Annotated in this window: 57 protein-coding genes (1 of these 57 only partly in view); 25 read left to right on the top strand and 32 right to left on the bottom strand. The window is 60.4% G+C overall.

The window, feature by feature from the left end; all coding sequences use genetic code 11:
* Positions 1-633 carry the final stretch of a bifunctional diguanylate cyclase/phosphodiesterase gene (locus JHD64_RS09780; protein WP_199053114.1) on the top strand. 2514 nt of this gene lie to the left of the window's left edge, so the window shows 633 of its 3147 coding nt (coding positions 2515-3147); its start codon lies beyond the left edge, outside the window; its stop codon occupies positions 631-633.
* Here JHD64_RS09780 and JHD64_RS09775 read toward each other — a convergent pair.
* Together JHD64_RS09775 and JHD64_RS09770 are read right to left on the bottom strand one after the other, a co-directional pair.
* Positions 628-3870 (bottom strand): EAL domain-containing protein, encoded by a 3243-nt coding sequence (locus JHD64_RS09775; protein ID WP_199053113.1) that lies wholly within the window; start codon positions 3868-3870, stop codon positions 628-630. The genes JHD64_RS09780 and JHD64_RS09775 overlap by 6 nt on opposite strands.
* Positions 3871-4032: 162 nt before the next feature.
* Entirely contained in the window at positions 4033-5235 is a 1203-nt protein-coding gene (locus JHD64_RS09770) for an ammonium transporter (RefSeq protein WP_199053112.1), read from the bottom strand.
* On the opposite strand from JHD64_RS09770, the gene JHD64_RS09765 reads away from it, so the two are divergent.
* The 5 genes from JHD64_RS09765 (at position 5234) to JHD64_RS09745 (ending at position 11254) form a co-directional block, all read left to right on the top strand.
* A complete protein-coding gene (locus tag JHD64_RS09765; RefSeq protein ID WP_146216025.1) occupies positions 5234-5425 on the top strand; it encodes a hypothetical protein in 192 nt (63 codons plus the stop codon). The genes JHD64_RS09770 and JHD64_RS09765 overlap by 2 nt on opposite strands.
* 222 nt (positions 5426-5647) lie before the next feature.
* Positions 5648-6685, top strand: a complete 1038-nt coding sequence (locus JHD64_RS09760) for an extracellular solute-binding protein (RefSeq protein ID WP_370540947.1) — start codon at positions 5648-5650, stop codon at positions 6683-6685.
* Between the two features lie 3 nt (positions 6686-6688).
* Positions 6689-8413 (top strand): diguanylate cyclase domain-containing protein, encoded by a 1725-nt coding sequence (locus tag JHD64_RS09755; RefSeq protein ID WP_199053111.1) that lies wholly within the window; start codon positions 6689-6691, stop codon positions 8411-8413.
* A gap of 244 nt (positions 8414-8657) precedes the next feature.
* Positions 8658-9578 (top strand): Hpt domain-containing protein, encoded by a 921-nt coding sequence (locus tag JHD64_RS09750; RefSeq protein ID WP_199053110.1) that lies wholly within the window; start codon positions 8658-8660, stop codon positions 9576-9578.
* A 149-nt stretch (positions 9579-9727) separates the two neighbouring features.
* The gene (locus tag JHD64_RS09745) at positions 9728-11254 is read left to right on the top strand and encodes a fumarate hydratase (RefSeq protein ID WP_059286723.1); all 1527 of its coding nucleotides are present in this window, start codon (positions 9728-9730) and stop codon (positions 11252-11254) included.
* 75 nt (positions 11255-11329) lie between these two features.
* Here the strand turns inward: JHD64_RS09745 and JHD64_RS09740 are convergent, their stop codons facing one another.
* On the bottom strand, positions 11330-11857 hold the full coding sequence (locus JHD64_RS09740) for a cysteine hydrolase family protein (RefSeq protein WP_199053109.1): 528 nt from the start codon (positions 11855-11857) through the stop codon (positions 11330-11332).
* 238 nt (positions 11858-12095) lie between these two features.
* On the opposite strand from JHD64_RS09740, the gene JHD64_RS09735 reads away from it, so the two are divergent.
* The gene (locus JHD64_RS09735; RefSeq protein WP_199053108.1) at positions 12096-13037 is read left to right on the top strand and encodes a GlxA family transcriptional regulator; all 942 of its coding nucleotides are present in this window, start codon (positions 12096-12098) and stop codon (positions 13035-13037) included.
* On the opposite strand, the gene JHD64_RS09730 is transcribed toward JHD64_RS09735, so the two are convergent.
* The gene (locus tag JHD64_RS09730) at positions 13031-13954 is read right to left on the bottom strand and encodes a LysR family transcriptional regulator (RefSeq protein WP_199053107.1); all 924 of its coding nucleotides are present in this window, start codon (positions 13952-13954) and stop codon (positions 13031-13033) included. The genes JHD64_RS09735 and JHD64_RS09730 overlap by 7 nt on opposite strands.
* 338 nt (positions 13955-14292) lie before the next feature.
* On the opposite strand from JHD64_RS09730, the gene JHD64_RS09725 reads away from it, so the two are divergent.
* The 3 genes from JHD64_RS09725 (at position 14293) to JHD64_RS09715 (ending at position 17402) form a co-directional block, all read left to right on the top strand.
* Positions 14293-15516 carry a diguanylate cyclase gene (locus tag JHD64_RS09725; protein ID WP_199053106.1) on the top strand — a complete coding sequence of 408 codons (1224 nt, stop codon included), beginning with the start codon at positions 14293-14295 and terminating at the stop codon, positions 15514-15516.
* A 315-nt stretch (positions 15517-15831) separates the two neighbouring features.
* Positions 15832-16710, top strand: coding sequence for an MBL fold metallo-hydrolase (locus JHD64_RS09720; RefSeq protein WP_199053105.1), 879 nt, complete (start codon positions 15832-15834; stop codon positions 16708-16710).
* Positions 16704-17402 (top strand): DsbA family protein, encoded by a 699-nt coding sequence (locus tag JHD64_RS09715; RefSeq protein ID WP_199053104.1) that lies wholly within the window; start codon positions 16704-16706, stop codon positions 17400-17402. The genes JHD64_RS09720 and JHD64_RS09715 overlap by 7 nt, the downstream gene beginning before the upstream one ends.
* A 69-nt stretch (positions 17403-17471) precedes the next feature.
* On the opposite strand, the gene JHD64_RS09710 is transcribed toward JHD64_RS09715, so the two are convergent.
* The gene (locus tag JHD64_RS09710; protein ID WP_110313845.1) at positions 17472-18620 is read right to left on the bottom strand and encodes a PP2C family protein-serine/threonine phosphatase; all 1149 of its coding nucleotides are present in this window, start codon (positions 18618-18620) and stop codon (positions 17472-17474) included.
* A gap of 174 nt (positions 18621-18794) precedes the next feature.
* Here JHD64_RS09710 and JHD64_RS09705 point away from each other — a divergent pair, with 174 nt between their 5' ends.
* Together JHD64_RS09705 and JHD64_RS09700 are read left to right on the top strand one after the other, a co-directional pair.
* Positions 18795-19265, top strand: a complete 471-nt coding sequence (locus tag JHD64_RS09705) for a YaiI/YqxD family protein (RefSeq protein WP_199053103.1) — start codon at positions 18795-18797, stop codon at positions 19263-19265.
* Between the two features lie 277 nt (positions 19266-19542).
* A complete protein-coding gene (locus JHD64_RS09700; protein ID WP_199053102.1) occupies positions 19543-20295 on the top strand; it encodes a class I SAM-dependent methyltransferase in 753 nt (250 codons plus the stop codon).
* A 49-nt stretch (positions 20296-20344) separates the two neighbouring features.
* On the opposite strand, the gene JHD64_RS09695 is transcribed toward JHD64_RS09700, so the two are convergent.
* The 3 genes from JHD64_RS09695 to tadA are packed head-to-tail and all read right to left on the bottom strand — an operon-like array spanning position 20345 to position 22141.
* A complete protein-coding gene (locus JHD64_RS09695) occupies positions 20345-20761 on the bottom strand; it encodes a DUF2721 domain-containing protein (RefSeq protein ID WP_059286732.1) in 417 nt (138 codons plus the stop codon).
* 5 nt (positions 20762-20766) lie between these two features.
* Positions 20767-21414 carry a L,D-transpeptidase gene (locus JHD64_RS09690; RefSeq protein WP_199053101.1) on the bottom strand — a complete coding sequence of 216 codons (648 nt, stop codon included), beginning with the start codon at positions 21412-21414 and terminating at the stop codon, positions 20767-20769.
* Position 21415: 1 nt separating this feature from the next.
* Positions 21416-22141: a tRNA adenosine(34) deaminase TadA gene (gene tadA, locus JHD64_RS09685; RefSeq protein WP_199053133.1), complete on the bottom strand. Its 726-nt coding sequence runs from the start codon at positions 22139-22141 to the stop codon at positions 21416-21418.
* Between the two features lie 154 nt (positions 22142-22295).
* Here tadA and JHD64_RS09680 point away from each other — a divergent pair, with 154 nt between their 5' ends.
* On the top strand, positions 22296-23228 hold the full coding sequence (locus JHD64_RS09680) for a hypothetical protein (protein ID WP_199053100.1): 933 nt from the start codon (positions 22296-22298) through the stop codon (positions 23226-23228).
* 45 nt (positions 23229-23273) lie between these two features.
* Here JHD64_RS09680 and JHD64_RS09675 read toward each other — a convergent pair whose 3' ends face one another.
* From JHD64_RS09675 to JHD64_RS09665, 3 genes are read right to left on the bottom strand one after another with little or no spacing between them, the layout of a single operon-like run.
* A complete protein-coding gene (locus JHD64_RS09675; protein WP_059286291.1) occupies positions 23274-23552 on the bottom strand; it encodes a hypothetical protein in 279 nt (92 codons plus the stop codon).
* A gap of 1 nt (position 23553) precedes the next feature.
* Positions 23554-23940 (bottom strand): phage holin family protein, encoded by a 387-nt coding sequence (locus tag JHD64_RS09670; protein WP_059286290.1) that lies wholly within the window; start codon positions 23938-23940, stop codon positions 23554-23556.
* Between the two features lie 14 nt (positions 23941-23954).
* Positions 23955-24269 (bottom strand): YqjD family protein, encoded by a 315-nt coding sequence (locus JHD64_RS09665; protein ID WP_059286289.1) that lies wholly within the window; start codon positions 24267-24269, stop codon positions 23955-23957.
* A gap of 442 nt (positions 24270-24711) precedes the next feature.
* Here JHD64_RS09665 and JHD64_RS09660 point away from each other — a divergent pair, with 442 nt between their 5' ends.
* A complete protein-coding gene (locus tag JHD64_RS09660; protein ID WP_199053099.1) occupies positions 24712-25470 on the top strand; it encodes a glycosyltransferase family 2 protein in 759 nt (252 codons plus the stop codon).
* 355 nt (positions 25471-25825) lie between these two features.
* Positions 25826-26602, top strand: coding sequence for an ABC transporter substrate-binding protein (locus tag JHD64_RS09655; protein WP_199053098.1), 777 nt, complete (start codon positions 25826-25828; stop codon positions 26600-26602).
* Between the two features lie 76 nt (positions 26603-26678).
* On the opposite strand, the gene JHD64_RS09650 is transcribed toward JHD64_RS09655, so the two are convergent.
* On the bottom strand, positions 26679-27632 hold the full coding sequence (locus JHD64_RS09650) for a LysR family transcriptional regulator (protein WP_199053097.1): 954 nt from the start codon (positions 27630-27632) through the stop codon (positions 26679-26681).
* Between the two features lie 170 nt (positions 27633-27802).
* On the opposite strand from JHD64_RS09650, the gene JHD64_RS09645 reads away from it, so the two are divergent.
* From JHD64_RS09645 to JHD64_RS09635, 3 genes are all read left to right on the top strand, one after another.
* Complete coding sequence (locus tag JHD64_RS09645; protein WP_059286295.1) at positions 27803-28351, top strand: NAD(P)H-dependent oxidoreductase; 549 nt, start codon at positions 27803-27805, stop codon at positions 28349-28351.
* 52 nt (positions 28352-28403) lie between these two features.
* On the top strand, positions 28404-28697 hold the full coding sequence (locus tag JHD64_RS09640) for a hypothetical protein (RefSeq protein WP_199053096.1): 294 nt from the start codon (positions 28404-28406) through the stop codon (positions 28695-28697).
* A 404-nt stretch (positions 28698-29101) separates the two neighbouring features.
* Positions 29102-29527, top strand: coding sequence for a hypothetical protein (locus tag JHD64_RS09635; RefSeq protein WP_199053095.1), 426 nt, complete (start codon positions 29102-29104; stop codon positions 29525-29527).
* Positions 29528-29627: 100 nt separating this feature from the next.
* Here the strand turns inward: JHD64_RS09635 and aguA are convergent, their stop codons facing one another.
* Complete coding sequence (gene aguA / locus JHD64_RS09630; RefSeq protein WP_199053094.1) at positions 29628-30734, bottom strand: agmatine deiminase; 1107 nt, start codon at positions 30732-30734, stop codon at positions 29628-29630.
* 196 nt (positions 30735-30930) lie between these two features.
* On the opposite strand from aguA, the gene JHD64_RS09625 reads away from it, so the two are divergent.
* Positions 30931-31845: a LysR family transcriptional regulator gene (locus JHD64_RS09625; RefSeq protein ID WP_199053093.1), complete on the top strand. Its 915-nt coding sequence runs from the start codon at positions 30931-30933 to the stop codon at positions 31843-31845.
* 183 nt (positions 31846-32028) lie between these two features.
* Positions 32029-33735 (top strand): amidase, encoded by a 1707-nt coding sequence (locus tag JHD64_RS09620; protein ID WP_199053092.1) that lies wholly within the window; start codon positions 32029-32031, stop codon positions 33733-33735.
* 570 nt (positions 33736-34305) lie between these two features.
* Here the strand turns inward: JHD64_RS09620 and JHD64_RS09615 are convergent.
* The 6 genes from JHD64_RS09615 to smpB form a co-directional block, all read right to left on the bottom strand.
* Positions 34306-35148, bottom strand: coding sequence for a hypothetical protein (locus JHD64_RS09615; protein WP_059286283.1), 843 nt, complete (start codon positions 35146-35148; stop codon positions 34306-34308).
* Between the two features lie 224 nt (positions 35149-35372).
* The gene (locus JHD64_RS09610) at positions 35373-36686 is read right to left on the bottom strand and encodes a hypothetical protein (protein WP_059286282.1); all 1314 of its coding nucleotides are present in this window, start codon (positions 36684-36686) and stop codon (positions 35373-35375) included.
* 192 nt (positions 36687-36878) lie between these two features.
* On the bottom strand, positions 36879-37148 hold the full coding sequence (locus tag JHD64_RS09605; protein ID WP_199053091.1) for a hypothetical protein: 270 nt from the start codon (positions 37146-37148) through the stop codon (positions 36879-36881).
* 33 nt (positions 37149-37181) lie between these two features.
* The gene (gene guaA, locus JHD64_RS09600) at positions 37182-38759 is read right to left on the bottom strand and encodes a glutamine-hydrolyzing GMP synthase (RefSeq protein ID WP_059284873.1); all 1578 of its coding nucleotides are present in this window, start codon (positions 38757-38759) and stop codon (positions 37182-37184) included.
* Positions 38760-38824: 65 nt separating this feature from the next.
* The gene (locus tag JHD64_RS09595; RefSeq protein WP_199053090.1) at positions 38825-39181 is read right to left on the bottom strand and encodes a hypothetical protein; all 357 of its coding nucleotides are present in this window, start codon (positions 39179-39181) and stop codon (positions 38825-38827) included.
* Positions 39178-39633 (bottom strand): SsrA-binding protein SmpB, encoded by a 456-nt coding sequence (gene smpB, locus JHD64_RS09590; RefSeq protein WP_059284871.1) that lies wholly within the window; start codon positions 39631-39633, stop codon positions 39178-39180. The genes JHD64_RS09595 and smpB overlap by 4 nt, the downstream gene beginning before the upstream one ends.
* Positions 39634-39812: 179 nt before the next feature.
* On the opposite strand from smpB, the gene JHD64_RS09585 reads away from it, so the two are divergent.
* Together JHD64_RS09585 and JHD64_RS09580 are read left to right on the top strand one after the other, a co-directional pair.
* On the top strand, positions 39813-40250 hold the full coding sequence (locus JHD64_RS09585) for a type II toxin-antitoxin system RatA family toxin (protein ID WP_059284870.1): 438 nt from the start codon (positions 39813-39815) through the stop codon (positions 40248-40250).
* Entirely contained in the window at positions 40243-40554 is a 312-nt protein-coding gene (locus tag JHD64_RS09580; RefSeq protein WP_199053089.1) for an RnfH family protein, read from the top strand. Before JHD64_RS09585 ends, JHD64_RS09580 begins: the two co-directional genes overlap by 8 nt.
* Positions 40555-40599: 45 nt before the next feature.
* Here the strand turns inward: JHD64_RS09580 and JHD64_RS09575 are convergent, their stop codons facing one another.
* The 5 genes from JHD64_RS09575 to JHD64_RS09555 all read right to left on the bottom strand — a co-directional run bounded on the left by JHD64_RS09575 (position 40600) and on the right by JHD64_RS09555 (position 46645).
* A complete protein-coding gene (locus JHD64_RS09575; RefSeq protein ID WP_199053088.1) occupies positions 40600-42384 on the bottom strand; it encodes a GGDEF domain-containing protein in 1785 nt (594 codons plus the stop codon).
* Positions 42385-42460: 76 nt separating this feature from the next.
* Complete coding sequence (gene ftsB / locus JHD64_RS09570) at positions 42461-42751, bottom strand: cell division protein FtsB (RefSeq protein WP_059284867.1); 291 nt, start codon at positions 42749-42751, stop codon at positions 42461-42463.
* An 8-nt stretch (positions 42752-42759) separates the two neighbouring features.
* Positions 42760-44043 carry a phosphopyruvate hydratase gene (eno, locus tag JHD64_RS09565; protein WP_059284866.1) on the bottom strand — a complete coding sequence of 428 codons (1284 nt, stop codon included), beginning with the start codon at positions 44041-44043 and terminating at the stop codon, positions 42760-42762.
* A gap of 107 nt (positions 44044-44150) precedes the next feature.
* The gene (gene kdsA / locus JHD64_RS09560) at positions 44151-45002 is read right to left on the bottom strand and encodes a 3-deoxy-8-phosphooctulonate synthase (RefSeq protein WP_199053087.1); all 852 of its coding nucleotides are present in this window, start codon (positions 45000-45002) and stop codon (positions 44151-44153) included.
* Between the two features lie 2 nt (positions 45003-45004).
* Positions 45005-46645, bottom strand: a complete 1641-nt coding sequence (locus JHD64_RS09555) for a CTP synthase (RefSeq protein ID WP_059284864.1) — start codon at positions 46643-46645, stop codon at positions 45005-45007.
* 268 nt (positions 46646-46913) lie between these two features.
* Between JHD64_RS09555 and rpmB the strand changes: the two genes are divergently transcribed.
* From rpmB to JHD64_RS09540, 3 genes are all read left to right on the top strand, one after another.
* Positions 46914-47147, top strand: coding sequence for a 50S ribosomal protein L28 (gene rpmB / locus JHD64_RS09550; protein ID WP_011137003.1), 234 nt, complete (start codon positions 46914-46916; stop codon positions 47145-47147).
* A gap of 34 nt (positions 47148-47181) precedes the next feature.
* The gene (gene rpmG, locus JHD64_RS09545; protein ID WP_028453358.1) at positions 47182-47337 is read left to right on the top strand and encodes a 50S ribosomal protein L33; all 156 of its coding nucleotides are present in this window, start codon (positions 47182-47184) and stop codon (positions 47335-47337) included.
* Between the two features lie 235 nt (positions 47338-47572).
* On the top strand, positions 47573-48286 hold the full coding sequence (locus JHD64_RS09540) for a type 1 glutamine amidotransferase (RefSeq protein WP_199053086.1): 714 nt from the start codon (positions 47573-47575) through the stop codon (positions 48284-48286).
* Here JHD64_RS09540 and JHD64_RS09535 read toward each other — a convergent pair.
* The 8 genes from JHD64_RS09535 to JHD64_RS09500 all read right to left on the bottom strand — a co-directional run.
* Positions 48277-49191, bottom strand: coding sequence for a uracil-DNA glycosylase (locus tag JHD64_RS09535; RefSeq protein ID WP_199053085.1), 915 nt, complete (start codon positions 49189-49191; stop codon positions 48277-48279). The two genes, JHD64_RS09540 and JHD64_RS09535, sit on opposite strands and share 10 nt — an antisense overlap.
* The gene (gene rimI, locus JHD64_RS09530; protein ID WP_199053084.1) at positions 49188-49625 is read right to left on the bottom strand and encodes a ribosomal protein S18-alanine N-acetyltransferase; all 438 of its coding nucleotides are present in this window, start codon (positions 49623-49625) and stop codon (positions 49188-49190) included. Before rimI ends, JHD64_RS09535 begins: the two co-directional genes overlap by 4 nt.
* Positions 49622-50290 (bottom strand): tRNA (adenosine(37)-N6)-threonylcarbamoyltransferase complex dimerization subunit type 1 TsaB, encoded by a 669-nt coding sequence (gene tsaB, locus JHD64_RS09525; RefSeq protein WP_199053083.1) that lies wholly within the window; start codon positions 50288-50290, stop codon positions 49622-49624. Before tsaB ends, rimI begins: the two co-directional genes overlap by 4 nt.
* Positions 50291-50323: 33 nt before the next feature.
* Complete coding sequence (locus JHD64_RS09520) at positions 50324-51547, bottom strand: EAL and HDOD domain-containing protein (RefSeq protein ID WP_059284859.1); 1224 nt, start codon at positions 51545-51547, stop codon at positions 50324-50326.
* A gap of 25 nt (positions 51548-51572) precedes the next feature.
* Positions 51573-53534, bottom strand: coding sequence for a chemotaxis protein CheA (locus JHD64_RS09515; RefSeq protein WP_199053082.1), 1962 nt, complete (start codon positions 53532-53534; stop codon positions 51573-51575).
* A 44-nt stretch (positions 53535-53578) separates the two neighbouring features.
* Complete coding sequence (gene cheZ, locus JHD64_RS09510; protein ID WP_059287598.1) at positions 53579-54331, bottom strand: protein phosphatase CheZ; 753 nt, start codon at positions 54329-54331, stop codon at positions 53579-53581.
* 54 nt (positions 54332-54385) lie between these two features.
* The gene (gene cheY, locus JHD64_RS09505) at positions 54386-54775 is read right to left on the bottom strand and encodes a chemotaxis response regulator CheY (protein WP_082693990.1); all 390 of its coding nucleotides are present in this window, start codon (positions 54773-54775) and stop codon (positions 54386-54388) included.
* A gap of 51 nt (positions 54776-54826) precedes the next feature.
* Positions 54827-55653 (bottom strand): chemotaxis protein (locus JHD64_RS09500; protein WP_199053081.1); only part of this gene is annotated, 827 nt, incomplete at its 5' end.

The raw sequence follows: 55653 nt of genomic DNA, 5'->3' as shown, positions 1-55653 counted from the left end.
GAGTTCATTCCGGTTGCCGAGGACTGCGGCCTGATCCTGCCGCTGGGCGAATGGGTGCTGCGTCATGCCGTCCGTCAGGCACGGCAGTGGCGCGAGCAGGGGCTGGAACTGGTGATGGCGGTCAATCTGTCGGCCGTGCAATTCCGCCAGCCCGATCTGCCGGCGCTGGTGGCGCGCATTCTGCAGGAAGAGGGCTTGCCCGCCAGCGCGCTGGAACTGGAGCTGACCGAAGGCGTGGCCATGTACGACCCGCAACAGGCCATCGCGGTGATGAATGCCTTGCACGAGCAGGGTGTGCGCATGTCCATCGACGATTTCGGCACCGGTTATTCCTCGCTGAACCTGCTCAAGCAGTTCCGCGTCTACAAGCTGAAAATCGACCAGAGCTTTGTGCGCGACATCGTGACCGATCCGGAAGATCGCGCCATTGTCGCCGCCATCATCGACATGGCGGAAAACCTGGGCCTGCTGACCATTGCCGAGGGGGTGGAGACCGGAGAGCAGCTCAGCTGGCTACGCGCCCAGGGCTGTGATGAGCTGCAGGGTTACCTGTTCAGCCGGCCGCTGCCGGCCGCGGCCTTTGCCGCCTATGCGCAGCAGCACCAGCCGGCCACCGCACTGCTGGGTTCATGAGCCGGCCAGGCTGGCCGGCAGCTGTTGTTGCCGGGCCTGTGACGTGCTGCCGCCATGCTGGGCGGGCCAGGTTGCGGCCAGCCAGTCCTGCAGCTGCCCGGCGGGCAGGGCCGGGCTGAACAGATAGCCCTGTATCACCTGGCAGCCTTGCGCCACCAGGAAGTCGTACTGGGCAGCGGTTTCCACGCCTTCGGCAATCACGGTCAGGCCCAGGCTGTGGCCCAGGGCAATGACCGCCTTGCAGATGGCGGCATCGTTGGGGTTGTCCAGTACGTCGCGTACAAAGCTGCGGTCGATCTTGACCTGGTCCAGCGGCAGTTGCCGCAGGTAGGACAGCGAGGAATAACCGGTGCCGAAATCATCCAGGGCAAAGGTGATGCCCAGCTGGCGCAGGCTGTTCATCTTGCTGGCCGCGTCGTCCAGCTTCATCAGCAGCAGGCTTTCGGTGATTTCCAGTTTCAGTAGCGCCGGGTTGGCGCCGCTGTCCTGCAGCAGGTGGCGCAGGCGGCTGACAAAATCGCTCTGGTGGAACTGGCGGGCGCTGACATTGACGGCAATGCTCAGCCCGGCGGTGGCGGCATGGCCGGCCCAGGCGGCCAGCTGGGTGCAGGCTTGTTGCAGCACCCAGTGGTCGATGGCCAGGATCAGATTGCTCTGTTCCGCCAGCGGAATGAAGGCGCCGGGCAGGCGCAGCCCCTGTTGCGGGCTATGCCAGCGCAGCAGTGCCTCCACGCTCTGGCAGGGGTGGCCATGGCGGATCTGCGGCTGGTAATGCAGGCTGAGTTCGCCGTTTTCCAGTGCCTGGTGCAGCTCGGCTTCCAGCCGGGTGCGGGCATTGATTTCCGCCTGCATCAGCGGATCGAAAAAGCGCAGGGTATTGCGGCCGGCCGCTTTGGCCTGGTACATGGCCAGATCGGCTTGCTTGAGGATGTCTTCGGTGCTGTCGTGCTCCCCGGCAAACAGGGCGATGCCCAGGCTGCAACTGCCGCGGTAGTCGTGGCCGCGCAGCTGGTAAGGCTGTTTGAGCTGCGCCAGGATCTTGCGGCCGACGCTTTCCGCCTCGCGCAGTGCCGTTTCACGCTGCAGGCCCAGGTCCTCCAGCAATACGATGAATTCGTCGCCCCCCAGTCGTGCCACGGTATCGCCCACGCGCAGGCAGTGGCGCAGGCGGGCGGCCACCTCCTGCAGCAGCAGGTCGCCGATGTCATGGCCCATGGTGTCGTTCAGCGACTTGAAGTTGTCCAGATCGAGGAATAACAGCGCGCCGTACTGCTGCTGGCGGTGTGCCGCATCCAGCGCATGTTGCAGCCGCTCCAGCAGCAGGCGGCGGTTGGGCAGGTGGGTGAGGGCATCGTAAAACGCCAGGGTCTGGATGGCGTCGGCGGCAGCCTTGCGTTCGGTGATGTCCTGGAAGATGGCCACGTAGTGGCTGGTCTGGCCATCGCTGTCGTGCACGGCGGTAATGGTGAGCCATTCCGGGAAGACTTCGCCGTTCTGGCGGCTGTTCCAGATTTCGCCCTGCCAGCGGCCAACTTGCAGCAGCGATTGCCACAGCTGCTGGTAGAACGCCGGCGGATGGCGGTGCGAGCTGAGAATGGCCGGGGTCTTGCCCACCACTTCGGCGCTGCTGTAGCCGGTAATCTGGCAGAAGGACGGATTCACCCGCAGGATCACCCCGTCGCGGTCGGTCACCATGATGCCTTCCTGGGTCAGGAAGGTGGTGGCGGCAATGCGCAGCTCGGCCTCCATGGCCTTGGCCTGGCTGATGTCGGCGATATAGCCGTACCAGGTGACGTACGGGCCTTCCTGTTCGGGCAGGGCATCCACCCGCAGCCATTTGAGCTGGCCATCGGGCCGCACGATGCGGTACTCGATATGCCATAGCGTCAGGTTGGCGGCCGAGGCATGCATGGCACTGAAGAAGGCATCCGCATCGTCCGGATGCAGCATGGCGCGCATGGGGTCGGCATTGTGGCTGACTTGCTGCGGTGTCAGGCCGTACAGCTCATGCAGCGCCTCGCTGGCAAAGGGCAGGCAGCCGTGGCCATCTGCGAACAGGCGGTACTGGAACACCACGCCGGGAATGTGCGACACGATCTTGCGCAGCAGCCGGTTGGCCGCGTGTTCGCCGGCTTGTTCTTCTTCGCGCAGGATGCGCTCCAGCAAGCCGTTGAACGAGCTGGCCAGCAGGCCGAGCTCATCTTGCTGCCGCACCGGCAGCGCCTGCTTGGGCAGGGTGCCATCGCGCATGCCGGCCAGCAGCGTGGTGGCCTCGGACAGCGGCAGCAGCTGCCGGCGCAGCCACCACCAGCTGAAACCGCCTGCCAGCAGGGTCAGGCACAGTGCCAGGCCAAACAGCTGCCGTTGCAGGGTGCGGATGGGGGCAAAGGCTTCGGTGGTCGGCAATACCGCCTGCATCAGCCAGCCGGTGGACGGAATGCGCACGCTGGAGGACAGCTCGGCCACGCCGTGTGAGCTGACGGCAATGCCCGAGCCCTGGTAACCCGACAGATAGCGGTCATACAGCGGGTTGATGCCCGGGGCGGGACCCGGCTGCAGCAGGCGGCGCTTGTCGGATGACACCATGTAGCGACGGCTGTGCGGCACGGTAATGAAATAATCACCGGTGGCGCCATACTTGGCCGAACTGATGTCATCCAGAAAATTGGGCCGGGCCAGGTTGGTCACGCCCATGATCATCCCCACCAGCCGGCCATCAGCGGCGCGCAAGGGTTGAAGCATCGAAATGACCGGCTGGCCGGTGTGCTGGCCGAACATGGGTTCGGTAATGCTGGCCTGGCCAGCTTGCATGGCCTGGCGGAAAAAATCGCGCTGGCCGTAAGACACCCCGTTGCGCCCGAGCGAACGCGGAATGCTGGCGCGGGCGACGCCCTGTGCGTCCAGTACCACGATGCCCCAGTTGAACATCAGCTGCAGCAGCGGTCGCCGTTCCAGCTGTGGCTGGAGGCTGTCCTCGCGCAGCGGGATGTTGTTCAGCTGCTCGGCCAGCGATTGCAGGATCAGCATGCGCTCCTTGACCGAGCGGTCCACCTCGCGTGCGGCCAGCGACACGGCGGAAAACTGCTGGGCCGAGATGGTGTCCTCCATCTGCCGGCGCAGGCTGTGGCTGATGAGCAGGGTGGCCAGCCACAGGGTGATGACCAGTGCCAGCAGCATGCCGAGGGTGATGCGGGTGCGCAGGGAAGTCCTGCCCGTCAGATGAAAGTGCTTGCCCATGATGTCTGTCGCTGCCAGAGAAAAGCGCTTGCAGCCAGCATAGCGGAGCCCGCGCGGGCTGTAAGGCCGTGTCCGGCGCAAACAGGACAATCTCTGCGCCGGATCAAGATTCCTGCACGGCCATATGCGGTCAGAGCCAGGCCTGGCCGGCCTTTGCCGGCCTTACCAGTTGGTTTCACGGTCCGGCGTGGCGCTGATCTGGTGGATGGTCAGGTCGGCGCCGTTGAACTCTTCTTCCTCATCCAGCCGGATGCCCACGGTCTTGCGCAGCAAGGCATACACCAGATAACCGCCGCCAAAACCGATGGCGATGCCAGCCAGTGTGCCCAGCACTTGCGACAGCAGGCTGACGCCGCCCAGCCCGCCCAGTGCGCTCTGGCCGAAGATGCCGGCAGCAATGCCGCCCCAGGCACCGCAGATGCCGTGCAGCGGCCATACCCCCAGCACATCGTCGATCTTCCAGCGGTTCTGGGTCTGGGTGAACAGCCAGACAAACAGGCCACCGGCCGCCAGCCCCACCAGCAGCGCACCCAGCGGATGCATGATGTCCGAGCCGGCACATACCGCCACCAGGCCGGCCAGCGGGCCGTTGTGAATGAAGCCGGGGTCGTTCTTGCCGGCCCACATGGCGCTGAGCGTACCGCCCACCATGGCCATCAGCGAGTTGATGGCTACCAGCCCGGAAATGCCGTTCAGACGCTGGGCGCTCATCACGTTGAAGCCGAACCAGCCGACGATCAGGATCCACGCGCCCAGTGCCAGAAACGGAATGGAAGAGGGCGGATGGGCGGAGATGCGGCCTTCCTTGCTGTAGCGGCCGCGCCGCGCGCCCAGGTTGAGCACCGCGGCCAGGCCGATCCAGCCGCCCACCGCATGCACCACCACCGAACCGGCAAAGTCATGGAAAGGCTGGCCAAAGCTGTGGCTCAGCCAGTCCTGCACGCCATAGTGATTGTTCCAGGCCATGCCCTCGAAAAAGGGATAGACCAGCCCCACCAGCAGAAAGGTAGCTGCCGATTGCGGGTGGAATTTGGCGCGCTCGGCGATACCGCCGGACACAATGGCGGGAATGGCGGCGGCAAAGGTCAGCAGAAAGAAAAACTTCACCAGCTCATAGCCATTGTGCTGGGCAATATGGCTGGCATCGCCCAGAAAATTGATGCCATAAGCCACGCTGTAGCCAACAAAGAAATAGGCAATGGCCGACACGGCAAAGTCGGTCAGGATCTTGACCAGGGCATTGACCTGGTTTTTCTTGCGGACGGTGCCCAGCTCCAGAAAGGCGAAGCCTGCATGCATGGCCAGGATCATGATGGCCCCCAGCAGCAGGAACAGTACATCGGAAGGTGAATTCGAGTTTGGCATGGCGAGTCCCGTTGTTGTCGGCTTTTATCGGGCTTGCATCAAGCAAGGGGAGTGCCAGCCTGCTGCTGACGGCACCAATTTGAATCACCATCGCCCGAAAATGGTGATGTTGCGCCCGCTTCCGGTGAATCTGGCAGGCGGCGGCGACGGCGGTGCTGGTGCGTTCATGCACCAAAACGGTGTTTCATGACGTATTTATGCTGTTAATTGGTGCATTCTGGATAAATGGCACCGCCGCGGTGCGGGGTGCTGCCATGGCAGCCTGCACCCTGCCGTGGCCCCTGCCATGCGGCAAGCCGCCATGCCTGCGGCAGTTGCCGTGAGCCGAGCGAATTTTCGTAAAAATACTTAGGTATAAAGCATGACGAGCAGCTACATTCAAACGGTGAATTGAAAAAGAAGAAATACAATCGTGGCCTTCAATAAAAACAGCCTGCTTACGGGGATAATCGGCTGCCTGCTGTGTTGCCAGCTGGCCGTGGCCAAGGATGTGCTGCGGGTGCTGGCCTGGCCCGGCTATGCCGACCCGGATGTGGTACATGCCTTCGAGCAACGCTTCCAGGTCAGCGTGGAGGTGACCTTTGTCGACTCGGACGAAGCGCTGTGGGCGAAGATGCATGCTGTCGCCGGCCCGCGTTTCGATGTGCTGGCCGCCAATACCGCCGAAATGCAGCGCTACTTTGCCGCCGGTCTGCTCAAGCCGCTGGACCCGGCCTTGCTGCCCAATACCCGGCGCCAGCTGCCACGCTTTCGCAATCTGGCGGCCATTCCCGGCCTGCAGCAGCAAGGCCGGCTGTATGCCGTTCCCTTTACCTATTCCACCATGGGCATCATCTATGACCGGCGGCAGTTTGCCGTGCCGCCTGACAGCATGAATGTGCTGTGGGACCCGCGTTATCGCCACAAGGTGCTCGACTTCAATAGCGGACAGCACAATTTCTCGTTTACCGCGCTGGCCAGTGGCATCGCACAGCCGTTTGCGCTGAGCGCGGCGCAGCGCGACCGCCTGGTGCAGCGGCTGATTGCGCTGCGGCGCAATGTCCTGACGTTTTACAGCCTGCCGGAAGAGGGAACCGAATTGTTCATCCGCCACAAGATCGCGCTGATGTTTGGCAATTACGGCACCCAGCAGCTGAATTCGCTGCGCCAGGCCGGGGCCGATGTGGGCTATGCCATTCCGCGGGAAGGCGTGCTGGCCTGGCTGGATTGCTGGGCGATGACGGCAGCCAGCAGCAAACCCCAGCTGGCGCAGCAATGGATCAACTACATGCTGGAGCCGGCGGTCAGTGGCTTGCTGCCGGCCCGCCAGGGGCTGGCCAATACCCTCAGTGCCAGTGACGAACTGAAACCCGGCGCCAAAGTGCTGTGGTTGCAGCCGGTGGAAAACGCCGCGCTGCGCGAAGCACTGTGGCAAAAGATCTATTCCGGCGACCGGCCGGGGAGTTTCTGAATCATGCGCTCCGGTCTGCTGGTGAAACTGGCGCTGCTGCTGGCGGTGTTCGGCATCTTGTCGTCCGGCCTGACCGGCTATTACGCCTTTAGCGCCCACCGCACCATGCTGGTGTCGGCAGCCCAGGGCGATTTGCTGACGGCGGCGCGCGGGGTAAACCGCCGCCTGCTGCAGGCCGAGGAAGAAGCGGCCGATGACGCCATGCTGCTGGCGCGGCTGGTACAGGTGGCACAGGTGATCAATGGCCATGGCGACCGCCCTGCCCGGCAGGCGCGCGATGAGCTGGCACAGGCTTTTGCCGGCATGCTGGCCCTGCATCCCGAATACTTGCAGGTCAGGTTGATCGGTGCTGCGGACAACGGGCTGGAACTGGTCAGGGTGGATAGCGCCGGCGGGCTCACCTTGCGGGTGGATGGTCAGGACTTGCAGGAAAAAGGCCATTTCCCCTATGTGTTTGAAACCCTGGCCTTGCCGGCCGGGCAGATCTACCAGTCGGCCATCGGTGTCAATCACGAGCGTGGTGCGCACGACGCCGAGGGACGCCCCGGACTGATGGTGGCCACCCCCCTGCCGCGCAGCGATGGCCAGCCGGGCGGCCTGCTGGTGATCAATCTCGATCTGGAGCGGCTGCTGGGCCAGCTGCGTGCCGACCTGCCCAAGGGCTATCAGCTGTATATCGCCAATCGCTGGGGCGATTTCCTGGTGCATCCCGACACGGCGCAAACCTTCGGCTTCGAGCAGGGGCGGCGCATCCTGATGCAGGACAGCTTTGCCGCCACCCAGCCGCTGTTCGAGCGCAAGCTCAACAATCTGGCGCTCAGCGGCCTGGAACAGCCGCAGCAGGCCGCCGGCCGGGTCATGGCCTTTGTGCGCCAGCCGGTGGGGCAGGGCAATCACGACGACTTCGTGGTGACCGGCCTGGTACAGCCACTGGATGCGGTGCTGGAAAGCGCCGTGCCGCTGGGACAGCGCATCATCCACATGGTGCTGGCCTTCAGCATCATCGCCATTTTGCTGGCCGTGGTGTTCGCCCGCGCCATGCTGCGGCCCATCAACACCCTGGCCCAGGCTGCCAGCAGTTTTTCCGAAACCCAGCTGCAGCAGGTGCTGCCGGTGGAACGCAATGATGAAATCGGCGTGCTGGCACGCAATTTCGAACGCATGCAGCGACAGATCAACAGCCACATGGCCAGCTTGTACGACAATCAGCGCGAGCTGAGCTATCTGGCACACCACGACAGCCTGACCGGGCTGGCCAACCGCTCGCTGTTCTTCCAGCGGCTGGAGCAGCTGTTGCAGCTATCGCAGCGCAATGGCGCGCCCTTCGCCGTGTTGTTTGTCGATCTGGATCACTTCAAGGAAGTAAACGATCTGCATGGTCATGCCATCGGCGACCAGGTGTTGCAGATCGTCGCCCGCCGCCTGCTGCATACCGTGCGCGGCAGCGATATGGTGGCGCGCATGGGGGGGGACGAATACCTGATCCTGTTGCAGGGCAACTTCAGCGATGACGCGCTGGGCGAACTGATAGACAAGCTGCGACTGAGCATCAGCGAAGCCATGACGGTGGCCGGCCAGCGGCTGGAAGTGGGCGCCAGCATCGGCTACAGCCTGTATCCGCGTGATGGCAGCACGGCCGAGCAGCTGGTCAACGAGGCCGATCATGCCATGTACCATGTCAAGTCCGGCCGGCGTGGCGGCAAAGTCAACAGCTTACCCTGTGGCTGAGCGGCTGGCGTCGCTGGCACCGGGCAGGGCGCGCCGCTGCCGACAGCACAGGGCGAGAATCCATCTACGCCGCTGCAGGTTTTTTGTCAGCCATTCTTTTTGCCAGCAGTTCTAAGCTATGCTGCATGCAGCAGGTCAACGCCGGCATGCTGCGCGGCCAGTGCCTGTCTCACGCTGGCGCGAGAGCTTGGACAGGCCCTCAGCGCCATGAGAGGCCGAACCTTACACCCCAGGGAAGATGCCGATGAGAAGCGCCACTTCCACACTGCCCGGCCAGCCCAGGCGGGCCAGCCCGCAGCGGCAGTCCATGATCGCCACCTGTCTGCCGCAATTGCTGGCAACCGTGCATGAGGCCTGCCGCCCGGCGGCCGAGCAGCATGGCCTGGCCTGGCAGCTGGACACCGATGCCGCGCTGGCACCGGCCTTGCTGCTGCACCCGCTGGCCTTGCCGCAGCTATTGCAGCAGCTGCTCGCCGCCACCATCCGCTACACCCGCAGCGGGGGCATCCTGCTCAGGACGCAGCTGTTGGCGCAGCAACAGCTGTTCCAGATCATCGCCATCGAAATCATGCACGCCGGCAGGCCGGATGATGGCCCGGCGGCGGCACTGGCCGCGCTGTTGCAGCAGCCAGACCGTGCCTGCAAGGCAGCCCAGCCCCCGGCCTGCTGGCACAGCATCCGCCGGCTGGCCCGGCTGAGTGCTGCCCGGCTGCAAGTGGCGTCGGGCAGCGAGGCGGGCTGTCAGCTGATCGTGCAGCTGCGCGCCGAGGTGGTCGAAGCCGGCCAGCCGGATCACGCCGTGCCGGCATCCCTGCCGGTGCTGGACCCGCGTGTGCTGCGCATGCTGTATCAGGATGACTGGCCGCAGCAACGGGCGCTGTTGCAGGCCTTCCTGCGCGACAAGCAGGCCGACCTGCATGCCCTGCTGCAAGCCTGGCACAGTGGCGACCTGCAGGCGCTGGGCCTGCTGGCACACCGCATCAAGGGCGCCAGCCGCAATGTGGGGGCCTGCGCGCTGGCGCAGGCTGCCGCACAGGTGGAGCAGGCTGCCCGTAGCCAGCTGCATGCCGGCCTGCCTGGCTTGCTGCGGGCGCTGGAGCAGGCGCTGCAATCGTTTGCCAGCGCACTGCAAGAGGCCCCGGACGGACCACTGATTGACGCCTAATCCCGGTGCAGGCATGGCGCAATGCAGCGTAAGGCCCTAAAATAATCCGACAATTCCTAAGAGCGTGTCCGCGATCATGCCGTGCCGCCCCATTCATGCGGCGGATCGTGTACAGCTTCTAACAGCCCACTACGCTGGAGAAACCTCTCATGGCCGTTATCCGTCAGGATGATTTCATTCAAAGCATCGCCGATGCTTTTCAGTACATCAGCTGCTACCACCCCAAGGACTACATCGACGCGCTGTACCAGGCCTATCTGCATGAAGAAAGCCCGGCGGCCAAGGACGCCATGGCGCAGATCCTGATCAACAGCCGCATGTGTGCCGAAGGCCGTCGCCCCATCTGCCAGGATACCGGCATCGCCGTGGTGTTCCTGAAAGTGGGCATGAACGTGCAGTGGGACGCCACCCTGTCGGTACAGGAAATGGTCAACGAAGGCGTACGCCGCGCTTACAACAACCCGGACAACAAGCTGCGCGCCTCGGTGCTGCTGGATCCGGCTGGCAAGCGCCAGAACAGCAAGGACAACACCCCGGCCGTGGTGCACTTCGAAATCGTCGAAGGCGATGGCGTGGAAGTGACCTGTGCGGCCAAGGGCGGCGGCTCGGAGAACAAGTCCAAGTTCTACGCGCTGAACCCGTCCGACAGCATTGTCGACTGGGTGATCAACACCGTGCCTACCATGGGTGCCGGCTGGTGTCCGCCGGGCATTCTGGGCATCGGCATTGGCGGTACCCCGGAAAAAGCCATGCTGCTGGCCAAGGAAAGCCTGATGTCGCACGTGGACATCCACGAGCTGAAAGCCAAGGCCGCCAGCGGTGCCGAACTGTCCCGCGTGGAAGAGCTGCGCCTGGAAATCTTCGAAAAAGTGAATGCGCTGGGGATTGGTGCGCAGGGCCTTGGCGGCCTCACCACCGTGCTGGACGTGAAAATCCTGGACTACCCCACCCACGCCGCCAGCCTGCCGGTAGCGATGATCCCCAACTGCGCCGCCACCCGTCACATCCATTTCCATCTGGATGGCAGCGGCCCGGCCCATCTGGCTCCGCCCAGCCTGGAAGACTGGCCGGAAATCACCTACGACACCAGCAATGGCAAGCGTGTTGATCTGGACCAGATCACCAAGGAAGAAGTGGCCAGCTGGCAGCCGGGCGATGTGCTGCTGCTGAATGGCAAGATCCTTACCGGCCGTGATGCCGCGCACAAGCGCATGGTGGACATGCTGAACAAGGGCGAAGCGCTGCCGGTGGACTTCACCAACCGCTTCATCTACTACGTGGGCCCGGTTGATCCGGTGCGTGACGAAGTGGTTGGCCCGGCCGGCCCCACCACCGCCACCCGCATGGACAAGTTCACCCGCCAGATGCTGGAACAGACCGGCTTGCTCGGCATGATCGGCAAGGCCGAACGTGGCCCGGCTGCCATCGAAGCCATCAAGGACAACAAGGCGGTGTACCTGATGGCGGTGGGCGGCTCGGCCTACCTGGTGTCCAAGGCCATCAAGGCCTCCAAGGTGGTGGGCTTTGCCGACCTGGGCATGGAAGCCATCTACGAGTTCGAAGTAAAAGACATGCCGGTAACGGTAGCGGTCGATTCCAACGGTATCTCGGTACACAACACCGGCCCAGCGGAATGGCGCGTCAAGATTGGCAAGATTCCGGTCAACAAGGCCTGAGTCTGAAACTACCTTGTTGCAAGCAGAAACCCGCCATCCAGCGGGTTTTTTCATTTGCGTTCCAGACCGGCAGCTTCAGGCCAATGCTTGTGCCGCCGTTGGCAGTGGCACGCGGATGGACAGGGCATTGAGCGCGATGGCATGCAGCATCTGGTCCACTGTGGTGCAGCAGTCGGCCAGCACGGCAACTTTGTACTGATCGGCGGCGCGTGACAGGGCGGTATGGGTCACGCAGTTCTGCGTCATCATGCCGCACAGCAGCAGCTGGCGGCTGCCCAGCCCGTCCAGTGTGGCCTGCAGTGTGGTCTGGTAAAAGCTGTCGGCGGCCTGCTTGATCACCACGGGTGCTTGTGGCGCGGCGGCCAGAATGCGCGGGTGAAGCGCCACGCCCTCGCTGCCGGCATTGAAGAAGGGGGCGATACCCTTGCTGCTGTCAGCCACGTGCTGGACCAGGATTACCGGCATGCCCAGTGCCTTGGCCCGTTCGATGGCCGCCACACAGTTATCCAGTACGGTTGCAGTGTTCCACAGCGGATATTTGCCGCCGGGAAAATAGTCGTTTTGCAGATCGATCACGATCAGTGCGCTGTCTTGTGCGGTCATGTGCATGCTCCGGTTGCGGGTGGTCAGGTGCTTAGATCCGCTAACAAAACCCTCGCTCGAGCGTTGCGCCGCCTTGCCGTACGCCATGTACTGTCTGCGGCGGCGCGCCTTGGCCCGGGTTCTCTACGAGGTTTTGTTAGCAGCTCTTATTATCAGCACGGCAGAGCAACGCTTACAGTGGCCCGATTGCCAGAATACGTTAAGATCGGGCCAATCCTGTTCGCTCCGGTATGCCGCCATGTCCGCTCCCGTCATTGCCCTTGTCGCCTTTGCCCAGATCAGCCCCTTTCACCTGTCGGTGCCTTGCGTGGTGTTTGGCGATGCCCATCCCGGTCTGCCGGCCTTTGACTTGCGGGTGTGCAGCGCGGAAGCCGGCGAACTGCGCACCAGTGCCGGTTTCAGCATCCACTGTGAGCATGGTCTGGAAGCACTGCTTGCTGCCGACATCATCATCCTGCCCAGCTGGCAGGCTGGTCGCCCGGTGCCACCGGCCTTGTTGCTGGCGCTGCAGCAGGCGGCGGCGCGCGGGGTGCAGATTGTCGGCCTGTGTCTGGGTGCCTATGTGCTGGCCGAGGCCGGTTTGCTGGATGGGCGTGCCGCCACCACCCACTGGGCCTATGCCGAGGACTTTGCCCGCCGCTACCCACGGGTGCGGCTGGACCCGGCGGTGCTGTATGTCGAGGATGGCCAGATGCTGACCTCAGCCGGCACGGCAGCCGGGCTGGATTGCTGCCTGCATCTGCTACGCCAGCGCTATGGCGCGGAACTGGCCAATAGCGTGGCCCGCCGGCTGGTGGTGCCGCCGCACCGTCAGGGCGGGCAGGCGCAGTTTATCGAGCAGCCGCTGCCGGCCAGTGCCGGTGATTCACGGCTGGCGGTACTGCTGGACTGGCTCAGGGCCAATCTGGCCGAGCCGCACAGCCTGGACAGCCTGGCCCAGCGGGCGGCGATGAGCCGGCGCAGTTTTACCCGCCATTTCCGGCAACTGACCGGGCGCACGGTCAGCCAGTGGTTGCTGGACGAGCGTCTGGCGCTGAGCCAACGCCTGCTGGAAAGTGCCGACCACAATATTGAACAGATTGCCCAACTGGCAGGCTTTGGCTCGCCCGAGTCCCTGCGCCACCACTTTCGCCAGCGCTATGCGCTGTCACCCAGCCAGTGGCGGCAGAATTTTCAGTAAGCGGTCGCTGCTGAAACAGGCTGCTCCCACGGCGGGGTGGGGGCAAAGCGCTGCTGCAGGAAATCCAGCAGGGTGCGCATGGCCAGCGGTAACTGCCGGCGCGAGGGGTAGAGCGCATAAATGCCCATGCTGACGGGCTGCCAGTCTGCTAGCAGAGCCACCAGCTCGCCGCTGTCCAGCAGCGGCTTGACCAGATAATAGGGCTGCATGGCCAGGCCGGCACCGTGGCGGCAGGCCTGTAGCAGTGCGACGGCTTCATTGGCGCTCAGCCGGCCCTGTACCTTGACCACGGCTTGTTCTTCGCCGCGGCGCAGGCGCCATTCGCTGCGGCCAAACTGGCTGTAGCTCAGGCAGTGGTGCTGGCCCAGATCAGCGGGCTGCTGCGGCTGGCCGTACTGTGCCAGATAGGCGGGAGCGGCCACGATGACCGAAGCGCAATCGGCCAGCCGGCGTGCGATCAGGCCGGGCTCCGGGTCATTGGTGATGCGGATGGCCAGGTCTATGCCTTCTTCGATCAGGTTGAGCGCGCGGTCGCCCAATTGCAGGTCGATGCGGATCTGCTGGTGTTCGGCCAGAAAATCGCTGATGGCCGGCGCCAGCTGGGCCATGCCGAAGGACATGCTGGTGGTGATGCGCAGCTGACCGCGTAACTGGCCATCGCGCAGGCCCACTTCTTCGCGCGTTTCCGCCGCCAGTTCCAGCATCTGCTGGCAGCGTGCCAGGCAGCTGGCACCGGCATCGGTCAGCGTCACCTTGCGAGTGGAGCGCTGCAACAGGCGCGCGCCCAGCCAGTGTTCCAGCTCGGCGATATAGCGTGTCACCATGGCGCGGCTCAGTTCCAGTTCTTCACTGGCGGCGGTAAAACTGCCGCGGCGCGCGACTTCAACAAATACCTGCATGGCAATCAGCCGGTCCATCGCTTTCCTTTTTGTTTGCGCTGCCCCTGCTATCACTCACCGGCTTGTCATCGTGCCAAACCGGATGATAAAAAGCAGTAAGCAGCCGGTTTTGAGCCATGACTGCCAATCAGGGCGGCAATTTGCTCATTTGTCATCTTATATCGGCCTGGCTGTCGCGCTGGCGCTTGGCCTGCGGGCATTTCCGTTATACTGGCCGCAGGCATGCTGTTGCCATCATGCAGCGTTGCCGTTTTCAGCATTGTGTCGCTATTCAGACCCATACGGTAAGCACTGGATCGCACCATGTCTAATCTCGAATGGATGCCAGGCTCCCCCTTGTTGCCGCGGGAGGTGCCATGGTAGCGAAAATGCCCCCCCGCCTGAATCAGGAGCTGGCCATTGCCGACCAGCAGCCCTGGTACCAGCTGCGGTTGCCGCCATTGCTGGAAAAAATCTACCAGCAGGATACGGCCGCGCATCGCATGCGGCGTTACCGCCTGTTTGGTGCCATCGGCATCGTGGTATTCATGCTGTACGGCCTGGTGGACCGGTTCTACCTGCCGGATGTCTATCAGCGGGTATGGATCTGGCGCTGGCTGTGGCTGCCCGGTTTTGCCGCCTTGACCATCGCCTGCAGTTTCTGGCGGCCTTTCCAGCCTTACTACGAATATTCCGTGGTGTTGGCCAGCACCGCCTTCGTGCTGGGGCTGACCTGGTTTTTCTCCATCAGCCACATGCCGACTGCGCAGCATTACTACGGCGGGGTCATGTTGTGCCTGGTGTTCATGATGTTCGGATTGCGCATTCCCTTCCGTCTGGCCTGCCTGAGCTGTGTTGTTTCGCTGGCTTATCTGGGCTGGGTCTTGTGCAGTTTGCATTTTCTCGACGAGGCAGCACGCTCGCTCATCTTCATCCTGCTGGTTTCCTGTGTTTTGCTGGGCCTGCTCGGCCTGTTCCAGCTGCAAAAGGAAGAACGGCGCAGCTATCTGCTGGCGCTGGAGTTGCAGCGCGATCACCGCCAGTTACAGCAGGGCTTCAAGTATCTGCAGCAGATTTCCACCGTCGATGGCCTGACCGGCCTGTTCAACCGGCGTTATTTCGACCAGCAACTGCACGCTTTCTGGGAAAGGCGGCTGCAGCAGCAGGAGGACATCGCCCTGTTGTTTGTCGATGTGGATTACTTCAAGTTTTACAACGACAGCCAGGGCCATCAGATGGGAGACGAGACCCTGATCAAGGTGGCGCAGGTGATCAGCCGTCATGCATCGGCCAGGCAAGGGTGTGCGGCACGCTATGGTGGTGAGGAATTCGTCCTGTTGCTGCGTGGCTGTAATCTGTCACAGACCATGGCGCTGGCCGAGCAGATCCGTAGCGAGGTCGAGGCATTGGCCTTGCCGCATCCCTCATCCGGCTGCAGCACGGTGGTGACCATCAGCATCGGCATTGCCCTTGCCCATGCCAGCATCAACCAGCAGCCCGACTGGCTGGTGAGCACGGCAGATGCCGCGGTCTACCAGGCCAAGCGCCAGGGGCGTAATCAGGTCGTGGCCATGCACTCCTGTCAGCCGCTTGCCGGTTAGGCCCCCTTCCGGCTTGGCCGCGCCTGGGTGGCGCTGCGTCAAACTCCCTTGCTTGCGACCACCTGTCCAACCATGGTCTTGCCTTGCATCAACCGGCTCGGCAATGCCTGCGCTGGCATCGACCCCTTGTCGTGTCGGCATTGGCGCACTTAAGCTGTTTTGCCAGTCGCCCGCTACCCGGCGCGCTGGCCATTTGCTCTATTTATGAAACAATATTGCCCAGTTCAATGGGTATATCTGCATTGTTTTTGACGCTAAAGTGCACTCCATCAATGACCCGCGCGGCAGATGCCCGCCACCATTCCGGAGATACACATGCAGCTTGCCACTTTGAAATTCCTGCCGCTGACACTTGCCCTGGCCTTGGGCAGCACGCTGGCCCACGCCGCCGAACCGCTCAAGCTGTCGGTCTACCAGGCCGACGACAACAGCTTTAATGTCACCTCGGTACTGGTCAGCGGTGAAAAAGACGCCGTATTGATCGACACCGGCTTCACCCGTGCCGATGCCTACCGCATTGCCGCCCGCGTGCTGGATAGCGGCAAGCAGCTGAAAACCATTTATGTGAGCCAGGCCGATCCCGATTACTACTTCGGTGCCACCGTGCTCAAGCAGATTTTCCCGCAGGCCGAGCTGGTCGCCGCCGCACCGACGCTGGCCAGGATCAAGGCCAATGTGGCTGGCAAGCAGGCGTTCTGGGGCCCGAAAATGGGCGCCAATGCACCCCAGGCGCCGCTGGCACTGCCGCATGCCTTGCCCGGCAGCCAGCTGATGCTGGAAGGCCAGGTGCTGGAAGTACGCGGCACCACCGGGCCGCTGGCCCACCGCGGCTATGTGTGGATTCCGTCGATTCGCGCCATCGTGGGGAATGTCGGCGTGGTTTCCGGCCTGCACGTGTGGACGGCAGATACCCAGACCAAGCAGGAACGCCAGGCCTGGGTGGCCCAGCTGAATGAAATGGAAGCGCTGCAGCCCGCACAGGTCATCCCTGGCCACATGGCAGCCAATGCCCCCACCGGTGTGGCCAGCCTGCGCTTTACCCGCGACTATCTGCAGCAGTTTGAAAAGAATCTGGCCGCCTCGGCCAATAGTGGCGAGCTGATCCAGCGCATGCAGCAGGCTTTCCCGCAGGCGGGTGAGGCCATGTCGCTGGAGATCGGTGCCAAAGTCAACAAAGGCGAGATGAAATGGTAACAGCTACCCTGCATTATTTTTATGATCCGCTGTGCGGCTGGTGCTATGCCGCCTCGCCACTATTGCAAGCGGCAGCGGCCCAGCCGCAATTGGCCTTGCACTTGCATGGTGGCGGCATGATGAGCGGAGCCAACCGCCAGCCGGTTACCCCGGCGCTGCGTGACTATGTGATGCCGCATGATCAGCGCATTGCCAGGATGACCGGCCTGCCGTTTGGCGAGGCTTACTTTGAGGGTTTGCTGCGCGATCACAACGCGGTGTTTGATTCCACCCCGCCAACCGCCGCCATTCTCGCCGCCGCGCAGCTGGGTCTGCCGCCGCTGAAAATGTTGTCTGCGCTGCAGCAGGCGCACTACCAGCGCGGCTGGCAAATCGCCAAAACCGAGGTGTTGCAGGCGCTGGCAGAAGAGCAGGGCCTGCCGGCCACCGCATTTGCCCGAGAGCTGGAACAACAGATGGAAAAGGTGGCGGCACATATCGCCGACAGCCGCCAGCTGATGCAGCAGGCTGGTTTGAGCGGTTTCCCCAGCCTGCTGCTGGAACAGCAGGGCCAGTGGCAGCGCGTGGACCTCTCACCCTGGCTGGGGCAGCCGCAGGCTTTTGTCGCAGCCTTGCTGGGCGAGCTGGTGGCCACCGATGAGGATGCTGCCGTGTTCTGCACCCCGGAAAGTTGCACACCACCGCGCGCTTGAGTCGTTTCACCATGAAAAAAGCCGGTCACTGTTTGGCGGTGACCGGCTTTCTTGTTTGCTGGCGGGGTATTACTGGCAGCGAACCACCACCAGCGAGATGTCATCGTGGTTTTCCCGCCCGGCCAGATGCTTGTTGACGGCATGGGTGATGGAACCCTGGATGTCCAGCGTACGCGCCTGGCTTACCGCGCGCAGAATGCCATCCACCCCGAAAGGCTGGCGGTCGTCGTCATAGGCTTCGGTCACGCCGTCGGAGCAGACGATGAGCGAGCCGCCATCCGGCCAGCTGAAATAGTCGAGCGAGGATTCGAAGGCGCTGTCCGGCAGAATGCCCAGTGGCGGCGAGCGCGAGCCAAAGGACTTGAGCACCTCGCCCTGGCGGTCGACATACATGGCACAGGGTATGCCGCCATTCCACACCGCAATGCGCTGCAGCTGGTAATCCACCTCGATGATGGCGGCCGCGACAAAGCGGCCGATGGGCAGGATGGTGTGCAGCTTGCGGTTGATGGTGCGGGCAATTTCCTGCACCGGCAGGTTGCGGTCGCACATGGCAAAGAAAGTGTCCACCGCGGGCAGACCGCAGATCGCTGCCGCCAGCCCATGCCCCGTGCTGTCGGCCAGCATGATGCGGTCCAGCCCCGGCTGGCAACGGCGGATGCAGATGGTGTCGCCGCTGAAATTCATCGCCGGGCGTTGCCATTGCTGGATATTGGGCGGTGTCTGCTCGGCGCGGCGGGTAAAGCGGTCCAGCACCATCTGGGCAAACATCTGCTCCTGTTCGTTGGTGCGGTAGTAGTTTTCCAGCCGCTCACTGTCCGAGGCGATGCGCTGCTGCATTTCCGATATGCGGATCAGCACATGCAGCTTGGCGGTGAGAATGTCCAGATCGATCGGCTTGGTCAGGTAGTCATCTCCCCCCATGGCCAGGCCGCGCAGCAGCTGGCTGCGATCCGACAGCGAGGTCAGGAAGATGATGGGAATCCAATGTTCACCCAGCAGCTGGCGGATGGCGGCGGTGGCGGCAAAGCCATCCATCACCGGCATGGTGACATCCATGAAGATCACGTCGGGCCGCTGCTGCTGGCAGTATGCAAGCGCCTCCTGCCCATTGCTCACCGGCACGGCTTCATGGCCAAGCAGACGGATGTAGTCGAGCAGGATCTGACGGGAGGTCGGACTGTCTTCGGCCACCAGGATGGTCAGCGCGCGGGTCATTCAACAAGCCTTGTGCGGGGAGGGTGGGAAATCATGCCCCACTACTATAGAGGGCTTGGCCGGTTTATGCCATTAGCTTGGCAATGAATGCGCCGACTTTAACAAATTGCCATGGGCAGACACATGGCGACTGTTGTAGGCTTGCCGCACTCCAGCCCTAGAAGAAGCGTAATCATGACCATCTGGGTAGATGCCGATGCCTGTCCTGCCGTGATCCGCGACATCATCTGTCGCGCCGCCCAGCGCACGGCCACACCGGCCGTGTTTGTGGCCAACCGACGGCCCGCCTTGCCGGCCAGCCCCCATATCCGCAGCATTGTGGTGGGGCAGGGCTTTGACGTGGCCGATGCCGAGATCGCCCGGCAATGTCAGCAGGGCGACCTGCTGGTGAGCGGCGATATCCCGCTGGCGGCACAGGTACTGGCCAAAGGGGCCGCGGCCATCAATTTCCGTGGGGAAGCCTATTCCAGCGATACCATCGAAGGCCAGCTGACACTACGCGACTTCATGGACAATTTGCGTGGCAGTGGCATCCAGAGCGGAGGACCACCGCCATTCAGCCAGGCAGATCGTCAGCAGTTTGCCGGCAAGCTGGACCAATGGCTGGCCGCCCGCCAGCGCCGCCCCGCTTCCCCGACGCCTTAGTCCATTTGTCCGCGCCACCTGCCGGCATGGTGGCGGCCGCATGATGCCTGCCGCTGCCGATAAAGCCTGATGGCAGCCGCTCGTCGCTGCCATTTAACTGTCTGATTATTATTTCCGGCTGAAAAATCCGGCTGTTTTAAATAAACATTTGTAAAATAAATAAACTTTAATTGGTACGGATTGCTGATGCTATTATCATTTTTGTACAAAATGAAAGGGTGACGCGGACTGCTCCGGCGCACTCCTTACCTGAGAGAGCGTTCATTTGAGCCACATCATGGATACGCGAGCCATCGCCACATTTGATCTGCAATCCGACCAGTACGCACGCTACCGACCGCGCTACCCGGACAGCCTGTTTCGCTGGCTGCATGCGGTAGTGGCCGGACATGACCGTGCCTGGGATTGCGCCACCGGCACGGGGCAGGCGGCAGTGCAGCTGTCGCGCAGCTTTGCCCGCGTTGATGCCAGCGATATCAATCACAGCCAGCTGGAGGCGGCCGAGTCCGCTGGCAATATCTTCTACCTGGAGTGTGCGGCGGAGCAGCCGCCCTTTGGCGATGCGGTATTCGATCTGGTGACGGTGGCACAGTCCCTGCACTGGTTCGACCATCCCCGTTTCTGGCCCCAGCTCGAACGGGTGCTCAAGCCCGGCGGTGTCTTTGCGGCCTGGGGCTATGACTGGTTTCAAGTCAATCCGCAGGTGGACGATGCCATGCGTTTTTTCCGCGCGGTCATCGAGCCCTTCTGGTCCAGCTGCAGCCAGCTGCTATGGGATGGTTACCGTGATGTCGGGCTGACGCTGCCGGCTGTGGCAAGCCCGCAATGCCAGATTCTGATGGACTGGAATTTCGAGCAGCTGCTGGGCTATCTGCATACCTGGTCGGCCACCAAGCTGTGCGTGAAAAGCCTGGGCAACCATGTGCTGAATGATGCCCGCCAGCGCCTGGCCCGCAGCTGGGGTGATCCGACCATTGTGCGACGGGTCAGCATGCCCTTGCACATCATTGCCGGCCGCAAAGCGGCCTGACTCCCAAACCGGCCAGGCCGGTTTTTTCATGAGCAGGGCGGCCAGCCGCTCAGTGCTGCTGGCGGTGCGATTCGGCTTCCAGGTCCGACAGCAGGATGTTCAGGGCATCGGACGAGCGCACCAGCTCCCACAGCGAGGTGGCCAGCGAGGCAATCATCATCAGCAGGCTGATGCCGAAAGACAGCTCGCCCAGCTGTTGCCAGCCGGTATAGATCTGGAACATGGCCATGGTGCACAGGAACAGGCTGCCGATGCCCAGGAACTGCATCCATTTGATCAGCTGGATGCGGGTACGCAGATTGCCGATTTGCAGCAGGATCTTGGGATTCTGTTCTTCCTTGTAATCGGTATACAGATTACGGATGATGCTGGCCAGACCGAGAAAACGATTGGTATAGGCGAGCAACAGCAGGGAAATGGCGGGAAACAGCAGTGCTGGCGTGGTCAGGTTGAGAGCTGCGTGCATGGTGGTCAGGAATTCTCGTCTATCAAAACGTCGATGCCGTTTGGCGTCTGCTCAAACAGCTGGATAATGTCCGGGTTTTTCATTCGTACGCAACCCAGCGAAGTGGGGCTGCCCCAGGCGACATGCTCGCCGGCCCCGTGAATGTAGATGGCGCGGTCATGGCTGTCGACATCGCCGCCCTGGTTCTTGCCGGGTTCATCACCGCACAGCCACAGGATGCGGGTGAGAATCCAGTCCTTGTCGGGATATTGCTGGTGCAATTCCGCCGTGTATTTCCACGGCGTGACGCGGCGGCGAAAAATGATGGTGTTTTCCTCTGCCCCGGCGCCCAGCTTGTCGCACACATGGTGCCAGCCGCGTGGCGTCTGGTAGCTGTTGACCTGTTCGCCGGCACCGCGCCTGGCCGTGGAGACCACATAGTGCTGTTGCTGCCGGCCCCACTCGTCAAACAGGCTGAGCGACTGGCTGCGTATGCCGACCAGAATCCAGGGCTGGCCGTAATGGCGCAGATTGGCGCGGGTGGCTTGCAAGGGCGCATCCTGTTCCGATTGCAGGACAAAGCCGGCGGCATCCTCCGCCTCCGCCGCAGTGGCGGCACGCGGCCAGGCCAGCAGGCCATACAGCACGATCATGGTCAACGACAGCCGGGTCATGCTAGGACTCCCGCGAGCGGCGTTGGCGGAAGAAGCTCGCCAGCTGGGCCGCACAGGCTTCGGCCAGATAGCCCCCCCACACCGCGGTGTGGTGATTCAGCTGGCGCAAGGCAAACAGATCGGTCACGCTGCCGGCGGCACCGGTTTTTGCTTCGCGCGCACCGTAAATCACCCGTGCCAGCCGCGCATGCAAAATGGCACCGCTGCACATGGCGCAAGGCTCCAGTGTGACATACAGGTCGCAGCCGTCCAGTCGGTAATTACCCTCATGCATGGCAGCCGCCCGCAGCGCCTGCATTTCGGCATGGGCTGACGGGTCGTGGCTGCCAACTGGCTGGTTGAAGCCGCGGCCGATGATCTGGCCGTCTTTCACCACCACCGCGCCAACCGGTACTTCGCCCTGGGCGGCGGCCAGCTCGGCCTGCAGCATGGCCTGCCGCATGAAATGCTCGATATCGGCCGGTGCCGGTAGCAGCGCCACCGGCGGGTGTGCCGCCAGTTGCTGGCGCAAGTGCTGCTTGTCGGCATCGCTCAGCTGCGACCAGTGCACACCGCGCGCCGCCGCCTCCAGTGCGAACAGCAGGCGCGTGGTCACGGTATGGCCGCCGGCTTTCAGCTGCAGAAAAGTGGCGACGCTGCCCTGTTGCCGCAGTTGTTCCCGCTTGGCAATGCCAAGGTCGCGCAGCCATTGCACTGCGGCAGGGGGCAGGGGCGGGGTGCCCAGCAGGTCGGAAGGGGAAGAGGGCATTGGCATCATGCTGGCGGTGGATCAGGCTGACATTTTAACGGCATTGCCGGCTGCACTTGTACCGTTAGCTTTAAAGAATTGCGGGAAACTGCCGATAAATTCATATGAAGATAGCCTTGCCGTGGCCAATGACATGAGCTCCATCCAGTTATATACCACCCTGCCCAGCCCGCCCGAAGCGCCTGCCAGCTTGCCCGGCCAGCCCGCCGCCGCCAGTGTCGAGACCACGCAGTCTGTCGGGGCTGCCACCCTGCCCGTGTTTCAGCCCAACCTGGCCAGACAGGCCGTCAATCAGTCACTGCAACAGGCGTTGAACAAGTGGCAGCAGCAACAGGCCAGTTTGCTCAAGCAGTCCGCCGCCCGCAGTCAGCGTAGCCAGAGCCAGCAACTGGATGGCAGCCGCATGGAAATGCTGAAGGAGCGCATCAAGAACCTGCGGCAGATGATGGTGCTGGTGGGCAAGGACAAGGGTGGGTTGCGCTCGATAGCCATGCAGCTGAAACAGATCAGTGCCGAACTGCGCCAGATGGTGGCCAGCGCCACCGGCAACGATCAGCAGCAAAGCCTGGTGACTACCCTGTCGGGTAATCCGGCAGCGGCAGCGACGGACACTGCCAGCGCCAGCAGTGGCAGCGATGCCGGGCAACAGGCTGCTACGTCAGCCACGACATCCGACGCAGCGACAACGGCAAACAGTCCGCAGGATGCCAGCACCGCTGGCAGCACACCGGCAAGCGATGCCGCGAGTGTTGGCAGCAGCCTGGCCGGCAGCGGTATTGCGCTGGCGGGTGGCGCTTCCGGGCTGAATGGCAATGCGGAATTGCAGTCGCTGATCAACAGCATCAAGTCGATTCAGCAATGGCTGAAACAGCGCAATCTGCAAGCGCAGGATGATGGCCTGAAAAAGCTGCTGGATGCTGGCGACAAGGATATGGCGGCTATTGACAATATGCTGCATGGTGGCAGCGATAGTGCCGAGGGCGAGAGCCAGCTGACCATTCAGCTGACGGATGCGGGGGGCGCAGCCGCCAGTATCGACAGCGGCACGATCAGTCAGCATGCCTGATTGTCAGCCAACAAAAAAGCGGCATGGGCCGCTTGGTCGTGGCGCTCAGCGAGCGGGCCAGAACTTGCTGAGCACCTTCCATAGCAGGAAGAGCCGGGATGCCCGGCGCAACCACTGGCGCAGTGATTCCGAAGGCAGTATGGCGGCCAGGGTATTGACCAGTTTTCCCAGCGCGCTGCTGCTCGAAAAAGCCTTGAAGCCCTCGCCGGCCAAGCCGAGCGGGCGTTGACGCAGGCTGTCGATTTCCAGCTTCAGCTTTACACGCAGCACTTCGCCTTTCATCAGCAGCAGCTGCTTTTTCAGGGCACGATCCTGTGGTGACATCTCAGCGCCTCCCACTCAGGCTGTCCCAGTCCTTGCGGACCTCGGCAACCGTATCTGCAAATGGTGCGCGGCTGCGGTATGCGCGTCGGCGCAGTTGCCACAGCAAGCCGGCTGCGCCCAGCACACTGGCCAGTGTCAGGCAGGACAGGAGGGCTGGGCGGTAGGCTGCCGGCGTCAGTACCAGCACCAGCAAGAGCGCACTCAACAGGCCGATCAGCAGCAAAATCAGCGCCAGCCCGCCAAGCAGCAGGCTGAACAGCAGATTGTCCTTGTGCTCTTCCGCTTCCAGCAGGAACAGCTCGAACCGGGTCAGCAACAAGGAAAACACCCCGCCCAGCAGCGAGCGGATGCTGCCCGGGCGAGGTGTCTGGCGTGGGGAATCGCTCATTCAGTCAATCCGCCTCAGCGGCGCGAAACCAGCATGCCCAGCAGAAAGCCCACGCCGGCAGCGATACCGATGGATTTCCACGGATTTTCATGCACGTAGTCGTCGGTTGCCCTGGCGGCTACCTTGGCCTTGCCGACCACAAGCTTCTCGGCTTCCAGCAGGCGGGCCTTGGCCAGCTTGATGTTCTCGCCCAGGCGCTTGCGCAGCTCGCGACCCTTTTCTCCACCTTCATCGCTTGCGGCGCCAAGCAAATCTTCGGTACTGGACAAAACCTGGCGTACATCTTCCAGCAGTTGTTCTTTTTCCTGATTGAGTGCGGCATCGGACATGGCGATCTCCTTGGCTAAAGTTGAGGCGGGTAAACGGTGTCGGACCACGATGCTAAAAGAATGGTTCCCATCTTCCGCGTATGCCTGTTGACCGTAACAGCCGGCATGAGGCGCGTCAAATGCTCTCGGTCAAACATTTGCTGTAGTGCAACAACACCAGCTTGCCGGATGGAGTCGGCCATCGCCAGCCGGTGGAAGTGCACAGGGGTAGGAAGAGTGAGCAAACGACATAGATATGATTTGTTTGATTTGCTGCAAATCAGGATAATGCTTTTCGCCATTGGCATACTGTCGAATTCCATGTGTCAGGAATAGTAGCCATGTCGGCTGTTCTTCAGCGTAGACAAAGCCGATAAGCCGGCTTTCTTGAAATTGAATAGCAATACAAAAAACATAAGTAATTCAAAATGAATTAGCAGGGGCGGAATAAGTAATGACACCATTGTCGATCTATGTGCTGACTTTCAATAGTGAGCGCTACCTGAAAGAAATTTTGAGTGCCGTGGCCGGGCTGACCGATGATTTGCTGGTGGTTGATAGCGGGAGTAGCGATCAGACACTGGCGATCGCACAGCAGTGTGGTGCCAGAGTGGTGTACCGCCGCTTTGATGATTTTCGTCAGCAGCGTGAGTTTGCCCAGCGCGAATGCCGTCATGATTACGTATTTTTTCTGGATAGCGACGAAATTCCTTCTGCTGAGCTGATCAATCATCTCCGGCAGTTGCAGCAGCAAGGGTTCCAGCATGAGGCCTATGCGGTTCAGCGTGACTGGATTGTCATGGGCAAGCAGGTTCATGCCTTGTACCCGGTTGGCTGCCCTGATTATCCGATTCGCATCATCAACAAACAGCGGGTAGGTCTGTCAGCCCAGGCGGTTCATGAGGACTTTACCGGTTATCGCAGCTGCGGCAGGCTAGAGCTGCCGCTCAAGCATCAAACCTTTCACTCGCATGCCGAAATAGCCCGCAAGCTGGCGATGTATACCAGCCTTGATGCACAGGACCTGGCCCGGATGCGAAACCGCAAGCACTTTGCCCTGCGCCAGTGGACCAGTCCGGTTGGTGCCTTTTTCAAATGGTATTTGCGCAGCGGCAATTGGAAGGATGGATGGGTAGGACTGGTGTTGGGCATTTACGCCGCCCGATTTGCCCATCTGAAATACCGGAAAGCGCTGGCCTTGCGCCGTGTCGAGCCGCAGTAATGGTGCTCCCCGCCCAGGTCGGACAGCTCCTGTGTCGCTCATCCAGCAGGCTTGGCGATTTGTCGTGGTCTGATTAAGGCTGACCGCAGCTTGTTGCGCTTGTACAGGCCGGCTGGCTCTGCAATTGTCTGCCAGCGCCGGATGCTGATGAAAGCCAGAGCGCTGCCCACATTTCTCCCTCCCGAAGTACAGTGCATGGTTTGTGGGTTGCGAGTGGCTGTTCCTGGGCGTGACAGACAGCAACCCTCCTTGTTCATTGTCTTGCGCAGTGCTACCCGGCATGTACAGCGGTCCCGAGCACTCATTCTGCCGTGCAAATCAGTGGCTATACTGGCGAAAAAGTCAGGAGACAGCGATGGTGCCGAGTCTGCCCAGAATACTGTTGCCGCTTGCGCTAATGTGCATCAGCACGGCCATCGATGCGCTGCCGCGTAGCTTGTTGTTTGTCACACAAATCTTTCCCCCCATCATCGAGGATGCGGGTGGCGACAAGCTGGGTGGTGCCCAGGTGGAAATCCTGCAGGAGGCTTGCCGGCGGCTGGAATGGCGTTGCGAAGTGCGGGCGATGGTGTGGAAGCGCGCCTTGCGTACCATCAGCCTGGGCGAAGCCGACGGCTTGCTATTGGTGCAGGATGTAGCGGAAAGGCGCGCGGTGATGGAGCTTTCGCTGCCGGTGCTGCTTAGCAGCTATGGCCTGTATGTGCTGAATGGCAATCCGCTGCGCTACCGGCAGCCGGCAGACCTGTCCGGCCATGTGCTGGCGGTATACGGGCCATCGCTTTCGCAAGTCAATGGCGAACAGTTGCTGCAGGGGGTGGCGGGGGTGACCGAGCAGGTGGAGCCTGATCCGCAGACCGTGCTGCACAAGCTGGCTGCCGGCCGCTACGGTGCCACGGCCGTGGCTTTCTCCAATGCCGACATCGCCCGTTACTGGATCCAGCACGATGGACTGTCCACCGTGCACCAGCTGGCCACGATAAAGTCCATTTCCTATCTGTTTGGTTTTACCCGCAGCCGTCTGCAGCCGGGGACGCTGGATGCATTCAATCAGGTGCTGCTGTCGATGTGTCGCGATGGCAGCATGTCTCGCCTGGCCGGCCGCTATGGCCTGTTGTCTGCCGGCTGCCATTGAACCGGGAGCGGCTGCCCGTTGCCGCCGGCTGATGCTGTCCGGTTCTGGCACCCACTGGTGGCGCCAGTTTGCTTGTTCAGGCCGCGTATGCCGCCAGTGCCGAGCGTGGAATATGCAGTTCCTCCATGGCGGCAAAAGCCTCCAGCAAATATTCCACGGTAACCCTTACCCGTGGGGCCATCAGGGCGCGGTGCGGATACTGCAGCGTCATGGCAAAATTGCCGGGGTGATGCCAGCCTAGCAGCAGCAGCCGTAGTTCCCCGCCTTGCAGGTATTGCCAGGCATGATGCACGCCGATTTCTGCGATACCCGCCCCTGACAGCGCCATCTGGGTCAGGGTTTCCGGTGAAGACAGGGTCATGGCTGCACTTTCCGTATTCAGCGTGGTGATGCTGCCGTCGGCCGCCATGAAATTCCACGGTGAAACCCGCCCACCGAGAAAGCGCCGGGTCAGTAGCCGGTGTTGGGCCAGCTCCGCGGGGCTGGCCGGAATACCGAAGGCCTCGAGATAGGCCGGCGAAGCGGCCAGCACCAGCTGGAACTGACACACAGTGCGCGAGACCAGCGAGGAATCGGCGATGTGCCCGCCACGCAAGGCGATGTCGTAGCCCTCCTGGATCAGATCGATCACCCGGTCATCAAAATCAACCTCGACGGCCAAACCGGGATAGCGCTGCAGCAAGCCGGGCAATACCGGTGCCAGCTGCGCACGGCCAAAGCCGGCGCTGGTGGAGAGGCGTACCCGTCCGGTGGGGGTGGCGCGTTGTGAAATCACTGCCTCGGTCGCCAGGTCCAGCGCCTCCAGCGCCACCCGTGCCTGCCGCAAAAACGCATCGCCTTCTTCGGTGAGCTTGAGGCTGCGCGTGGTGCGATTCATCAGCCGCACGCCCAATGCCCTTTCCAGCCCGGCAATGTTCTTGCTCACCGCGGCAGAAGAAATGCCCAGCGCACGGGCTCCGGCAGCAAAGCTGCCGGCATCAGCGGCATGGACAAAGGACAGGATGGCGCGTACGCGCTGTGAGGAGTCCATGAATAGCGTTTTCCATTGGCAGATTCAGTCGAATTGACAACCTTGGGTTGATTAATCCTAAACCCGTTGCGTCGTTCTGTTCAATAATGAATCCAGCCAGAATGCACTCTACACGGGCTGCCATGCTGGACATGGGGCCACTTTTCATTCCACTGCATATTGGAAAACCCATGAAAACACTGTTGATCGTCTCCCATCCCTATCCCGAACAGTCGCAGGTCATCCAGGCCCTGCAGCAAACCGCCGCCGCACTGCCGAATGTGACGGTACGCAATCTGGAAACCCTGTATGGCCATGACACCACCGCCTTTGATATCGCCGCGGAACAACAAGCGCACGAGGGCGTCGAGCGCGTGGTGTACCTGTTTCCCATGCACTGGTTCAACCTGACGCCAATGCTCAAGGCCTATCTCAACCAGGTCTGGAGCTATGGCTGGGCGTTCGGCCCCGAAGGCAAGGCGCTGCAGGGCAAGCAAATGCAGGTGGTGGTGTCGGCCGGTGCCACGGCACATACCTATTCAGCTGCCGGGCTGATCCAGAGCAGCGTGCACGAAGTGCTGACCCCGATGAAGGCCAGTGCGCTGTACGTGGGCATGTCCTATGCCGAACCGCTGGCCTTCTACGAGGCCATGGGTGCCAGCGGCGACAAGCTCGCCGCTTTCCAGCAGGCCCTGCGCGCCTGCCTGAGCGCGCCACTGGCACAGGCTGTCGCGGCCTGAACCGTGATCGTCGCAACGGTTCTGTGCCATTCACTGTACTGGAGTCACCCCTATGAAACTGCTTTGCCTCGATATCCCCAATCCCCAGGCCAGCCTGGAGCAATACGGCCCCCATATGCTGGATGAAGTGCGCCACGGCTGGGATTTGTACAAGTCCGGTTTCATCCGCGACATCTATTTCCGCCAGGACCGCCCCGGCGTGGCCATCATGGCCGAAGCCGATTCGGTGGAAGCGGCCCGCACCCTGTTGATGGACTTTCCCCTGGCCAGGGTCGGCCTGATTGGCTGGGACATCATTCCGCTGGGTCCGATGACCAACTGGGAATTGTTGTTCGCCAAGACCTGATCGAGTAAGGCTGCGCCGGCCGTCAGCCAGCTCTTGCGCTGGCGGCCCAGGGGCCAGGTGGCAGGGGAGATGGAGGGAGAGGGAGAGGGGGGAGAGGGAAGGTGTCGCGGTCACCCAGCGCTCAGCAGGATGGCCCGGAAATGCAGCAAATGACTGCACAGGAAAAACATCTAGCCTGTATTGGTTTTTTAAGCCATCAGCATGCGTGTTCTTGCCTGTTTACCGGTAAAGTGCAATATCTGACTTGGACATCAAGCTATCCTGCAGCCCGCACCATGAGCAGTCTTGCCCCTTGCTGGCTGCTGGATGAGGCGCGACACGCTGGCGGGGGGCGGTAAAGCCGGCTCAGCCAGCCGCTTGTTGCCCGGTCATCGTGTGACCAGTTGCCATTGCAGGGAGCCTCCATGCTGCTTACGCCACGCACTTATCGACCCCCCATCTGGTTTCGCGTGCTGCTGTCCGGATTAGGCATGCTTTGCCTGGCACTCGGGCTATTGCCGTATTGGGCCGCCAATGGCAATCACGCCGGTGACTTTGTCCTGCCGGCAGTCATGCTGCCCGTCGCGCTGCTTGCCGCCCTGGTGTCGTGCAACTCCTGGGTCCGCTATGACGGAAGCGTCTTGATGATCAGTAACGGATTAAGCAAGAAAGCCATCTTGTTAAAGCATGTCCGTGCTTATCGCAACACCAGTTTCGATGGCACCGGCTATTACGAGTTTATTCTCGATGACGGACCGATCAGGCGTCTGGAGCTGCCACGAGGATACCTGTACGACGCGGCATTTGACGAAATGCTCTCCCAATTACCCTGCCTGGATGACACAGGATAATGCGGGGTAATGCCACCCATGGGCGGGTGAACAGCGGCACCACGGGTGGTGAGAGGCAGAGGCCGGCATGCGCCCGCCTGCCGGGTAGGGCAGCAGCTTGTTAGCCGGCCTGGCCTGCCGGAATCTGCTGGGTGATGCAGTGGATGTTGCCACCGCCCAGCAGCACTTCACGCGCCGGTACGCCGACAATGCGGTATTCCGGGAAGATTTCCTGCAGGCGGCTGGCGGCTGCCTCATCAGTACGTGCATCCAGCAGCGGGTAGATGATCTGGCCGTTGCTGATCAGGAAATTGACATAGGACGCCGCCATGCGCTCGCCCACTTCACGCGGAACAGCCTGACCGCTGGCTACCACGCCGGCGGTTTCTTCTGCGCTGTAGTACAAGGGGCCGGGTGACAGCATCTTGTGGATCTTCAACGGGCGGCCCTTGGCGTCGCGCGCTTGCGACAGCACTTCGAAAGCGGCCTGCGAACGCGGGTATTGCGGGTCGTTTTCGTCGTCCACCCAGTGCAGGATCACCTCACCCGGACGGGCAAAACAGCACATATTGTCGATGTGGCCGTCGGTTTCATCCATGAACACGCCTTCCGGCAGCCAGATGAAATGCGTGACACCCAGGTAGTCGGACAGCAAGGCTTCAATCTGCTGTTTGGACAAATGCGGATTGCGGTTGGGGTTGAGCAGGCACTCGGCGGTGGTCATCAGCGTGCCTTCACCGTCGACATGAATCGAGCCGCCTTCCAGCACCAGCGGCGCGGCGTAGCGGTCAAAGCCATGGTGGGCCAATACCTGGCTGGCCACGGCGCTGTCCTGGTCCCACGGGTGGTACAGGCCACCGTTGAAGCCGCCCCAGGCATTGAACTGCCAGTCCACGCCCCGCACCTTGCCTGCCTGGTCGATCACCACGGTGGGGCCGCTGTCGCGCATCCAGCAGTCATCGCTGTTCATTTCCACCAGCGTCACTTCGGCTGGCATCACGGCACGGGCTGCGGTCATGCATTCTTGCGGCACGGCCATGAACACCGGCGTGGCTGCGGCAATGGCCTTGGCGATGGCGGCAAAAGTCTGCTGGGCCTCACGTCCGGCATGGCGCCAGTTGTCCGGGCGCTGCGGCCAGATCATCCATACCGCCTGTTGCGGGGCCCATTCGGCCGGCATGTGAAAGCCGTCGGCGGCAGGCAGGCTAGTGTGCGTTGTGCTGTTCATTGAGATCACCATGCATTGATTGATGCCATCGGAAGTATTCAGGACATCGTGCAGCTGCAGTGCAGTCCGGCGGTGCGACACGTCAGCCGGTTTTGTCTGCCATGCACGAGGAAATGATTGACAGACGCAGTCTAGGCAGAGGCAAACTATTCAGCAAATGAACAATACGAATACTTTCATAAATACGGTGAATGATGTGAAATTGCATCAGCTGGACCTGAACCTGCTGCTGGCGCTGGATGCCCTGGTCAGCCTGCGCAGTGTCACGCGGGCGGCGGAGAAACTGTTTGTCAGCCAGCCGGCGATGAGTCACTCGCTCAACCGCTTGCGGGCCTTCTTTAACGACCCGCTCTTGGTGCGCTCGCCACATGGCATGCAGCCCACGCAAAAGGCGCTCTATCTGCAACAGGGCGTGCATCAGGCGCTTAGCCTGTTGCAAAGCCACTTCAGCCAGCCCGAAGCCTTTGACCCGGCCACTTCGACGCGCCGCTTCACCCTGTGCACCACGGATTACGTGGAGTGCGTGCTGATTCCGCCGCTGGTGAAAAAGCTGGCGGTGGAAGCCCCCAATGTCCATATCGACATCACCATCCTGCGCGAGGAGATGCCGGAACTGGCGCTGGCCGACGGGGAAATCGATTTCCTGCTGGGTTTTGACGAATACATGAAGATTCCCGGCTATCTGTGCCGGGAAACCTGGCTGAACGAGCCCTTGACCGGCATCTTGCGTGCCGACCACCCCTTCCAGAGCGACCGGCTGACCCTGGCCGACCTGATTGCCTTGCCGCATGTCTTCCATGCGCCGCTGGGCAATCTGGGTTCGCCGATGGATGACTTTCTGGCCGCGCGCGGCTTGCAGCGCAAGATTTCGGTACACAGCCAAAGCTATATGGCGGCGGCGGCCATTGTCAGCCATACCGATCACCTGTTCATCCTGCCCAAGAAAGTGGCGGCGATGATGGCGGGTTACTGGCCGCTGAAGATGGTGGCGCTGCCGGAGGAGTTACCTGGCTATCACCTCAACTGCATCTGGCATCCGGTGCAGGACAGCAACCCGGCGCTGCTGTGGCTGCGTGGCTTGATGCGCAGCCTGATTGAAACGACCGACTAGCTGCACGGTAGCGATGGAGCAGTATTCGTCGCATGAATGGGTATATCAAAATGAATCATTTTCCCGCATGAGCCAGTCTCTTGTAGATTAGCCGCCATATTGCGTCATCGCCCATGCCTGCGCTTGGTGCAAGGCTGTCGGCGTGATGGGAATGAAATCCGTCTTCTTAGTGGAGGGTGTAGCATGATCGAGGTTACCGAGCTATCCATTGCCCAGCTGCGTGCCGCGCTCGAATCCGGGCGTACCACTGCGGTGGAACTGGTCAAGGCTTATCTGGCACGGATAGCGGCCTACGATGGCCCAGCTACCGAGACCAGGCTCAATGCAGTGGTGGTGCCCAATCCGGAAGCCATGCGCGAGGCCGAGGCCTCCGATGCACGCCGCGCCCGTGGTGAAACGCTGGGCCCGCTGGACGGCATTCCCTACACCGCCAAGGACAGCTATCTGGTGAAGGGGCTGACTGCTGCTTCGGGCAGCCCGGCCTTCAAAGAGCTGGTGTCCCAGCACGATGCCTTCACCATTTCCCGCCTGCGCGCCGCCGGTGCCATTTGCCTGGGCAAGACCAATATGCCGCCGATGGCCAATGGCGGCATGCAGCGTGGCTGTTATGGCCGCGCCGAAAGCCCTTATAACGCCAACTACCTGACCGCACCGTTTGCCTCTGGCTCGTCCAACGGGGCCGGTACTGCCACCGCCGCCAGCTTCGCCGCCTTCGGCATGGCGGAAGAAACCTGGTCTAGCGGCCGTGGCCCGGCGTCCAATAACGGCCTGTGTGCCTATACCCCGTCGCGCGGGGTGATTTCTGTACGTGGCAACTGGCCGCTGACCCCCACCATGGACGTGGTGGTGCCCTATGCCCGCACCATGGCCGACCTGCTGGAAGTGCTGGACATCATCGTGGCCGACGACCCGGTCACCCGTGGCGATTTGTGGCGCCTGCAACCCTGGGTGGCAATTCCCAAAGCCTCCAGCGTGCGACCGGCAGCCTATCCGGCCCTGCTGTCCCGGCCCGAAACGCTCAAAGGCAAACGCTTTGGCGTGCCACGCATGTATATCAACAAGGACGAACTGGCCGGCACCAGTGCTGCGCCCGGCATCGGCGGCCCCACCGGCCAGCGCATCCATACCCGTGCGTCAGTGATTGATTTGTGGGAAGCCGCGCGCCAGGCGCTGGAAGCCGCCGGTGCAGAAGTGATTGAGGTGGATTTCCCGCTGGTGTCCAACTGTGAAGGCGACCGGCCCGGCGCACCCACCGTGGCCAATCGCGGCATCTTGCCGCCGGACTTCCTGCACGATGAATTATGGGAATTGTCCGGCTGGGCTTTCGATGAATTCCTGCGTGCCAACGGCGACCCCAAGCTCAACAAGCTGGCAGACGTGGATGGCCCGCAAATCTTCCCGCACGACCCCGGCACCCTGCCCAACCGCGAGGGCGATCTGGCAGCCGGCATGGAAGAGTATGTCAACATGGCCAAGCGCGGACTGAAGTCCTTCGACCAGATTGCCAGCGTGCCGGACGGCCTGCGTGGCCTGGAGAAAATCCGCAAGATGGACCTGGAAGACTGGATGGACGAACTCAGGCTGGACGCGGTGCTGTTTCCCACCGTGGCCGACGTGGGCCCGGCCGATGCCGACGTCAACCCGGCTTCCGCCGATATCGCCTGGAGCAACGGGGTGTGGGTGGCCAATGGCAACCTCGCCATCCGTCACCTGGGCGTACCCACGGTGACCGTGCCGATGGGCGTGATGGCCGATATCGGCATGCCGGTGGGCCTGACCTTTGCCGGACGTGCTTACGACGACAACGCGCTACTGCGTTTTGCCAGTGCATTCGAGGCCACCGGCAGCCGACGGATGATTCCGCCGCGCACGCCGCCGCTGGGTCAGTGAGCGCCAGCTGGCGCAGATGAAGGCTGGTGCCTCCCCAGTCTTCCTCATCGCCGCTGGCGGATGCTGCTGGCAAAGATGGCTGGCCCCGCTTTTGGCCGTCGCCCAAGATCGGTTCACCGCCGTCGCCGGCCTTGGGGCAACTGGCGAAACGGCTGGCAAGACGCCTGCACGCGCATCAAAGTCATGCCGTGGATGGCCTGCGGCTACCGGGAGCGCGGGTATGTCTTTCTGAAGATCAACGCTGTGTTTCCCGTTAATCCGTGAAGACCAAAAAAAGCCCGGTTTCCCGGGCTTTTGATGGCAGGTTTGCTGTCCAAATCCTGTCCAGGCAGCTTGGTCAGCCAAGCGGTTTAGAGCAAAATTTTTCAAAACCTTAGCACTCAAAAAAAACTGATTGAGTGTTGTATAAGCAGTTGATATTAAACTGATTTTATTCCCACTTTATTCTTAATAAGAACAAAAATTCATTGCAAAAAAATGGCTTGTGTAGTGTAAATATTTTAGTGCCATGAGAGATAGCATGATCGGTAACTTTCATGCTGCGCTCATTTATTAGGCAAGGCGCTAAATTTATTCTGTAGACTTGCCACCGCAGCCGTGCACCGATCTCACCAAGCCAACCAACGCGCGTAAAAAGGGCTGTGCTGCACACATAGCAACGTTCTCTCGCTCGTCCCAACTGCTCTGGATTCCGATCAATCGGTAATCGTAGCTGCTTCCTTGCGGGGGCGTACGTGTTCCGAAAATCGGCCCACCGCTCATGCCCCCGATATCGAAGTGGCGCCCCCACTCTGCTACGGATTCGAATTCAACTCGCGCGAAAAGCCGAGGATGCTTCATGTCTTTCAAGCCGGTGGGGCGATCGTGCAGCGAAGTCACATGTACCGTCACATGGTTCTTGATCGACGGCCCAGCATGCCTAAGCGTCGCGAATTGGGTCGGCAATCCGATGAGCGTCCAGAATGGAAAGTCCGGCAGATCTTCTGCGTTCCATTGAGCCTCTTCGATTGGCACGATGCCGCTCTGATTAAGAGCCCTCAATGCCATCGGATCCAGCAGGTAAGCGCCGTAGTCGAGACCATCTTCGTCAAAGAAGACTACGTCACGCTCCAAGTTGACGTCGATTGGATAGGCGGGGAACCCATGGTCGCTGGTCATGGAATCATCTATAGCCCAGTCGGACAGCTTCGCACCAGCAGTGATGGCTTGCTTCAGGTCCGAGAAGATGTGACCTGCGGTGATCGCCAAGGCCACGCCCTCAACGTTCACGACGAAGGCGCTGAAGTTGTAGCGCTTCGGCTTGCCGCCATTTTCCTTGATCGCTGCCACACCAGAGTCAATGCAGGTCAAGTTGATGTAGTGCCGGTGAAGCAGGTACAAGTCTTCATAGTCCAAGATCAGCTCATCAGCCATTCGCACTCCTCTCTATATCTCTACTGCTCTGCTCTGTTTTCAGAGCTTGTCGCCACTTACTATTTCACGTCCCGAACTTTCTAGCCATGGCGTGAACACTACACTTCACCAGCTTAGGGCATTGGGTGGTTAGGGTGAGTAGGCCGGGGCGGCAAGTCCCGAGGTCTCTAACGATTAACGCCACAGCTGCTTGCTGAGCCCCAAGTCCGACAAGCCGAGTAGCTTTACCGGAGAGGAGCGATGGCGGGGTCGATTTCACCGAAGTGGATTTCGACCCAGTTGTCGTTATCCTCCTCGCCGGTCTTGATGATCTCGATCGACTCCGGCAGGCGGCCTTCCATCAGATTGCGCAACACGATAGCCTGCAAGTGGTTCGGTTCCTGAGGTAGTTTCTGTGCTGCTTCGACATACTTGGCGCCATTGCCCTGAAGTGAACGCAGACCCGCGAAGATCTCCGTAAACTCGCGCAGGCCGAGGCGCACTACGCTTGATCCCACCATAGAATATCCTCCGTGATGACCGAGGCCGTAATCGTCTTCGCGAGCCCGAAGTGCGCCGTTGACGGGCATCATCGCGGGCTTCGGGAAGTGCCCTATCATCGACTGGAACAGAGTATTTAATTCGGAGCTGGTGTTACAGCCCTCCCTAATAAACAAACTTGGATGGTTCTGCCGAACAGGAGGTGGGTAAGGAGCCCAGCCAAGGCGGCTTTCACGGACGCTTAGGAGCAGAACGAAATCGACGGATGAATATTGCCTGAAGAACTCATCGATAATTTGCTTGGCTGACACCTCCCCCCAGCCTAGTGAGCGATCTGAGAGAATGCAGCAGTCACCATCCCCTACAATGACGCCGGTGATACCCAGCGCGCCACGGAGCTGATCGGCCTTGCTCTTGAGTGCTTTATAGAGAGGATTCTGATCTTTGATCTGGGGTACGTCATAGGCGGCGAAGCCGGCAGAATTGTAAGGTGACTTTGTCGGATTAATAATGATGTCCAGATCAGCATCGTGGTCATCAATTACTATGCGCAGAGGTGATGTCCCTGCGGCTATCTGCTCGCGTAGCTGCGGAACGATTGTTTGAGAAACGAATGTCTGCAATTTCTCCCTGGGAGGTAACAGGAGGGTGGTCTTTTTTCCTCGCTTGGTATTCTCGTGCTTGGCTCGGATGCGTAGATCGAGACCTCCGGTAGGCAGCTTGAGCTTGTTCTTGGCTGCTTCGATTAGTTGGATCAGTTCGCGATAGGGGTTGTCTTTGTCGAGACTTTCATCGCAGATTGCTGTCACATCGGCGATCAATCGTAGCCCATCATGCTCGAAATGGATGTCCGGTCGTCTCCCAGACGCCAGAGGAACCTCGCTCTTGAGGTGGCCGCATTTCGATAGACCGTGAAACACAACCAATTCCCACATTGCGGCTACCCGGTCCCTGCCGGCCCGGTTGAGACGTTCAGCTAGTTTGCTGACCTCCTCATCATCAAGTACTTCGCGAAGCTCATTGAGGCGGCGCTGAAGAGCTCGTCTCTGGTAGATCATGCCGATGGCTCCGATCCCGCCGCATAGCAATCAGCCTGTTGGACCACGATCAGCCCTACCTTCGGCGGATTGCTTTCAATACGGCTATGAATGCCGCCGATGCAGAAGCTCTCATAGATGGTCACTTCGCAAAAGAAACAAGTCTGATGTTCAGCAGTGCCAGTCGATGCCATTAAAAATCCTATACAAAGTCTAGTTGCCGGGAGATTGTACGGGATCGGCCGGTGGCATGGCCGCACGCTTCAGGATTTTAGTCACAAGTTCCGGATCGGCATACGCAATGAGAAGCTTGCGTGTCGGTGCGATATGGGCGAACACTTCGGCCAGAATGATCATGTCTTGGCCCAAACCGTGCGATAGCGAGGTGAAAAATAGCTGCTTGCTGGTGCCAAATCGTGCCAGATGTTGCCAGACAGAAAATGCAAAAAGCCCGCTGTGACGCGGGCTTCGGGGGTGTTGCATGCTAGCAACTGCCAGTCATTGCTTAACGTGGAATCATTCCCACTCAATCGTTGCCGGCGGTTTGCCCGACACATCGTAAACCACGCGGTTGATGCCGCGTACTTCGTTGATGATGCGGTTGGAGGCGCGGCCCAAGAGGGAGTAGGGCAGTTCGGCCCAGTGGGCGGTCATGAAGTCGCTGGTGACCACGGCACGCAGGGCCACCACGTAGTCGTAAGTGCGGCCATCGCCCATTACGCCTACCGATTTCACCGGCAGGAACACGGCAAAGGCCTGGCTGGTGAGGTCGTACCAGTTCTTGCCGGTTTTCTCGTCCACGGTATTGCGTAGTTCTTCGATGAAGATGGCGTCGGCCTGGCGCAGCAGGTCGGCATATTCCATCTTCACTTCACCCAGAATACGCACACCCAGGCCCGGGCCCGGGAAGGGGTGGCGGTATACCATGTCATGCGGCAGGCCCAGCGCCACGCCCAGTTGACGGACTTCGTCCTTGAACAGCTCGCGCAGCGGTTCCAGCAGCTTGAGGTTCATGTCTTCCGGCAGGCCGCCCACATTGTGGTGGCTCTTGATGGTGTGAGCCTTCTTGGTCTTGGCACCGGCGGACTCGATCACGTCCGGGTAGATGGTGCCCTGTGCCAGCCACTTGGCATTGGTCAGCTTGTTGGATTCAGCCTGGAATACTTCCACGAACTCGCCGCCGATGATCTTGCGCTTCTTTTCCGGATCGGTTTCGCCGGCCAGTTTGCTCATGAACTGTTCGGTGGCATCCACGTGGATGACCTTAACGCCCAGGTTCTGCGCAAACATTTCCATCACCATCTTGCCTTCGTTCAGGCGCAACAAGCCGTGGTCGACGAAGACGCAGGTCAGTTGCGGGCCGATGGCGCGATGGATCAGCGCGGCAGCGACCGAGCTGTCCACGCCGCCGGACAGGCCGAGGATGACTTCTTCATCGCCCACTTGCTCGCGGATTTTCTTCACCGCTTCGTCGATGTAGTTGGGCATGGTCCAGCTGGGCTTGCAAGCCGCCACGTGCAGCACGAAACGATGGATCATTTCGGTGCCGCGCTTGGTGTGGGTCACTTCCGGGTGGAACTGCACGCCGTAGTAGCCACGGTCTTCATCCGCCATGGCGGCAATCGGGCAGGACGGGGTTTCGGCGATGACGTGGAAGCCTTGCGGCAGGGCAGTCACCTTGTCGCCATGGCTCATCCACACATCCAGGAAACCATTGCCGGCGTCGTCAATGTGATCCTGAAGGCCCTCCAGCAGCTTGGAGTGGTGGCGGGCCTGGATCTGGGCGTAGCCGAATTCGCGCTTGTCACCGGCTTCCACCTTGCCGCCCAGGCTTTGCGCCATGAACTGCATGCCGTAGCAGATGCCCAGTACCGGGATGCCCAGTTCGAACAGGGCCGGGTCGGCCTGGTAGTCCGATTCGTACACCGAGTTGGGGCCGCCGGACAGAATGATGGCCTTGGGGCCGAATGCACGGATTTCTTCAATCGGCATGTCAAACGAATGAAGCTCACAGTAGACGTGAGCTTCGCGTACGCGGCGGGCAATCAACTGGGTAACTTGAGAGCCGAAGTCGAGAATGAGGATCTTGTCCATGCCTGTCCTTGAAAGGTTCCGTTGGCCCGAAGGCCTGTCGTTCAATGGGTAAAGAGTATGCGGTTTCAGGGTTGGTCCTGATTGTCCTGCAAGGCGCGCCAGCCTCGGCTGCGCTCCGGAATGCGGTCACTGCGTGCCAGCAGCATCAACAAGCCCATCACCACCATGCCCAGCGACAACAGGTGGCTGAATTGCAAGCCCAGGTTGTCGCGCAGATAGATGGCCGCTCCGGCGTAAATCAGCAAGGGGCTGCTGACCAGGGTGGATTTGTTGAAGCCGTCGATGATCAATAATAGACACCCTGCCGCTGCCAGTATCAGCGAAAGCAGGGTGGAGGTGTTCGGCAGCAGGGCGGTGCTCTTGAGAAACCACACCGAACCCAGGCAGATCAGTGCAATGGGCAGGGCGGCGCTCTTTTTCATGCGCCACCTCGCTGGTTTTTCATGAAGCGCTGCTTCTCGCGCTGCCATTCACGGTCTTTTTCCGTATCGCGCTTGTCATGCAGCTTCTTGCCCTTGGCCAGGCCAACCTGGGCCTTGATATTGCCTTTGCTGTAGTGCAGGTCCAGCGCCATCATGGTGTAGCCGGCGCGTTCCACCTTGCCGATGAAGCGGTTCATCTGCGATTGGGACATCAAGAGCTTGCGCGGGCGTACCGGGTCTGGCTTGACATGGGTGGAGGCCGACTGCAGCGCGGTGATGTGGCAGCCGATCAGCCAGAAGGCACCGTTCTTCCAGTCGATATAGCTTTCCTTGAGCTGGATGCGTCCGGCGCGTATGGCCTTGACTTCCCACCCTTCCAGCACAAGCCCGGCCTCGAGTTCTTCCTCGATGAAATAATCATGGAAGGCTTTGCGGTTCTGGATGATGCTCATGAGCCTGAGTTTTCCGTGGCTTTGAAAAGGGAATCCGCCATTCTACCAGAAGCTGCGGCCAGGCCAAAATTCCTGAAAATCAGCAGCTTGAAATCGGTGGCGGGACGGGCACGGACAGCCGGGGCGGCTTTTGGTAAACTTGCCAGCTTGAACCATTTTGCACAATGTGCCGCTTCCCCATGCAGGTTGTAGAAAAGAAAGTCCTGGTTGCGCATACCCCGGCGCAGATGTTTGCCCTGGTCGACAAGGTGGAAAATTATCCGCGTTTCCTGCCCTGGTGTGCCAAGGCGGAGGAACACGCACGCGAGGGGGATCAGCAGGTGGCCAGTCTGCATATTGATTACCTGAAGATTCGCCAGCATTTCACCACCCGCAATACCCTGCGTGATGGTGAAAGCATCCTGATGGAGCTGGTCGAGGGGCCTTTCCAGCACTTGCAGGGCCTGTGGCAGTTTACCCCGCTGGGCGATTTTGGCTGCAAGGTGGAGTTTACCCTGCGCTACGAGTTTTCCAGCAAGCTGCTGGAAAAGGTGATCGGTCCGGTATTCGGTCACATTTCCGGCACGCTGGTGGATGCCTTTATCAAGCATGCCGACAAGGTGTATGGCGATGAGTGAGCTGATCCGGATAGAGGTTGCCTGTGCCTTGCCACAACGGCAGCGCGTCATGGCCATGCAGGTGGCGCAGGGGACGACGGCCGAGCAGGCGGTGCGGGCATCCGGCATTCTGGCGCAGTTTCCCATCATCGATGCCACGGCACTCAAGCTGGGCATCTTCAGCAAGGCCATCAAGCCGGATACCGTGCTGCGCGAGGGGGACCGGGTGGAGATTTACCGTCCCTTGCAGGCCGACCCCAAGGCGGTGCGACGACAGCGGGCCGAAGCGGGCAAGGGCATGAGCAAGGGCGGCAGCGCAGAATGAAAAAACCGGGGTGGCGCCCCGGTTTTTTTGTGCTGACCTGGCAAATCAGATGATGCGGTCAGGTTCGGCTGAAATGACGCGGTTCTTGCCGCTGATCTTGGCCTGATACATGGCCTGGTCGGCGCGCTCTATCACTTCGATGTCCTGCTCGCCCAGATGCCATTTGGCCACACCGGCACTGAAGGTGATGACCAGCCTGTCGTTATTGGCCAGGAAGAAGGTGCGGGTCAGTTCGCGTTGCAATCGCTGTACGGTGTCGATGGCTTCCTCAACCGGCGTGTCCGGCATGAGCAGGACAAATTCTTCACCGCCAAAACGGGCGACAATGTCGGCCGGACGCAGATTGTGCTTGATCACGTCCACTAGGTATTTCAGTGCATCATCGCCAGTCAGGTGGCCATAGCGGTCGTTGAGCTGCTTGAAATTGTCGACGTCGATCAGCGCCACGCTCAGCTCGCTGCTGGTTCGCTCGGCACGGCTGATCTCGCGCTGGAAATGCTCGGCCAGGCCGCGGCGGTTGTAGGCACCGGTCAGCTGGTCTTCCTTGACCTTGGCGCTGGCGGCTTCCAGTGCGTTTTCCAGTTCGTTGATGCGCTGCTCGGCAGCCTCGACCTGCTCGCGGGCGGACAACAGCTCGTCGCGCGAACGGGTCAGGTCCAGCTGCATCAGCGAGGTGTCTTCCATCAGCGAACCGATGATGCTGCTCAGCTCTTCGACATTGCTGGTCTGCTTCAGCTTTTCACTGTGTTTGCTGATCTTGCTGTGGAAGTCGTCGGTCGTGTCCGTCATCAGGGCCAGGCGCGAGATAAAGCGGTCCAGCAGGGTGCGCAAGGAGCTGGTGGCTTCGTCCAGCGTGCTTTTCAGCATGCCTTGCTTGCGGATCACTTCCTTCAGGCTGGTTTCCAGCTGGTATACCTGCTGCATCGACAGCGGCTGGTGCGACAGCACTTCCTGCAGCGAGTGCACCTGGCCGACCAGATAATCGTCCGAGCGGTTGATCTCGGCCACATTGTCCAGCAACAGGCGCAGCAGATTGGTCAGGCCGGAAACCAGGCGGCCTTCCTGCTGGGTCTGCAGTTCCAGCTTGATCATGAAGCCGCGCAGCTTGGGCATGTAGACGTTGAGGCTGTCATCGTCGCAGACCTGATCCAGCTCGCGGATCAGTGCTTCCAGCGATTCCACCATGTCCGGCATGCTGATCAGGCGCGGTTCCAGCCCGTGCTTGAGGGCAAAGGCCAGCGTGCGTTGCCATAGCGGCCAGCTGTTATTGTCCTGACCGGCAACGCCGGGGATTGTGCTGCTGGCTGTTGGCGGATCATCCGGCATGGCGAGCGCTTCGCGCTGGCTGGCCGGTGCATTCCAGTTCTTGATCAGGGCCGACAGCTTGGTATTGAGTTCTTCCGGCTGATTGCCGTAGTTGATCAGCACCCGCTCCAGTGCGGCCTGCTTGTGGTGTTGCGGCAGGTCGGGCAGGCGCAGATCCCAGCTGCGGATCAGGCTTTGTATCAGGCTGCCCCAGGTCTGGGTCAGATGGCTTTCGGTCAGTGCCTGGCGCAGAAAGTCGATGGCCAGCTGTGGAAGCTGTTCCCAGCGGGACTCGTCGGTGGCCTGTTTGATGCGCAGCAGGGAAGTCTTGCTTTGCGGAGATTCGGCTGGAATGGTTTCCAGTGCCCGCAGCAACTGGGTGCCCAGTTTGTTGTCGCGTTCGATGGGGGTTTGTGTGAGCTCGTGGTAGACGCGCTCGAAATTTTCCGGTGTTGGCAGCAATTTGCGCATGCTCAGCTGCTTGAGCGTTTCGCGTGCAACCTCAATCGGATTCTGTGTTGTCATTGACCAAACCCTGGAAGTTTTGAAACCAGCCATAATTATTTTTAGTCTAGGAGGGTGAAGGTTTGGATGGGCTTAGTCAATGTTTAGCAGAGGCAGCCGGATCCAGTAATTGAAAAAATACCTCACCATTGCGGATCATACCAAGTTCGTTGCGCGCTCTCTCTTCAATTGCATCGGTTCCTTGTTTCAGATCACGAACTTCGGCATCCAGGGCGGCGTTGCGGGCTATCAGCTTTTGCGTGACAGCCCGCTGTTCCTGCAGTTGCTTGTCCAGCTGCCAGACCCTGAGCCAGCTCCCCTTGCCAAACCACAAGGGCCATTGCAAGGCGATCAGCAGGGTTACCAGAGTCAGGGTCAGCCAGCGCATGATTCAGCTTATTTCAGGTGGTAAAAGGCGGCACGGCCCGGATAGTAGGCAGCATCACCCAGCTCTTCTTCGATACGCAGCAGCTGGTTGTACTTGGCCATACGATCCGAACGCGACAGCGAGCCGGTCTTGATCTGCATGCAGTTGGTGGCCACGGCCAGGTCAGCAATGGTGCTGTCCTCGGTTTCGCCGGAGCGGTGGCTCATCACGCTGGTATAGCTGGAACGCTTGGCAAGATCAACGGCTTTCAGGGTTTCGGACAGGGTGCCGATCTGGTTGACCTTGACCAGCAGCGAGTTGCAGATGCCTGCCTCGATGCCCTTGGCCAGGATTTTCGGGTTGGTCACGAAGACATCGTCGCCCACCAGCTGGATGCGCTTGCCCAGACGGTCGGTCAGGATCTTCCAGCCGTCCCAGTCGTGTTCGCTCATGCCATCTTCGATGGAGATGATGGGGTAGTTGTTGACCAGGGTTTCCAGGTAGTCGGCAAACTGCTCGGAAGTCAGCTGCAGGCCTTCGGCGGTCAGGTGGTACTTGCCATCCTTGTAGAACTCGGACGATGCACAGTCCAGCGCCAGCATCACATCCTGACCCGGTACGTAACCGGCGGCGTCAATGGCTTCCAGAATCAGCTTGATGGCATCTTCGTGGCTGGCCAGGTTGGGGGCGAAACCGCCTTCGTCACCCACGGTGGTGGCGTAGCCCTTGCTGTCGCACAGCTTTTTCAGGCTGTGGAAGATCTCGGCACCGCAGCGCAGTGCTTCGCGGAAGGTTTGTGCACCAACCGGCATGATCATGAATTCCTGGATGTCCAGGGTGTTGTTGGCATGCGCGCCACCGTTGATCACGTTCATCATCGGCAGCGGCAGGGCCATCGGGCCGGCACCGCCCAGGTAGCGGTACAGCGGCAGGCCGGCGTCTTCGGCAGCGGCGCGGGCCACGGCCATCGATACGGCCAGCATGGCATTGGCGCCCAGGCGGGACTTGGTTTCGGTACCGTCCAGTTCGATCAGGGTCTTGTCGATGAAGGCCTGGTCGGCGGCGTCGAGGCCGATGATGGCTTCGCAGATTTCGGTATTGATGTTTTCTACGGCCTTCAGCACGCCCTTGCCCAGATAGCGGCTCTTGTCGCCGTCACGCAGTTCCAGTGCTTCCTTCTCGCCGGTGGAGGCGCCGCTGGGAACAGCTGCGCGGCCCATGACGCCAGATTCCAGCAGTACATCGGCTTCAACGGTGGGATTGCCGCGGGAATCCAGGATCTCGCGGGCCACTACGTCAATAATCGAACTCATACTTGTCCCCTTCAGTTGCTTTGCTAGGTTAACCGTATCACCACCGGCCAGCCTTCTCAGGCGGCTGGCCGCAGAAAACTTGTTATCACAGATGGAACGAAAGCGTATTACAGCGAGTGTTCCGGCCAGGCACTTTGCTTGACCAGGCCATCCAGCTGTTGCAGCGTGGCCAGCAGTTCCTTCATGCGGCCCAGCGGCCAAGCATTCGGGCCATCCGACATGGCGCAGGCCGGGTTGGGGTGGGTTTCCATGAAGATGCCGGCAATGCCGGCCGCCACGGCGGCACGGGCCAGTACCGGCACGAATTCGCGCTGCCCGCCGGAAGAGCTGCCTTGCCCACCTGGCAGTTGTACCGAGTGGGTGGCATCGTAAACGACCGGGCAGCCGGTTTCGCGCATGATCATCAGCGAGCGCATGTCGGATACCAGATTGTTATAACCAAAAGACACGCCACGCTCGCAGGACATGAAGCTGTCTTCCGGCAGGCCGGCTTCCAGTGCAGCGGCACGGGCCTTGTCGATGACATTCTTCATGTCACCCGGAGCCAGAAACTGGCCTTTCTTGATGTTTACCGGTTTGCCACATTGCGCAACTGCGCGGATGAAGTCGGTCTGGCGACACAGGAAGGCCGGGGTCTGCAATACATCCACCACACTGGCAACCTGGGCGATTTCACTCTCTGCGTGCACATCGGTCAAGACGGGAACGCCGATCTGGCGTTTTACTTCGTCCAGGATGCGCAGGCCTTCGTCGATGCCAAAGCCGCGGAACGAGGTGCCGGAGGAGCGGTTGGCCTTGTCGTAGCTCGACTTGTAGATGAAGTTGATGCCCAGCTCGCTGGTGATTTCCTTCAGCTGACCGGCAGTGTCCAGCGCCATCTGTTCGCTTTCGATCACGCAGGGGCCGGCGATCAGGAACAGGGGCTGGTTGAGGCCGACTTCGAATCCGCACAGTTTCATGCTTATTTCCCTTGCTTTTCAGCCTTGTAGTCGATGGCTGCCTGCACATAGGCCTTGAACAGCGGGTGGCCATCGCGCGGGGTAGAGGTGAATTCCGGATGGAACTGGCAGGCAAAGAACCAGCGATGGTCTTTCAGTTCGATGGTTTCCACCAGCTTTTCATGACCGGCGGAACGGCCGGAAATGGTCAGGCCGGCAGCTTCCAGGCGCTGTACGTAGTAATTGTTGACTTCGTAGCGGTGACGATGGCGCTCGACGATGTCGGTGGAGCCGTATACGCGTGCTGCCAGCGAACCTTCCACCAGATCACAGTGCTGGCCGCCCAGACGCATGGTGCCGCCCATATTGGAGTTTTCGTCGCGCTTTTCGATCTTGCCGTCGTGATTGACCCATTCGTCGATCAGGGCTACCACCGGGTAATCGGTGTCGAGGTCGAATTCGGTGGAGTTGGCACCGGCAAGGCCAGCCACATCGCGCGCGTATTCGATCAGTGCGATCTGCATGCCCAGGCAAATGCCCATGTAGGGGATGTTGTTCTCGCGGGCAAACTTCACGGCCTTGATCTTGCCTTCCACGCCGCGCTTGCCAAAGCCGCCCGGTACCAGGATGGCGTCCATGTCCTTCAGCGATTCGGCACCATCACGCTCGATGTCTTCGGAATCGACATAGATGATGTTGACGGCAGAGCGGGTGTGGATGCCGGCATGCTTCAGGGCTTCGGACAGCGATTTGTAGGATTCGGTCAGGTCAACATACTTGCCGACCATGGCGATGTTGACGGTTTGCTCCGGATGCTCGATGGCGTCGATGATGCGCGCCCACACCGACAGGTCGGCCGGCGGCAAGTCCAGCTGCATGTGTTCTGTGATGATGTCGTCGATGCCTTGCTCGTGCAGCATCGCCGGTACTTTGTAAATGGAGTCGGAGTCATAACAGCCGATGACGGCGTTTTCTTCGACATTGCAGAACAGGGCGATCTTGCGTTTTTCGTCGGCCGGCAGTTCGCGGTCCATGCGGCACAGCAGGATGTCCGGCTGGATGCCGATTTCGCGCAGTTCCTTGACCGAGTGCTGGGTCGGCTTGGTCTTGATTTCGCCAGCGGTCGCGATGAACGGCACGTAGGACAGATGCACGTACATGGTGTTCTTGCGACCCAGGTTCGAGCGCAACTGGCGGATGGCTTCCAGGAAGGGCAGGGATTCGATATCCCCCACGGTGCCGCCGATTTCGACGATGGCCACATCAGCATCGCCCGCGCCTTCATGCACCTTGTGCTTGATTTCGTCGGTAATGTGCGGGATCACCTGCACCGTGCCACCCAGGTAGTCGCCACGGCGTTCCTTGGTGATGACGGACTCGTAAACCTGACCGGTGGTAAAGTTGTTGCTCTTCTTCATCTTGGACTGGATGAAGCGCTCATAGTGGCCAAGGTCAAGGTCGGTCTCGGCGCCGTCTTCCGTCACGAATACTTCACCGTGCTGGAAGGGGCTCATGGTACCCGGATCGACATTGATGTACGGGTCGAGCTTCAGCATGGTGACTTTCAGCCCGCGCGACTCAAGAATGGCAGCAATGGACGCAGCGGCGATGCCCTTCCCGAGGGAAGACACCACGCCGCCGGTTACGAAGATATACTTGGTCATGGAATTACGGCTCTATGGGAATCCGGGATTTTAACCCGAAATCGCTTGGATTTGAACCGCCATGGCAGCGCTTGTTGCAACAATGAATGCAACACTTGCTGCGGGCAATTGCATGTTGCACTCGCGTGTTTGTGGTAATTCCGTTACAATCCGCCCCGACTGTTTCATATACGAGATCGTGCTTTCTGCGGAAAGTGCGCATCATGCTTGAATCGCTGGCTTTTTTCATGGTATAAAGCCAGCTTTTACCGGTTTTGGGAGTGTTAACATGGCGCGTGTTTGCAAAGTCACCGGCAAACGTCCGATGACCGGGAACAATGTTTCCCACGCCAACAACAAGACGAAACGTCGTTTCCTGCCGAACTTGCAGTACCGCAAGTTCTGGGTAGAAAGCGAAAACCGCTGGGTGCGCCTGCGCGTATCCAACGCTGCACTGCGTACCATCGATAAAGTTGGTATCGATGTAGTGCTGGCAGATCTGCGCGCTCGTGGCGAGATCTAAGCGGTCAACTAGATAGCGACAGATAGGTTATACAATGCGCGATAAAATCAAGCTTGAATCCACCGCCGGCACTGGCCACTTCTATACCACTACGAAGAACAAGCGCACGATGCCGGAAAAAATGGAGATCAAAAAATTTGATCCCGTTGCCCGTAAACACGTTATCTACAAGGAAACCAAGCTGAAGTAAGCTTGTTTTTCGGTAACGTTCAAGAGCCCTTCTCTGGTGCACGGAGAAGGGTTTTTTATTGCCTGTCGTACGCAGGTGCATGATGTTGTTTCCACGGCTCACTGCAGCTGGTCTCTTGATGATTTGATCAATTTTCAATTCATCGTCAGTGTTAATTCATCTATATTGGCTCTTTTCATTTTTTTTGTGATCACGTATTCCATCTGTGGAGTCAAGGTGTGCACGAGGAGACGACATGAAGCCCATCGCCATCATTCAGCATGTGTCGCTGGATGGACCGGAATATTTTCTCGATTATCTGAACCGCCAGGCTATACCTTCGTGCATTTTCAAGGTCTATACCGGTGCAGTGCTGCCGGATGATGTGTCGGCTTATGCCGGCATCGCCACTTTTGGTGGACCGATGAGCGTCAACGACGAGGCCGAGCATGACTGGATTCTGCTGGAGATCGACTTCCTGCGGCGGGCGGTGGCTGCCGGGGTGCCGGTGATCGGACACTGCCTGGGTGGGCAGTTGCTGGCGCGGGCCTTGGGTGCGCGTGTGCGCAAGGCGGACATTCCGGAAATCGGCTGGGTCGCGCTGCAGGCCGAATCGGAGGCGCTGGCGCAGGAGTGGTTTGGCGGGTATTCGTCCCCGCGTGTTTTTCAGTGGCACAGCGACAGTTTCGATTTGCCGCCAGGGGCCAGTTTGCTGGCCAGCAGTGCCTATTGCCGCAACCAGGCTTATCTGTACGACGGCCGCCACCTGGGCATGCAGTTTCATTGCGAGGTGAAAGTGGAAATGATCCGGCAGTGGCTGCAGGTGGGCTATCAGGAAATCGATGCCCATGATCTGCCCAGTGTCATGTCGGTGGCGCAGATTGCCGCTTCACTGGAGGAGGGCATGCCGCAGAGCCATCGCCAGGCAGATGCCATTTATCGGCGCTGGCTGCGGGGAGTCTATGGCTGAGGCTGGGTGGTGTGCAGGGATGCTGCCTTGCTGAGACGGTTGAAGTGCTGCTTGGCCAGCACCATGTCTTGCCAGGCCTTGGCCTTGTCCGGCAGATTGCGTAGCAGATAGGCCGGGTGATAGGTGGCAATCAGTGGAATGCCCTGATAGTGGTGCAACTGGCCGCGTAGCTTGCCGATGCTTTGCTCGGTCTGCAGCAGGGTTTGCACGGCAAAGCGGCCCAAGGCCAGAATCAGGGTGGGTTGCACATGGCGAATCTGCTGTTGCAGATAGTTGCTGCATGCCAGGATTTCAGCCGGAGCCGGGTTGCGATTGCCTGGTGGCCGGCATTTCAGCACATTGGCGATATAGACATCGTTTTCACGGTCCAGTCCGGCAGCCGCCAGCATATTGTCCAGCAGCTGGCCAGCCTTGCCGACAAAGGGCTGGCCTTGCCGGTCCTCTTGCTCGCCGGGCGCCTCGCCGATCAGCATCCAGCGTGCCTGCGGATTACCGCGGCCAAATACGGTTTGGCTACGGGTCTGGCAGAGCTGGCAGTTTTGGCAGTTTGCCACGGCTTGTTCCAGCTGTTCCCAACTGAGTTCCACCAGCGGCAGGGGCGCGGCAGCGGGCTGTTCCGCTGGGGCAGTCACCGGAGCGGCTGCTGATATGAGCTCTGGAGTGCTTGCCATGGCAGCAGGGCTGGTCACCAGGAGCGGGGCCGCCAGCTCAGCATCAGCCTCCGTTACGGCGGTTATGGCGGGGGGGATTTCTGCCGCGGTGACTGCAGACTGGCTGGCTTGCTGCTGTGCCAGTTGCCAAGCCTGACGCTCCAGTTCGGCGGGATGCTGTTCAAACCAGCCGCTGCGGGCCTGCCATTGCGGGCCAAGGCCGATGGCCTGCTGGATAAAGCGGCTGCGGTTCACAGGCAGGCCTCCATCAGGATGGCGTGTTCGCGTTGACCATCGCCGCCAGCGTAGTAGTTTTTGCGCAGGCCGGACTCATGAAACCCGCAACGCAGATAGAGTGCCCGCGCCGGGGCATTGCTGGCGCGCACCTCCAGGAACAGCCGTTGACAACCCTGTTGCCGGAGATCCTGCATCAGGCCCTCCAGTAATTGTCGGCCCAGACCACGTCCCTGCTGCGGCCCGGCAATGACAATATTCAGCAGCTCGGCTTCATCCAGCACCGGCATCACCACGGCAAAGCCGGTTTCTGGCTGCTCAAGGCAGTAAAATGCGTGGCCGGCGTTGATGGAATCCTGGTAATTGCCTGCGCTCCAGCCATGTGGTGTTGCAGCAGCTTCCTGTGTGGCCAGGTCGTGGGCGGAGGCTGGATGGTAGCGGCGGACGCTGCTCATCCCTTGAGTGCCTGTTGTTCGATCGAGGTCAGTGCCACTTTGTTGCGGACATACAGCAGCTCGGCTTCGCGCGGGTGCTGCATGGGGTAGCGACCGCTCTGTGCCAGCGCGATGTGGGCGCGGGCATCGGCGCGCAGCACGCCGCTATGGCGAATGTGCTCACGTTGTCCTGCCAGCAGGGCGGGGTAGTTTTCAAAACCATCGCCGGCTACTTGGGTGATGCAGTCTGGCAAGACCACCGCCTGGGGATCCTGCAGGGTGATCGGTCCCAGGCGTTGCCAGTGCGGGCCGGTCTGGTAGACCGCGCAATACACTTGCTGCATGCGCGCATCCAGGCAGACCAGCAACTGGTCGGCTGCGCTTTGCTGGGCGACGGCATCCAGCGTGGGAATGCCGATGACCGGCAGTCCCGCGGAAAAAGCCAGACCTTGTGCCAGGCCGCAGGCAATGCGCAGGCCGGTAAAGGAACCCGGTCCCTGACCGAAGACGATGGCGTCCAGCGCAGTGAGCTTGATGCCGGCCTGTTTTAACAGCGTATCGATTTCCGGCAGGGTGCGTTCCGCGTGTTTTTGTCCCATCTCCTCATGAAAGGCGTGCATTTCGCCGTCCAGGCTGAGGGCCAGGGACAAATAACTGCTGGAGGTATCAATGGCTAACAGTTTCATCGAGGGGTTCGGAACCGGCTGAAGGGCTGGCAATTATAAGCCCAGATCCTCTACCCAGGCGAGTGCGGCGACATGGGCCTGGTTGAGCTGGTCGGCGCTCAGCTGCAGCCGTGCCGACAGTTCGACCACCCCGGCCAGCTGGCCATCTTCGCAGCTGCAGGTCAGTTGCAGCAGGGCACCCATCTGCCCCTTGCGTTCCGACAGGGCTTCGATCAGGGGCAGCGGCAATTGCAAGTGCTCCAGGATATTGGCCATGGGCATGTCGAATAGTACATCGAGCAGACTGAACATGCCGACGATGAACAAATTGTCACACTCGTCATGATGCAGCCCCAGTTGCTCCCCCAGTAATTCCATGAAGCGGCCACGGGTCACGGCGGTTTTCTGCAGGGCCGGTGGCGCACGGCCATCATCGGAGGCGGTGACCAGCAGCAGGGTCAGCCAGCGGTAGAGCTTTTTGTAACCCAGTACGGTGACTGCGTGCGAGAAGGAGCTGATGGTGGTGTTCAGCCCGGCAGCGGCCGAATTGACATAGCGCAGCAGTTTGAAGGACAGCGCCACATCGCGCTTGAGGATCTGTTCCACCTGACGCAGGTCCGCATCCATGCGCAGCAGGTTGAGCAGCTCCAGCGCATTGCTGAAGGTGGGGTGAATCACCCTTGCCGACAGGGTTTCCGGCTTGGCGAAGTAGTAGCCCTGAAAGCCATCCATGCCCAGTTCCTTGCACAGATGGTATTGCTCGTGGGTTTCCACCCGCTCGGCAATACGGATCACCGGATAGCTGCGCAAGCGGGCAGCCAGCACCTGGAAGTGATTGGTATTGCGGTTCTGGATATCCAGCTTGACGTAGTTGGCGAACTCCAGAAAGGCGGCGGACTGGGCCTCGAAGGAGAAATCATCCAGGGCAATGCCAAAACCCAGCGACCGCAGATGGCGCGCCCGCGACAGCAATTCACTGGAGGCGCTGATGTCGGGGGCGATATCCAGAATCACCCGGCGTGGTGGCAGCAATTCCAGAAAATCGCTGGTGAGCATGGCTTCACCCACATTGATGAAGGCCAGCTTGTTGCCGATCAGCCAGCTGGTGCCCATATTGTTCAGGGTATTCACCAATACCTGGGTATCCGCCTGCAGCTCGCTGTGTGGCCCTGCCGAATTGGCTTCCTCGCTTGCACGAAAAAGCAGCTCATACCCGATGAGCTGCTGGTTACGGTTCAATACCGGTTGTCGGCCAATGAAGGCGCTTTGTGAGGTCATTAAAACTTGCCAGTTCTGGTTTTTCTTATACGGAGATCAACTCCGAGGTCCGGACTTGGCCATTGGTGCCATCGCTGGAGCTGAGCAGGTCTTCCATATCCAGCACCAGTACCACCGAGCCGTCGCCAGACAGCGTGGCACCGGCCACACCCTTCGGACGAATATTCTGCAGCGGTTTGATGACCACATCATCACGACCGACAAAGGAGTCGATGGCCAGAATGAAGGACTTCTCGGCCGACTGCATCAGCACGCCAAAGTAGGGCTTCTGTGTCGGTTCCCAGCCAAGCAGGCCGGCCAGGGTGCGCAGCGGCAGGATTTCGTCGCGTACCACGATGGTGGGCTTGCCGGAGACTTCCTGAATGGCGTTCGGATCGATGGTGATGATCTCGCGCACCATGGCCAGCGGTACGGCAAACGGCTGGTTGCAGGCACGGACCACCAGTACCGGCAGAATGGCCAGGGTCAGCGGCAGCGAGATGCTGATGCGGGTGCCTTCGCCCGGCAGCGAGTTGATGTCGATGCGGCCGTTGAGTTTCTGGATATTGGTCCGCACCACATCCATGCCCACGCCACGGCCGGAAACGCTGGAAATCTGGTCCTTGGTGGAGAAACCCGGCATGAAGATGAGTTGCAGGCACTGCTTTTCGTCCAGACCGTTGGCGGTTTCCTGATCGATCAGGCCTTTTTCGATGGCCTTGCGACGCAGGGCGTCCGGGTTCATGCCCTTGCCGTCATCGGTGATTTCGATCTGGATATGATCGCCCACCTGTTCGGCGGTTAGCTGGATCAGCGATTGCGGCTTCTTGCCAGCGGCAATACGTTCTTCCGGCGACTCGACACCATGGTCAACCGCATTGCGCACCAGGTGGACCAGCGGATCGTTCAGATCTTCGATCATGGTCTTGTCCAGCTCGGTTTCTTCACCGGACAGTACCAGTTCCACTTCCTTGCCCAGTTGACGAGCCAGGTCGCGTGCCAGGCGCGGGTACTTCTGGAACAGGCGGCCGATAGGCTGCATGCGGGTCTTCATCACCGCGTTCTGCAGGTCACCCACCAGCAGGTCGAGCTGGCTGATGGCTTCGTCCAGCGAGCGCAGGGTGTTGCCGTCGCGATTGCCCTGCAGGATTTCCGTGCGCAGGGTGGTCAGGCGGTTCTTGGTGAGGCCGATTTCGCCGGACAGGTTGAGCACCATGTCCAGGCGTACCGTATCGATACGGATGGTGTTTTCCTGCGGGCCACTGCTGTTGCCGGCGCTGCTGGGCTGCTTGTTGGCCACCGCCTTGCTGGCAGGTTTGGCTGCGGGAATGTGTTCTGCGGCGGGCAGCAGTTCCTGTACCGGTGTGCTGACCACGGCGGCAACTGCTGCGGCCGGTGCTGCGCTTGCTGCCGGCGCTGGTGCCGGTGCGGCTGCCGGGGCAGGCTGTGCGGTGGCCGCTTGCGGCACGATGGCCTGATGCAGGGCATTCCAGTCAGGACCGTCTGTGGCAGCAGCAGGAGCCGGCGCCGGGCTGGCCACGGCTTGCACCGCCGGAGCCGCTGCCACTGCGGCAGGCGCCGGGGCAGGGGCGGGCGCGGCGGCCTTGCCGGGCATTTCGCCGGCCAGTACGGCATCCAGTGCATTGAGTACATCGGCATCGGCATCCGCCACCATCAGGCCCTGGCCCAGGGTGCCGAACATGTCGCGCACAATGCCGGTTGCATCCAGAATCACGTCCATCACTTCCGGCGTGATGTGGAGTTCGCCGTTGCGCAGCTTGTCGAACAGGTTTTCGGTGCGATGGCACAGGTTGACCATCGGACCCACGTTCAGAAAGCCAGCTCCGCCCTTGATGGTGTGGAAGCCCCGGAAAATGTCATTGAGCAGTGCCTTGTCTTCAGGACGCTTTTCCAGTTCCACCAGCTTGTTGTCCACATCGGACAGCAGATCGGTGGATTCCATCAGGAAGTCTTGTAGCAGTTCTTCCATGCCGCCAAAATCGCTCATATTCTCACCCCGCTTATGCCGCTAACACGTTCACCGCTTTTTGTTTAGAAGCCCAGGCTTTCCAGCAGGTCGTCGACCTGCTGCTGGCTGGACACCACGTCCGTTCTGCCCTCCGGATTGACCACCGGACCATTCAGCAGATTGCTGTCCAGCTCGGCTTTCTTGGAATCCGGAGAGAATTCGATCAGGAAGGCCACCAGTTCCGTTTCCAGTATATGCACCATATCCATCATTTTCTTGATGACTTGGCCGGTAAGGTCCTGGAAGTCTTGCGCCATCACGATTTCCAGCAACTGGGTATTGGTGGCCTGGGTTTGTTTCGGAACATGGCCGAGGTACTGACGGGTCTCCTCGGCAAGGTTCTTGAATTCGGCAGTCGACAGCTGGTTGGCATAGAGCAGGTTCCAGCGTTCCGACAGCAGCCTGGCACGACTTTCCAGATCATCCTGATAGGGTTTGGCCAGGTCGGTGGCATTGAGCACCCGTTCGGCCGCACTTTCCGTCAGCGAGGCGATGTAGCTCAGCCTGTCCTTGGCATCGGGAATGGCGTCTGCCACCTTTTCCAGTGATTTGTCATAGCCCAGATCGCGCAGCGCGTCGTGCATCTTGCGTGTCAACTGGCCAATCTGTTCGTACATGACCGCGGTACTGGTTTCGTTGCTGGCTGCCGTGCTTGCCGACCCAGCCGATGTGGTCGAGATTGCTTCTGGTTCTTTTTGCTGTTGCTGACTGGCAATGCTGTCAAACAATGCTTCGAGATCCGGTGAATCTCCACTTTCCAGAATGTGATCCGGCACGATAGCCTCTCCTCAGTGCTGACTAGGCAAGTTTGTTTGCTATGTTTGTTCGTTTTACTTGTTCATGGTCTGGAAGATCTTGTTCATCTTTTCTTCCAGTGTGGCAGCCGTGAACGGTTTGACGATGTAACCACTGGCGCCGGCCATGGCGGCTTCGATGATGTTTTCCCGCTTGGCTTCGGCGGTAATCATCATGAAGGGCAGATGCTTGATCTGCTGGTCGGCGCGTACTGCTTTCAGCAACTCGATGCCGGTCATGTTCGGCATGTTCCAGTCGGAAACGATAAAGTCGAAATGCTGCGTTTTCAGCTTGTGCAAGGCAACCTGGCCGTCTTCGGCTTCATCCACATTGGTGAAGCCCAACTCTTTCAGCAGGTTGCGAACAATTCTTCTCATGGTCGAGAAATCGTCCACAACGAGGAATCGCATGTTTTTATCTGGCATCTGGGTAGGTCCTGAAATGTCGGTATTCCATTGAGCCGTTGATTTTAACGGTTACCTCTGCAGGAATGGAATCAAAGTTTCAGCCAGTATTGCCGGATCGAATTTGGCAACATAGGCATCGACACCCACGCTGGAACCCATCGCCTTGTTGGCGTTGGAGGACAGCGAGGAGTGCATGATAACCGGGATGCCTTTGAAGCGGACATCGGATTTGATCAGTTTGGTCAGGACATAACCGTCCATTTCCGGCATTTCCGCATCCACCAGAATGATCTTCAGATAGTCGTGCAGCGACTCGTCTTCGCCCCAGCTGCGGCTGGCCAGCACTTGCAGGCGTTCCCAGGCTTCGCGGCCATTGGTGGCCTGCTGGAACTTGATGCCCATCTTTTCCAGCACGCTGGTGATTTCCTTGCGCGCCACCACCGAGTCGTCGACGAAGAACAGGTACTGGTCGGTTTCCAGCTGTGCCTGCGGAATGTCCGGCAGACGCGGTTCACCCACCACGGTGGCCAGAATCTGTTCCACGTCCAGAATGGAAACCAGCTTGCCGTCTTCCAGTTCGGTAATGGCGGTGATCAGATTGGAGTTGGTGGTGGTGCTCATCATGTTTTCCGGGGCGCGTACCCGGTCCCAGTCGACGCGGATGATGCGGTCGACCGAATCCACCAGGAAAGCCTGGGTGCTCTTGTTGAATTCGGTGACGATCATGGTGTCGAATTTGCGACCGCTTTGTTCCGAGCCGACGAAACGTGCCAGCGAAATCACCGGGATGATGTTGCCGCGCAAGGACAGCACGCCCTGCACGCCAAAGGGCATGTTGGGGGTTTTGGTGATGGCCGGCGTCTGCGATACCTCGCGCACCTTGAATACATTGATGC

The sequence above is a fragment of the Aquitalea sp. ASV15 genome (assembly GCF_016429115.1).
In the GTDB taxonomy this organism is placed as follows: Bacteria; Pseudomonadota; Gammaproteobacteria; order Burkholderiales; family Chromobacteriaceae; genus Aquitalea; species Aquitalea magnusonii.
Note: the sequence above shows the minus strand (reverse complement) of the source record. Positions and strands in the feature narration are given on the sequence as shown.

What these genes read in the sequence shown, in the direction of transcription:
- JHD64_RS09775 (WP_199053113.1), bottom strand. Translation starts at nt 3,870, where the DNA reads ATGGGCAAGCACTTTCATCTGACGGGCAGGACTTCCCTGCGCACCCGC.
- JHD64_RS09765 (WP_146216025.1), top strand. Translation starts at nt 5,234, where the DNA reads ATGGCGAGTCCCGTTGTTGTCGGCTTTTATCGGGCTTGCATCAAGCAA.
- JHD64_RS09770 (WP_199053112.1), bottom strand. Translation starts at nt 5,235, where the DNA reads ATGCCAAACTCGAATTCACCTTCCGATGTACTGTTCCTGCTGCTGGGG.
- JHD64_RS09755 (WP_199053111.1), top strand. Translation starts at nt 6,689, where the DNA reads ATGCGCTCCGGTCTGCTGGTGAAACTGGCGCTGCTGCTGGCGGTGTTC.
- JHD64_RS09750 (WP_199053110.1), top strand. Translation starts at nt 8,658, where the DNA reads ATGAGAAGCGCCACTTCCACACTGCCCGGCCAGCCCAGGCGGGCCAGC.
- JHD64_RS09745 (WP_059286723.1), top strand. Translation starts at nt 9,728, where the DNA reads ATGGCCGTTATCCGTCAGGATGATTTCATTCAAAGCATCGCCGATGCT.
- JHD64_RS09740 (WP_199053109.1), bottom strand. Translation starts at nt 11,857, where the DNA reads ATGACCGCACAAGACAGCGCACTGATCGTGATCGATCTGCAAAACGAC.
- JHD64_RS09735 (WP_199053108.1), top strand. Translation starts at nt 12,096, where the DNA reads ATGTCCGCTCCCGTCATTGCCCTTGTCGCCTTTGCCCAGATCAGCCCC.
- JHD64_RS09730 (WP_199053107.1), bottom strand. Translation starts at nt 13,954, where the DNA reads ATGGACCGGCTGATTGCCATGCAGGTATTTGTTGAAGTCGCGCGCCGC.
- JHD64_RS09725 (WP_199053106.1), top strand. Translation starts at nt 14,293, where the DNA reads ATGGTAGCGAAAATGCCCCCCCGCCTGAATCAGGAGCTGGCCATTGCC.
- JHD64_RS09720 (WP_199053105.1), top strand. Translation starts at nt 15,832, where the DNA reads ATGCAGCTTGCCACTTTGAAATTCCTGCCGCTGACACTTGCCCTGGCC.
- JHD64_RS09715 (WP_199053104.1), top strand. Translation starts at nt 16,704, where the DNA reads ATGGTAACAGCTACCCTGCATTATTTTTATGATCCGCTGTGCGGCTGG.
- JHD64_RS09710 (WP_110313845.1), bottom strand. Translation starts at nt 18,620, where the DNA reads ATGACCCGCGCGCTGACCATCCTGGTGGCCGAAGACAGTCCGACCTCC.
- JHD64_RS09705 (WP_199053103.1), top strand. Translation starts at nt 18,795, where the DNA reads ATGACCATCTGGGTAGATGCCGATGCCTGTCCTGCCGTGATCCGCGAC.
- JHD64_RS09700 (WP_199053102.1), top strand. Translation starts at nt 19,543, where the DNA reads ATGGATACGCGAGCCATCGCCACATTTGATCTGCAATCCGACCAGTAC.
- JHD64_RS09695 (WP_059286732.1), bottom strand. Translation starts at nt 20,761, where the DNA reads ATGCACGCAGCTCTCAACCTGACCACGCCAGCACTGCTGTTTCCCGCC.
- JHD64_RS09690 (WP_199053101.1), bottom strand. Translation starts at nt 21,414, where the DNA reads ATGACCCGGCTGTCGTTGACCATGATCGTGCTGTATGGCCTGCTGGCC.
- JHD64_RS09680 (WP_199053100.1), top strand. Translation starts at nt 22,296, where the DNA reads ATGAGCTCCATCCAGTTATATACCACCCTGCCCAGCCCGCCCGAAGCG.
- JHD64_RS09675 (WP_059286291.1), bottom strand. Translation starts at nt 23,552, where the DNA reads ATGTCACCACAGGATCGTGCCCTGAAAAAGCAGCTGCTGCTGATGAAA.
- JHD64_RS09670 (WP_059286290.1), bottom strand. Translation starts at nt 23,940, where the DNA reads ATGAGCGATTCCCCACGCCAGACACCTCGCCCGGGCAGCATCCGCTCG.
- JHD64_RS09665 (WP_059286289.1), bottom strand. Translation starts at nt 24,269, where the DNA reads ATGTCCGATGCCGCACTCAATCAGGAAAAAGAACAACTGCTGGAAGAT.
- JHD64_RS09655 (WP_199053098.1), top strand. Translation starts at nt 25,826, where the DNA reads ATGGTGCCGAGTCTGCCCAGAATACTGTTGCCGCTTGCGCTAATGTGC.
- JHD64_RS09650 (WP_199053097.1), bottom strand. Translation starts at nt 27,632, where the DNA reads ATGGACTCCTCACAGCGCGTACGCGCCATCCTGTCCTTTGTCCATGCC.
- JHD64_RS09645 (WP_059286295.1), top strand. Translation starts at nt 27,803, where the DNA reads ATGAAAACACTGTTGATCGTCTCCCATCCCTATCCCGAACAGTCGCAG.
- JHD64_RS09640 (WP_199053096.1), top strand. Translation starts at nt 28,404, where the DNA reads ATGAAACTGCTTTGCCTCGATATCCCCAATCCCCAGGCCAGCCTGGAG.
- JHD64_RS09635 (WP_199053095.1), top strand. Translation starts at nt 29,102, where the DNA reads ATGCTGCTTACGCCACGCACTTATCGACCCCCCATCTGGTTTCGCGTG.
- aguA (WP_199053094.1), bottom strand. Translation starts at nt 30,734, where the DNA reads ATGAACAGCACAACGCACACTAGCCTGCCTGCCGCCGACGGCTTTCAC.
- JHD64_RS09620 (WP_199053092.1), top strand. Translation starts at nt 32,029, where the DNA reads ATGATCGAGGTTACCGAGCTATCCATTGCCCAGCTGCGTGCCGCGCTC.
- JHD64_RS09615 (WP_059286283.1), bottom strand. Translation starts at nt 35,148, where the DNA reads ATGGCTGATGAGCTGATCTTGGACTATGAAGACTTGTACCTGCTTCAC.
- JHD64_RS09610 (WP_059286282.1), bottom strand. Translation starts at nt 36,686, where the DNA reads ATGATCTACCAGAGACGAGCTCTTCAGCGCCGCCTCAATGAGCTTCGC.
- JHD64_RS09605 (WP_199053091.1), bottom strand. Translation starts at nt 37,148, where the DNA reads ATGCAACACCCCCGAAGCCCGCGTCACAGCGGGCTTTTTGCATTTTCT.
- guaA (WP_059284873.1), bottom strand. Translation starts at nt 38,759, where the DNA reads ATGGACAAGATCCTCATTCTCGACTTCGGCTCTCAAGTTACCCAGTTG.
- JHD64_RS09595 (WP_199053090.1), bottom strand. Translation starts at nt 39,181, where the DNA reads ATGAAAAAGAGCGCCGCCCTGCCCATTGCACTGATCTGCCTGGGTTCG.
- smpB (WP_059284871.1), bottom strand. Translation starts at nt 39,633, where the DNA reads ATGAGCATCATCCAGAACCGCAAAGCCTTCCATGATTATTTCATCGAG.
- JHD64_RS09585 (WP_059284870.1), top strand. Translation starts at nt 39,813, where the DNA reads ATGCAGGTTGTAGAAAAGAAAGTCCTGGTTGCGCATACCCCGGCGCAG.
- JHD64_RS09580 (WP_199053089.1), top strand. Translation starts at nt 40,243, where the DNA reads ATGAGTGAGCTGATCCGGATAGAGGTTGCCTGTGCCTTGCCACAACGG.
- JHD64_RS09575 (WP_199053088.1), bottom strand. Translation starts at nt 42,384, where the DNA reads ATGACAACACAGAATCCGATTGAGGTTGCACGCGAAACGCTCAAGCAG.
- ftsB (WP_059284867.1), bottom strand. Translation starts at nt 42,751, where the DNA reads ATGCGCTGGCTGACCCTGACTCTGGTAACCCTGCTGATCGCCTTGCAA.
- eno (WP_059284866.1), bottom strand. Translation starts at nt 44,043, where the DNA reads ATGAGTTCGATTATTGACGTAGTGGCCCGCGAGATCCTGGATTCCCGC.
- kdsA (WP_199053087.1), bottom strand. Translation starts at nt 45,002, where the DNA reads ATGAAACTGTGCGGATTCGAAGTCGGCCTCAACCAGCCCCTGTTCCTG.
- JHD64_RS09555 (WP_059284864.1), bottom strand. Translation starts at nt 46,645, where the DNA reads ATGACCAAGTATATCTTCGTAACCGGCGGCGTGGTGTCTTCCCTCGGG.
- rpmB (WP_011137003.1), top strand. Translation starts at nt 46,914, where the DNA reads ATGGCGCGTGTTTGCAAAGTCACCGGCAAACGTCCGATGACCGGGAAC.
- rpmG (WP_028453358.1), top strand. Translation starts at nt 47,182, where the DNA reads ATGCGCGATAAAATCAAGCTTGAATCCACCGCCGGCACTGGCCACTTC.
- JHD64_RS09540 (WP_199053086.1), top strand. Translation starts at nt 47,573, where the DNA reads ATGAAGCCCATCGCCATCATTCAGCATGTGTCGCTGGATGGACCGGAA.
- rimI (WP_199053084.1), bottom strand. Translation starts at nt 49,625, where the DNA reads ATGAGCAGCGTCCGCCGCTACCATCCAGCCTCCGCCCACGACCTGGCC.
- tsaB (WP_199053083.1), bottom strand. Translation starts at nt 50,290, where the DNA reads ATGAAACTGTTAGCCATTGATACCTCCAGCAGTTATTTGTCCCTGGCC.
- JHD64_RS09520 (WP_059284859.1), bottom strand. Translation starts at nt 51,547, where the DNA reads ATGACCTCACAAAGCGCCTTCATTGGCCGACAACCGGTATTGAACCGT.
- JHD64_RS09515 (WP_199053082.1), bottom strand. Translation starts at nt 53,534, where the DNA reads ATGAGCGATTTTGGCGGCATGGAAGAACTGCTACAAGACTTCCTGATG.
- cheY (WP_082693990.1), bottom strand. Translation starts at nt 54,775, where the DNA reads ATGCCAGATAAAAACATGCGATTCCTCGTTGTGGACGATTTCTCGACC.